At 55.7% G+C, this 57,671-nt stretch carries 45 protein-coding genes and 1 pseudogene (2 of these 46 running past the window's edge); 13 read left to right on the forward strand and 33 right to left on the reverse strand.

Annotated features, from left to right (window positions below; genetic code table 11):
- Window positions 1-2,743 carry the 5' portion of a DNA polymerase I gene (gene polA, locus CU103_RS03350; protein ID WP_106662462.1) on the reverse strand. Its footprint begins 218 nt before the window's first position, so only the first 2,743 of its 2,961 coding nucleotides appear in the window; it begins with the start codon at window positions 2,741-2,743; its stop codon lies beyond the left edge, outside the window.
- Window positions 2,744-3,165: 422 nt separating this feature from the next.
- On the opposite strand from polA, the gene CU103_RS03360 reads away from it, so the two are divergent.
- Entirely contained in the window at window positions 3,166-4,554 is a 1,389-nt protein-coding gene (locus CU103_RS03360) for a M20/M25/M40 family metallo-hydrolase (protein WP_106662464.1), read from the forward strand.
- A 17-nt stretch (window positions 4,555-4,571) separates the two neighbouring features.
- Window positions 4,572-5,189: a ribonuclease D gene (locus CU103_RS03365; RefSeq protein WP_106662465.1), complete on the forward strand. Its 618-nt coding sequence runs from the start codon at window positions 4,572-4,574 to the stop codon at window positions 5,187-5,189.
- Window positions 5,190-5,261: 72 nt separating this feature from the next.
- Here CU103_RS03365 and CU103_RS03370 read toward each other — a convergent pair whose 3' ends face one another.
- On the reverse strand, window positions 5,262-6,386 hold the full coding sequence (locus CU103_RS03370; RefSeq protein ID WP_106662641.1) for an acyltransferase family protein: 1,125 nt from the start codon (window positions 6,384-6,386) through the stop codon (window positions 5,262-5,264).
- A 304-nt stretch (window positions 6,387-6,690) separates the two neighbouring features.
- On the reverse strand, window positions 6,691-6,888 hold the full coding sequence (locus CU103_RS03375; protein WP_106662466.1) for a hypothetical protein: 198 nt from the start codon (window positions 6,886-6,888) through the stop codon (window positions 6,691-6,693).
- Between the two features lie 180 nt (window positions 6,889-7,068).
- Between CU103_RS03375 and CU103_RS03380 the strand changes: the two genes are divergently transcribed.
- On the forward strand, window positions 7,069-9,270 hold the full coding sequence (locus CU103_RS03380; RefSeq protein WP_106662467.1) for a transglycosylase domain-containing protein: 2,202 nt from the start codon (window positions 7,069-7,071) through the stop codon (window positions 9,268-9,270).
- A gap of 9 nt (window positions 9,271-9,279) precedes the next feature.
- Here CU103_RS03380 and glpK read toward each other — a convergent pair whose 3' ends face one another.
- Entirely contained in the window at window positions 9,280-10,770 is a 1,491-nt protein-coding gene (gene glpK, locus CU103_RS03385; RefSeq protein WP_106662468.1) for a glycerol kinase GlpK, read from the reverse strand.
- 121 nt (window positions 10,771-10,891) lie between these two features.
- Here glpK and CU103_RS03390 point away from each other — a divergent pair, with 121 nt between their 5' ends.
- Window positions 10,892-11,641 (forward strand): SDR family NAD(P)-dependent oxidoreductase, encoded by a 750-nt coding sequence (locus tag CU103_RS03390; RefSeq protein WP_106662469.1) that lies wholly within the window; start codon window positions 10,892-10,894, stop codon window positions 11,639-11,641.
- 41 nt (window positions 11,642-11,682) lie between these two features.
- On the opposite strand, the gene xylA is transcribed toward CU103_RS03390, so the two are convergent.
- Genes xylA through CU103_RS03405 form a run of 3 tightly spaced genes read right to left on the reverse strand, consistent with a single transcriptional unit; the run spans window position 11,683 to window position 15,715 of the window.
- Entirely contained in the window at window positions 11,683-12,993 is a 1,311-nt protein-coding gene (gene xylA / locus CU103_RS03395) for a xylose isomerase (RefSeq protein ID WP_106662470.1), read from the reverse strand.
- Window positions 12,990-14,444, reverse strand: a complete 1,455-nt coding sequence (gene xylB / locus CU103_RS03400) for a xylulokinase (protein ID WP_106662471.1) — start codon at window positions 14,442-14,444, stop codon at window positions 12,990-12,992. The genes xylA and xylB overlap by 4 nt, the downstream gene beginning before the upstream one ends.
- Before the next feature lie 23 nt (window positions 14,445-14,467).
- Complete coding sequence (locus CU103_RS03405; protein WP_245448556.1) at window positions 14,468-15,715, reverse strand: ROK family transcriptional regulator; 1,248 nt, start codon at window positions 15,713-15,715, stop codon at window positions 14,468-14,470.
- Between the two features lie 208 nt (window positions 15,716-15,923).
- On the opposite strand from CU103_RS03405, the gene xylF reads away from it, so the two are divergent.
- The 3 genes from xylF to CU103_RS03420 all read left to right on the forward strand — a co-directional run bounded on the left by xylF (window position 15,924) and on the right by CU103_RS03420 (window position 19,154).
- Window positions 15,924-16,967: a D-xylose ABC transporter substrate-binding protein gene (gene xylF, locus CU103_RS03410; protein ID WP_106662472.1), complete on the forward strand. Its 1,044-nt coding sequence runs from the start codon at window positions 15,924-15,926 to the stop codon at window positions 16,965-16,967.
- A gap of 86 nt (window positions 16,968-17,053) precedes the next feature.
- Complete coding sequence (locus CU103_RS03415; protein ID WP_106662473.1) at window positions 17,054-18,361, forward strand: sugar ABC transporter permease; 1,308 nt, start codon at window positions 17,054-17,056, stop codon at window positions 18,359-18,361.
- A 13-nt stretch (window positions 18,362-18,374) separates the two neighbouring features.
- Complete coding sequence (locus CU103_RS03420) at window positions 18,375-19,154, forward strand: ATP-binding cassette domain-containing protein (protein WP_106662474.1); 780 nt, start codon at window positions 18,375-18,377, stop codon at window positions 19,152-19,154.
- Window positions 19,155-19,209: 55 nt separating this feature from the next.
- Here CU103_RS03420 and CU103_RS03425 read toward each other — a convergent pair whose 3' ends face one another.
- From CU103_RS03425 to sppA, 15 genes are all read right to left on the reverse strand, one after another.
- Window positions 19,210-19,788 (reverse strand): NifU family protein, encoded by a 579-nt coding sequence (locus tag CU103_RS03425; protein ID WP_106662475.1) that lies wholly within the window; start codon window positions 19,786-19,788, stop codon window positions 19,210-19,212.
- Window positions 19,789-19,887: 99 nt separating this feature from the next.
- Window positions 19,888-20,376 (reverse strand): universal stress protein, encoded by a 489-nt coding sequence (locus CU103_RS03430; RefSeq protein WP_106662476.1) that lies wholly within the window; start codon window positions 20,374-20,376, stop codon window positions 19,888-19,890.
- A gap of 56 nt (window positions 20,377-20,432) precedes the next feature.
- Window positions 20,433-21,512: a tryptophan--tRNA ligase gene (gene trpS, locus CU103_RS03435; protein ID WP_106662477.1), complete on the reverse strand. Its 1,080-nt coding sequence runs from the start codon at window positions 21,510-21,512 to the stop codon at window positions 20,433-20,435.
- Window positions 21,513-21,619: 107 nt separating this feature from the next.
- Window positions 21,620-21,988, reverse strand: a complete 369-nt coding sequence (locus tag CU103_RS03440; protein ID WP_106662478.1) for a VOC family protein — start codon at window positions 21,986-21,988, stop codon at window positions 21,620-21,622.
- A gap of 14 nt (window positions 21,989-22,002) precedes the next feature.
- On the reverse strand, window positions 22,003-23,601 hold the full coding sequence (gene murJ, locus CU103_RS03445) for a murein biosynthesis integral membrane protein MurJ (RefSeq protein ID WP_106662479.1): 1,599 nt from the start codon (window positions 23,599-23,601) through the stop codon (window positions 22,003-22,005).
- On the reverse strand, window positions 23,602-26,415 hold the full coding sequence (locus CU103_RS03450; RefSeq protein ID WP_106662480.1) for a [protein-PII] uridylyltransferase: 2,814 nt from the start codon (window positions 26,413-26,415) through the stop codon (window positions 23,602-23,604).
- A 79-nt stretch (window positions 26,416-26,494) separates the two neighbouring features.
- Complete coding sequence (gene mutS, locus CU103_RS03455; RefSeq protein ID WP_106662643.1) at window positions 26,495-29,155, reverse strand: DNA mismatch repair protein MutS; 2,661 nt, start codon at window positions 29,153-29,155, stop codon at window positions 26,495-26,497.
- A 189-nt stretch (window positions 29,156-29,344) separates the two neighbouring features.
- Window positions 29,345-30,184, reverse strand: coding sequence for a l-ornithine N(alpha)-acyltransferase (olsB, locus tag CU103_RS03460; RefSeq protein ID WP_106662644.1), 840 nt, complete (start codon window positions 30,182-30,184; stop codon window positions 29,345-29,347).
- A 158-nt stretch (window positions 30,185-30,342) separates the two neighbouring features.
- Window positions 30,343-30,846 (reverse strand): signal peptidase II, encoded by a 504-nt coding sequence (gene lspA, locus CU103_RS03465; protein WP_106662481.1) that lies wholly within the window; start codon window positions 30,844-30,846, stop codon window positions 30,343-30,345.
- 14 nt (window positions 30,847-30,860) lie between these two features.
- Complete coding sequence (locus CU103_RS03470; RefSeq protein ID WP_106662482.1) at window positions 30,861-31,730, reverse strand: TrmH family RNA methyltransferase; 870 nt, start codon at window positions 31,728-31,730, stop codon at window positions 30,861-30,863.
- Window positions 31,727-32,833 (reverse strand): RsmD family RNA methyltransferase, encoded by a 1,107-nt coding sequence (locus tag CU103_RS03475; RefSeq protein WP_210203698.1) that lies wholly within the window; start codon window positions 32,831-32,833, stop codon window positions 31,727-31,729. The genes CU103_RS03470 and CU103_RS03475 overlap by 4 nt, the downstream gene beginning before the upstream one ends.
- 68 nt (window positions 32,834-32,901) lie before the next feature.
- Window positions 32,902-33,876 carry a bifunctional Delta(1)-pyrroline-2-carboxylate/Delta(1)-piperideine-2-carboxylate reductase gene (lhpI, locus tag CU103_RS03480; protein WP_106662483.1) on the reverse strand — a complete coding sequence of 325 codons (975 nt, stop codon included), beginning with the start codon at window positions 33,874-33,876 and terminating at the stop codon, window positions 32,902-32,904.
- Window positions 33,877-33,900: 24 nt separating this feature from the next.
- Window positions 33,901-34,233 (reverse strand): LapA family protein, encoded by a 333-nt coding sequence (locus CU103_RS03485; RefSeq protein WP_106662484.1) that lies wholly within the window; start codon window positions 34,231-34,233, stop codon window positions 33,901-33,903.
- 42 nt (window positions 34,234-34,275) lie between these two features.
- Entirely contained in the window at window positions 34,276-34,560 is a 285-nt protein-coding gene (locus tag CU103_RS03490) for an integration host factor subunit beta (RefSeq protein ID WP_106662485.1), read from the reverse strand.
- Between the two features lie 90 nt (window positions 34,561-34,650).
- Window positions 34,651-35,640: a signal peptide peptidase SppA gene (gene sppA, locus CU103_RS03495; RefSeq protein ID WP_106662486.1), complete on the reverse strand. Its 990-nt coding sequence runs from the start codon at window positions 35,638-35,640 to the stop codon at window positions 34,651-34,653.
- A gap of 241 nt (window positions 35,641-35,881) precedes the next feature.
- Here sppA and lptC point away from each other — a divergent pair, with 241 nt between their 5' ends.
- From lptC to ptsN, 6 genes and pseudogenes are all read left to right on the forward strand, one after another.
- On the forward strand, window positions 35,882-36,616 hold the full coding sequence (lptC, locus tag CU103_RS03500; protein WP_106662487.1) for an LPS export ABC transporter periplasmic protein LptC: 735 nt from the start codon (window positions 35,882-35,884) through the stop codon (window positions 36,614-36,616).
- A gap of 59 nt (window positions 36,617-36,675) precedes the next feature.
- Window positions 36,676-37,287: an LptA/OstA family protein gene (locus tag CU103_RS03505; RefSeq protein ID WP_106662488.1), complete on the forward strand. Its 612-nt coding sequence runs from the start codon at window positions 36,676-36,678 to the stop codon at window positions 37,285-37,287.
- A gap of 103 nt (window positions 37,288-37,390) precedes the next feature.
- Window positions 37,391-38,119 (forward strand): annotated as a pseudogene (lptB, locus tag CU103_RS03510) (LPS export ABC transporter ATP-binding protein); the annotation flags it as partial.
- 198 nt (window positions 38,120-38,317) lie between these two features.
- On the forward strand, window positions 38,318-39,946 hold the full coding sequence (gene rpoN, locus CU103_RS03515; protein WP_106662490.1) for an RNA polymerase factor sigma-54: 1,629 nt from the start codon (window positions 38,318-38,320) through the stop codon (window positions 39,944-39,946).
- Between the two features lie 285 nt (window positions 39,947-40,231).
- Window positions 40,232-40,825, forward strand: coding sequence for a ribosome hibernation-promoting factor, HPF/YfiA family (gene hpf / locus CU103_RS03520; protein ID WP_106662491.1), 594 nt, complete (start codon window positions 40,232-40,234; stop codon window positions 40,823-40,825).
- 76 nt (window positions 40,826-40,901) lie between these two features.
- Window positions 40,902-41,366 (forward strand): PTS IIA-like nitrogen regulatory protein PtsN, encoded by a 465-nt coding sequence (gene ptsN, locus CU103_RS03525; RefSeq protein WP_106662492.1) that lies wholly within the window; start codon window positions 40,902-40,904, stop codon window positions 41,364-41,366.
- A gap of 96 nt (window positions 41,367-41,462) precedes the next feature.
- On the opposite strand, the gene CU103_RS03530 is transcribed toward ptsN, so the two are convergent.
- The 11 genes from CU103_RS03530 to CU103_RS03580 all read right to left on the reverse strand — a co-directional run.
- The gene (locus tag CU103_RS03530; RefSeq protein WP_106662646.1) at window positions 41,463-41,897 is read right to left on the reverse strand and encodes a Fur family transcriptional regulator; all 435 of its coding nucleotides are present in this window, start codon (window positions 41,895-41,897) and stop codon (window positions 41,463-41,465) included.
- A 143-nt stretch (window positions 41,898-42,040) separates the two neighbouring features.
- Window positions 42,041-50,665: a GH36-type glycosyl hydrolase domain-containing protein gene (locus CU103_RS03535; RefSeq protein WP_106662493.1), complete on the reverse strand. Its 8,625-nt coding sequence runs from the start codon at window positions 50,663-50,665 to the stop codon at window positions 42,041-42,043.
- A gap of 288 nt (window positions 50,666-50,953) precedes the next feature.
- Complete coding sequence (locus CU103_RS03540; protein WP_106662494.1) at window positions 50,954-51,991, reverse strand: sulfate/molybdate ABC transporter ATP-binding protein; 1,038 nt, start codon at window positions 51,989-51,991, stop codon at window positions 50,954-50,956.
- Window positions 51,992-52,002: 11 nt separating this feature from the next.
- Window positions 52,003-52,890, reverse strand: coding sequence for a sulfate ABC transporter permease subunit CysW (gene cysW, locus CU103_RS03545; RefSeq protein WP_106662495.1), 888 nt, complete (start codon window positions 52,888-52,890; stop codon window positions 52,003-52,005).
- The gene (gene cysT / locus CU103_RS03550) at window positions 52,874-53,734 is read right to left on the reverse strand and encodes a sulfate ABC transporter permease subunit CysT (protein ID WP_106662496.1); all 861 of its coding nucleotides are present in this window, start codon (window positions 53,732-53,734) and stop codon (window positions 52,874-52,876) included. Before cysT ends, cysW begins: the two co-directional genes overlap by 17 nt.
- 4 nt (window positions 53,735-53,738) lie before the next feature.
- Complete coding sequence (locus tag CU103_RS03555; RefSeq protein WP_106662497.1) at window positions 53,739-54,767, reverse strand: sulfate ABC transporter substrate-binding protein; 1,029 nt, start codon at window positions 54,765-54,767, stop codon at window positions 53,739-53,741.
- A gap of 296 nt (window positions 54,768-55,063) precedes the next feature.
- Window positions 55,064-55,240 carry a hypothetical protein gene (locus CU103_RS31290; protein WP_162707233.1) on the reverse strand — a complete coding sequence of 59 codons (177 nt, stop codon included), beginning with the start codon at window positions 55,238-55,240 and terminating at the stop codon, window positions 55,064-55,066.
- Between the two features lie 13 nt (window positions 55,241-55,253).
- Complete coding sequence (locus CU103_RS03560; protein WP_106662498.1) at window positions 55,254-55,760, reverse strand: hypothetical protein; 507 nt, start codon at window positions 55,758-55,760, stop codon at window positions 55,254-55,256.
- Between the two features lie 396 nt (window positions 55,761-56,156).
- On the reverse strand, window positions 56,157-56,591 hold the full coding sequence (locus tag CU103_RS03570) for an SCO family protein (protein WP_425350558.1): 435 nt from the start codon (window positions 56,589-56,591) through the stop codon (window positions 56,157-56,159).
- A 155-nt stretch (window positions 56,592-56,746) separates the two neighbouring features.
- Entirely contained in the window at window positions 56,747-57,280 is a 534-nt protein-coding gene (locus CU103_RS03575; protein ID WP_106662501.1) for a copper chaperone PCu(A)C, read from the reverse strand.
- A 23-nt stretch (window positions 57,281-57,303) separates the two neighbouring features.
- Window positions 57,304-57,671 carry the 3' end of a PepSY-associated TM helix domain-containing protein gene (locus CU103_RS03580; protein ID WP_106662502.1) on the reverse strand. Its footprint extends 997 nt past the window's final position, so 368 of the gene's 1,365 nt are visible here — the last part of the coding sequence; its start codon lies beyond the right edge, outside the window; its stop codon occupies window positions 57,304-57,306.

Here is a 57,671-nt window from a genome sequence, read left to right on the forward strand (position 1 = left end):
CCATGGCGCGGCGAATGATATCGGCGGCCGATCCCTGGATCGGCGCGTTGATCGCGGCGCGTTCATTGAATGCCCGGTGTTGCGGATTGGATGAACGAATCTCCGGATAGTGTGCCCGCCGCCCGAAAATCGTCTCGACATAACCGTGCTGGCGAGCGAACGCTTTCGTCGATTCCATATAGTCCCGGATACCGGGGAAACGTTCGAAGTAAGTGCGGATATATTGCCCGGCTTCTTCCCGTGGAATCGACAGCTGATTGGCAAGGCCAAAGGCGGAGATACCGTAAATAATGCCGAAATTGATCGCTTTAGCGCGCCGGCGCACTTCGGACGGCATGTCCTTCACCGGGACGCCGAACATTTCCGAAGCAGTCATTGCATGAATGTCGATGCCATCGGCGAAAGCCTGCGTCAGTTGGGGAATCTCGGCGACGTGTGCCAGGACGCGCAATTCGATCTGGCTGTAATCGGCGGAAATCAGCTTGTTACCGGGCTCGGCGATGAAGGCGGTGCGGATCTTACGGCCTTCACTGGTGCGTACCGGAATGTTTTGCAGGTTTGGCTCGGACGAAGAGAGACGTCCCGTAGAGGTCGCCGCCATGGCATAGGAAGTATGCACGCGCTTGGTACGTGGGTTGATATAGCCCGGCAATGCATCCGTATAGGTGGATTTGAGCTTGGTCAGCTGCCGCCAGTCGACGATCTTGCGCGGCAGCTCATGGCCTTCTGCGGCAAGGTCTTCGAGCAATTGGGCTGACGTGGACCACTGGCCGGTCTTGGTCTTGGAACCACCGGGAAGACCCATCTTGCCAAACAGGATATCGCCCATCTGTTTCGGCGAGCCGATATTGATCTTTTCGCCGGCCAGGCGGTAAATTTCTTCTTCGATGGCTGCGGCGGACTGGGCGAGGTCGCCGGACAAGCGCGAAAGAATCTGGCGGTCGACGGAAATACCGCGCTCCTCCATGCGGGCCAGCACCGGGATGAGTGGCCGTTCCAGCCGCTCGTAGACCGAGACAAGCCCATCGGCGACAAGACGCGGCTTCAACAGTCGCCACAAGCGCAAGGTGACGTCGGCATCCTCGGCTGCATATTCGGTGGCGCGCTCGATCGTTACCTTGTCGAATGTAACCGATGATTTCCCCGAACCAATCAAGTCTTTGTAGGCGAGGGGTTTGTGTCCGAGCCAGCGATCACAAAGACTATCCATGCCGTGGCTGCCCTCACCGGCGTCAAGCACGTAGGAGATGAGCATTGTGTCATCGAGCGGATGAAGGTCGATGCCATGGCGATGCATGACCAGCCATTCATATTTCATGCTGTGCGCGATCTTCAGCACCGAGCGCTCTTCGAGCAACGGCTTCAACAAACGGAAGACTTCCCGCTCGGGTATCTGATGCTCAATCAAACCTCCACCGAGGAGATCGCCGTCGCCAGACTTGTGATTGATCGGAATATAGGCCGCTCGCCCTGGTCGTGTGGCGAGCGACAGCCCGACGACATCGGCTTGCATTGGATCCGCCGAGTTGGTCTCAGTATCGAACGCGACAACACCGGATGTCATCGCCTCGTCGATCCAGACTTGCAGCGTCGCCACATCGCGAATCGTAACATAAGCGCTTCGATCGAACTTGGCGGCGAGCACCTCGTCGGTGCGCGATTTTACAAGGTCAGCAGGGGTTGCGGCGATATTCGATGCGGATTGCTTCGGCGAAGCCGCTGCCAGATTTGGTCCTGCGGATACTTGACGGCTTGTAATTTGCTCATTGGCCGGCTCTACGTCAACGTCTGGTCCATGTGCCTCGGCTACCGCTTCTATCTTCAGGCGGGCAGGTTCGACCTCACTTGCATCGACGCCGGTTGCTTCCGCGGCACGGCGGGTCAATGAATTGAATTCCATGGTCTTCAAAAAGGCGATGAGCTTATGACCGTCTTGTGGTTCAAGTCCGAAGTCCTCGATCCCGACATCGATCGGCGTGTCTTTCTTCAATGTTACCAGCTGGCGTGAAATGCGTGCCTGATCGGCATATTGAAGAATGTTTTCGCGCCGTTTCTGTTGCTTGATTTCGCCAGCACGGGCAAGAAGCGTATCCAGATCGCCGAACTCTTCAAGCAACTGTGCGGCGGTCTTTGGTCCGATACCGGGAATACCCGGCACATTGTCAGTCGAATCGCCAGTCAGCGCCTGAAGGTCGATCATTTTTTCTGGCGGAACGCCCCATTTCTCAATGACGTCTGGAATACCGATCTGCTTGTCTTTCATGCTGTCGTACATCGACACGTTTGGCGTGACGAGCTGCATGAGATCCTTGTCGGAGGAAATGATGGTAACCTCAGCGCCTGCTTCTTCAGCCAGACGCGCATAGGTTGCAATCAGATCGTCTGCTTCAAAGCCTTCCTTTTCGATGCAGGGCAGGTTGAAAGCCTTGGTTGCCTGGCGAATGAGCCCGAACTGTGGGATCAGGTCTTCCGGCGGCGCCGAACGGTTTGCCTTGTATTCAGGATAGATTTCCTTGCGAAAAGTATGCGACGAATAGTCGAAGATCACCGCAAAATGCGTCGGGGTGTCCCCTACCGATGTATCCCGAGCTTCCCGAAGCAGCTTCCACAACATGTTGCAGAAACCGGAAACAGCACCCACTGGCAAACCGTCCGATTTGCGAGTAAGGGGTGGGAGTGCATGATAGGCCCGAAAGATATAGCCGGAGCCGTCGACGAGGAAGAGATGATCACCATTTTTCATGGCCGATAGGATTAAATGATGATCTGCAAAAAGGGAATGATCTGTCTTTTTCTTTCCCCGAAAGATCGTTCGAAAGCGCTTGCATACTGACACAGATGCATCACGCGTTTGTTACGAAGATGTAATCTTCTGTGCCCTTGAATTGCCACGGTTTGACCCCCAAATCCAAGGTGTCGACGTTAGATCGATGTCCGGGAACAAGGCTCGTCCCCCGCCTGACCCCGGACTTGCGGCCAACCTCATCCCCCTCTCCAGGGTTGACCGCAAATGAGTGTAATGATCTGGTCGCCTGTGGTCCCCCCGCCACGGCGACCATTTCTTTTGTGGCTTCCAGAAATGCCACTTTTTTGTGCCGTGGCCAGCAAAATGCGCTAAGAAGAACTCCCTTCACGAGTCCCGGTCCACAGAAATCAGGAAATACCATGCCAGCTCTCGATCCTGTCTTGAATGCGCTTGATACCAACCTCGACAAAAGTCTGGAGCGACTTTTCGATCTGTTGAAGATCAAATCCATATCGACCGACCCAGCCTTCAAGACTGAATGCCGCAAAGCTGCTGAATGGCTGGTAGCCGACCTGAAATCGATCGGTTTCGAGGCGAGCGTGCGTGATACGCCGGGACATCCGATGGTTGTTGCTCACCATGAGGGACCGGGCGCCGACGCGCCGCATGTGCTGTTCTACGGACATTATGACGTGCAGCCGGTCGATCCACTGGAATTGTGGGAAAACGATCCGTTCGCTCCGGCAATCAAGGATGCGGGTAACGGCCGCAAGATACTCACCGGCCGTGGTACATCTGATGACAAGGGGCAGCTGATGACCTTTGTCGAGGCCTGCCGCGCTTATAAGGACGTCCATGGCAAGCTGCCCGTAAGGGTTTCCATCCTGTTCGAGGGGGAAGAGGAATCTGGCTCACCATCGCTGAAGCCGTTTCTCAACGCCCACAAGGACGAGTTGAAGGCAGATTTCGCCCTTGTCTGCGATACCAGCATGTGGGATGCCGAAACGCCGGCGATCTCCGTCGGGTTGCGCGGTCTGGTTGGCGAGGAAATCGTAGTCAAGGCAGCTGATCGCGATCTTCATTCGGGAATGTTCGGCGGCGCCGCTGCAAATCCGATCCGTATTCTGACAAAGGTACTCGCCGATCTGCATGATGAGAACGGGGCTGTTACCATTCCGGGTTTTTATGACGGTGTTGAAGAAACGCCGACGCAGATCCTGCAGATGTGGGAAGGACTGGGTTCAACACCCGAGAATTTTCTCGGCCCCGTCGGACTTTCGGTTCCGTCTGGCGAAAAGGGCCGCTCGATCCAGGAATTGATCTGGGCACGGCCAACCGCTGAAATCAACGGTATAACCGGTGGCTATACAGGTCAGGGATTCAAGACAGTGATCGCGGCGCAGGCCTCCGCCAAAGTATCGTTCCGTTTGGTGCACAAGCAGGATCCTGCAAAAATCCGTGAAGCATTCCGGGCGTTCGTTCGACAACGCATTCCGGCCGATTGCTCAGTGGAGTTCCACGAGCATGGCGGTTCGCCAGCTATTCAGCTTTCCTATGATTCGCCGCTGCTTACCAAAGCCAAGAACGCCTTGAGTGATGAATGGCCGAAGCCGGCAGTACTGATCGCCATGGGTGGATCGATCCCGATTGTCGGCGATTTCCAGCGCCTGCTCGACATGGAATCGCTGCTCGTCGGCTATGGCCTGGAGGATGACCGGATCCATTCACCCAATGAAAAATATGAGCTGAACTCTTTCCACAAGGGTCAGCGGTCGTGGGCACGCATCCTTGCAGCGCTCGCCAAGTAATTGAAAGAGATACGCTGATGACCATTCGCTCTCACCGCAACGATCTCCCTGACCTGAAGAATTACCAGGTTGACGCAGTTGCAATCGATACGGAGACATTGGGGCTCAATCCGCATCGTGACCGGCTCTGTGTCGTGCAAATTTCCCCCGGCGACGGCTCGGCGGATGTCATCCAGATCGACAGGGGTCAGAAGGCTGCGCCCAATCTGGTAAAGCTTCTTGGTGATGATGCCATCACCAAGATTTTCCACTTCGGCCGCTTTGACCTTGCCGTCCTTTTTCATACGTTTGGCGTCATGCCAAAGCCGGTCTTCTGCACCAAGATTGCCTCGCGTCTCGTACGCACCTACACGGACAGGCATGGGTTGAAGGAAATCTGCAGCGAATTGCTCGATGTAAACCTCTCCAAACAGCAGCAGTCGTCCGACTGGGCAGCACCGGAGCTGAGCCAGGCACAGCTTGAATATGCGGCGTCCGATGTTCTCTACCTGCATCGTCTTCGGACCATTTTACAGCAGCGGCTGGTTCGTGATGGGCGTGCCGAAGAGGCTGCTGCCTGCTTCGAGTTTCTGCCCACCCGCTCCAGGTTGGATCTGATGGGCTGGGCGGAGCAGGATATCTTCGCCCACAGTTAAAAGCATCGGACGATGGCGCCTGACCAAGTGAATGGCCGCCAGCCTGAAGCAGAATAGCGTCCGTCCGACGTTCTAAGTCGACGATTCGGCCGTAACCAAAGCTTCTCTCGAAGCTGTGGTGCGGTCGATGTGTGCCCATTGCGGCCGCTGGAACAGAAACTGCCCGTAGCCGATCCGTTGAATGAGGCCGTACAGAATCACGGGGCCAAGTACGCCGCTGATGACTGTCAAGAGCGATATCGTACCGATATCGGTTATGATCCAGCTCTTGAGCAGGATGGTACGAGCGATCGCCATTGGCAGAAAGAAAGCGAGGTAGACGACAATCGAATGCGCCCCAAGCCAGCGCAATGGGGCCACGGCTTTTTGCCAGGAGGAAAGAGAGCCGGCGATGAGCGCGGAAACCGACACGATGGCCAAGGCTCCAGCGAATCCGGCAATCAATGAAATCAAGGGCACACTGCTCCAGCCACCTAGCCCGCCAGAGGTGTAGCTTTCTTCCGGTATCCAGGCCGAAAATGGTTCCGACGCAGGATGGAACACCAGCCATCCATTGACGAGCCCCCATACTCCGAGAATCGCCAACGCTATCTGGGGGCGTTGCCGCAACCACTCCGCGATCCGGAAAATCGCCGGCGCAAACGCATATCCGGCGAAAAAGTAGACGAAGCGGCTGCAGAATTCGTCGATAACCAGCCAGCCCGTATGAATTGGCAAAGTCTCAAGAGCGCCGGCAATAATCAGGATAAGCCAAACATTGGTGCCCTTGAGCAGGCGTGTGACGATGAAGAACACGGGCAAGAGATAGATGAACCAGAGGGTGCCGAATGGCTGGACAAAGGCCAGAATGTAGGCGGAGAAGGCGCCGCTAAGACCGCTCTCAGCCACGATGCCTGGTGCTTTGAACAGGAACTGGATCGTGAGCCACAGGAAGTAGAAATAGGCGAAATGCACGACTTTGCGGTCGGCGTAGCGCAACCATGGGCGGTCAATCACAAGTCCGAGAAACAGACCCGATATCAGGAAAAAATCTGGCATGCGGAAGGGCTGTGCAAAGGCAACAACGGCGTGCATCCAGCCGCGTGCTCCTGCTTCGTTCTCGACACCCAGAACCGAATGCATCATCACGACAAAGATGATGCACACGCCCTTGGCAATATCGACCCAATCGACGCGCGAGTTTTCGCCGGTGTTCATGATTTTGTTCCCCAACCAATTTTCCTTACATAGATGAAATTAGACAAGGGGAAGTAAAATTCGAGTGATGAATGGGTCTGAAACGCCGGCAAGCCCCAAAAACAAAAGAGCCGGGCATAAGCCCGGCGAATTGTGAACGCTAAAGCGTCCAGAGGGGAACACGCAACGAGCGAAAAATGGGAGGAGAACCGCTCGTTACGCATGAATGAAAATAGAACTGCCCTAGTCCCTTTTCAAGGGCTGCAAGATAATATTTTACGCGTGCGAGCATTTTTTATCGGTCACCCTGATTTCTGGTGCAATTTTAATTGCTTGTAGCACCCGTTTGAGCGCTATCATCTGAAAATTCCTGCATGTCTTTGCAAACACCACGCCCGCGCAACTGACAACCACCAAGACGATACTGAGCTTCCGATGCTGGTGCGGGATTGAGCCGTTCAATGGCGCCCCCGCCACAACCGCCCAAGATCGCCGCGAGAGCTGCAAGGACAACAAAACGCATTGGTTCGCTCCTGATTTGATTGATGCAAAGTAGCGTTGGTTGCGGCGTTTCTCAATGATGCGATCTTGGCCGTGTGGAATCCAATCATCGGGACTTTAACCGCACCTTAAATCGCCGCAATTAACCTGCAACGGGTCGCGGATCATTCTTGCGGCTCATTTGGGGCGGGACTTCTTATTAATGGCATCACGCGATAAGGGCAGACAACGCATTGAGCCGGCGTTCAGTTCGGGCCGCCGTTCAGGCGATGATTTGCGCGCAGATCCGGAGGACAGGCCTGTGGCGAAACGCAAGACTGCACGCAAGCCCATTAGACCAAAACGCGCTAGATCCCGTCGTGGCAGCGGCCGCGGGGGTTTTCTTGGCTTGCTGCGGCGAGCGGTATATTGGTCGTTCGTGCTCTGTATCTGGGGCGGCATCGCCTTGGCGGGAACAGTCATTTACTTTGCCGCAAAGATGCCACAGACAACGACTTGGTCGATTCCGGACCGGCCGCCAAACGTCAAGATCGTTTCCGTAGAAGGCAATCTGATTGCCAATCGTGGCGCGTCGGGCGGCGAAGCTATCAGCTTGCATGAGATGTCGCCATATCTGCCTGAAGCTGTGGTGGCGATCGAGGATCGGCGCTTCTACTCTCATTTCGGGGTCGATCCGATCGGTTTTGCTCGTGCCATGGCTGCGAATGTCATGTCTGGACGATTGGTGCAGGGCGGTTCGACGATTACCCAACAGCTAGCTAAAAACCTGTTCCTGACGCCGGATCGCACGATCGAGCGCAAGGTGCAGGAAGTTCTGCTCGCTCTTTGGCTGGAGCGGAAATATACGAAAAAACAGATTTTGGAGATGTATCTGAACCGGGTCTATCTCGGCTCCGGGTCCTACGGCGTAGCCGCCGCCTCCAGGCGTTATTTCGACAAATCGGCCAAGGAAGTTACGCTGCCGGAGGCGGCGTTGATTGCCGGGCTGCTGAAAGCGCCGTCGCGACTATCGCCGGCGCGGGATCCGAAGGCTGCCAGTGAGCGCGCCCAACTTGTCCTAGCTGCCATGCGCGACCAGGGCATGATCGGCGACAAGGAACTGAACTTCGCGATGAAACAGCCGGCCTCGCGCGCCGCTTCCTATTGGAGCGGATCGGAACAATATGTGGCTGACCGTGTGATGGAAGAACTGCCGGCGCTGATCGGCGATGTGCGTAGCGACGTTATTGTCGATACCACGGTAGATCTTGGCCTGCAGAAGCTCGGCGAAGCATCAATTCGTGACCTTATCAGCAAGAACGGCGAGAAGCTCAACGTATCGCAAGGCGCGATGGTCTCGGTGGACGGTACAGGGGCCGTCCGAGCGCTCATTGGCGGCTATGACTACGCCAACAGTCAGTTCGACCGTGCAAGCGAAGCCAAGCGTCAGCCGGGCTCGGCGTTCAAGCCTTTCGTCTATCTTTCGGCGCTGGAGCAGGGATTTACACCGGAATCCGTGCGCAACGATGCGCCAATTCGCATCGGCAACTGGACGCCAGGGAACTACAACGGCAAATACTTCGGCAAGGTCACACTTGCCGAAGCGCTGGCGCGCTCATTGAATTCTGTCTCGGCACAGCTCGTGATGGAAGTTGGACCGAAAACCGTCGTATCCACCGCACACCGCCTTGGAATCGAATCAAACCTCACCTCCAATGCATCGCTGGCACTTGGAACATCGGAAGTCACGCTGCTTGAACTGACCGATTCCTTCGTGCCCTTTGCCAACGGCGGTTATAAGGCCCCGCTTCACATCATACGCCGCGTGACGACCAACGATGGCAAGGTGCTCTACGAATACAAGAGCCCGGCGCCAAGCCGCGTGATCGATCCGCGCAATGTCGGCATGATGAACGCGATGCTTAGCCAGACGGTGGAAAGCGGTACAGCGACCAAGGCAAAGTTCGGTTGGCCCGCCGCGGGCAAGACCGGCACCAGTCAGAATTTCCGTGATGCCTGGTTCATCGGTTACACGTCAAATCTGACGACCGGTGTGTGGTTCGGCAATGATGATGGCAAGCCGACGAAGAAGATCACCGGCGGGTCTCTGCCTGCAATCGCCTGGAAGGACTTCATGGTCGCCGCGCACAAGGGCGTTCCGGTAGCCCAACTGCCGGGCGACTATCAGCTGCGCCAGCAGGTTAATGACGGCAACGATATCCTCCCGGCATCAGGTGGCGATCCGGCCGTTCCGGCGGCTGAAGGTGTGCCTTCTGCTCAACTTGATCCGGCTGGACCTGTGCCACCTGCCGGCCTTGGCGATCAGACCGGATCAACCCGGCCGGTGCCGCCTGCAAATGTTGGCGGCAACGGTGGTCAAAAAGGCCGCAAGACGACGCTGTTTGATCTGATCATGGGGAACTGACCGCTTCGATCAGCTAGTCAACGTGCGCTTCACCGCCGACTTCCAACCCGCAATCTTCGCCTTGCGGGTTTTTTCGTCCATTTTCGGAGTGAATTGCGTGTCGCGTTCCCAGGTCTTGGAGAACTCACGGAGATTCGGCCAGATCCCGGCCTTTGATCCGGCAAGCCATGCAGCACCGAGCGCCGTGGTTTCGAGGATGTCCGGCCGATCGACCGGCGCATCGAGAATATCGGCGAGACGCTGCATGGTCCAGTCCGAGGCGACCATGCCACCGTCGACGCGCAATACGGTCTTCGTATCGGCGGATTTCCAATCTTTACGCATGGCATCGAGCAAGTCGCGTGTCTGGTACGCGACCGATTCCAGCGCCGCCCGTGCAAATTCCGCCGGGCCGGAATTGCGGGTGAGACCATAGATAGCCCCCCGTGCTTCCGCATCCCAATACGGGGCTCCAAGTCCGACAAAGGCCGGCACCAGGTAAACGTTTTGGCTCGGATCGGCCTGATCTGCGAGCTTGCCGGTTTCAGGTGCTGAGCCGATGATCTTGAGCCCGTCCCGCAGCCATTGAACTGCTGCGCCGGCAATGAAGATGGAGCCTTCCAGGGCATAAGTCGTTTTGCCATTGAGGCGGTAAGCAATCGTTGTCAGGAGGCGATTCTTTGACAGGACCATATCACTGCCAGTGTTAAGAAGAGCGAAGCACCCGGTACCATACGTTGACTTGAACATGCCAGGCTCGAAACAGGCTTGTCCGATTGTCGCCGCGTGCTGGTCGCCGGCGACGCCAAGAATGGGTATCGCGGCGCCGAACAGATCGGCTTCTGCAGCACCGTAGCTGGCAGAGCAATCCTTGACCTCCGGCAGCATGGCGCGGGGAATGCGGAGAATTTCCAGCAGCTCATCATCCCATTCATTTGTACCGATATTAAAAAGCAGCGTCCGTGACGCGTTGGTGGCATCGGTTGCATGCACCTTGCCGCCGGTTAGCCGCCAGATGAGGAAGCAGTCGACAGTGCCGAACAGCAATTCTCCATTGGCTGCTCGTTTACGCGCACCCGGCACCTTGTCGAGTACCCACGACAGCTTCGTGCCAGAGAAATAGGGGTCGAGCAGGAGCCCCGTCTTCCTGCTGAATCTCTTTTCGAGGCCCTGCTTCTTCAATTTCTGGCAAAGCGATGCCGTCCGCCGGTCTTGCCAGACAATGGCGTTATGGATCGGCTTTCCGGTTGCCTTGTCCCAGACGATGACGGTTTCGCGCTGATTGGTAATGCCGATGGCGGCAACGTCGCCTGCCTGGATCTTGGCATTTTCGATGGCGACTTCGCATGTTCTTAGCACCGACTGCCAGATTTCCTCCGGATCGTGCTCTACCCAGCCGGATTGCGGATAGATCTGCGTGAATTCCTGCTGGCTCTTGCCAGCGACCTTGCGGTTCTTGTCAAAAATTATGGCGCGGCTTGATGTGGTGCCTTGATCGATGGCCAGGACGTATCCGTTCATGCTCTCCCCCTCATTTCGGCGCCACGATATTTATTTGATCCCGGCAGATCAATCGTTGCGACATGATATGCCTCGAATTTCACAGTGCGATGGTCTATGGCTGATCCAACGGAGAATTGCCATGACCAATGATGAACCACGCAAGGTGCTTGTGCTGACCGGTGCTAGCCGCGGTATCGGCCACGCAACTGTTAAACGCTTTTCGCGCGCCGGCTGGCGCGTTATTACTTGCTCACGCCAGAGCTTTGACGACAATTGCCCCTGGCCGGCGGGTCCCGAGGATCACATCAAAGTGGATCTTGCTGATCCCGCCGATGTCGATCACGCCGTATCTGAGATAAGGCAGCGCCTCGCCGCTGAGGGAGGGAAGTTGAACGCGCTGGTAAACAATGCCGGTATTTCACCCAAGAATCCTTCTGGCGACCGGCTCGATTCGATCGAGACGCCGATGCAGACCTGGATGACCGTGTTTCAGGTGAATTTCTTTGCGCCAATCATGCTGGCGCGCGGCCTGTTTCAGGAACTTGAGGCGGCACAGGGATCGGTGGTCAATGTGACCTCGATTGCTGGCAGTCGCGTCCATCCGTTCGCCGGTACCGCTTATGCGACTTCAAAAGCTGCACTGGCCTCGCTGACCCGTGAAATGGCGTCGGATTTCGGCCCGCATGGCATTCGCGTCAACGCCATAGCGCCAGGCGAGATCGACACGGCGATCTTGTCGCCGGGGACCGACAAGCTTGTTGAACATTTGCCACTGCGCCGTCTCGGCAAGACGGCCGAAGTTGCCGAGACGATCTATTTTCTTTGCACCGAGTCGTCGTCCTATGTGACGGGCTCGGAAATCCACATCAATGGCGGTCAACACGTTTAGGATCAACCCTCCCCGCAAGGGGAGGGTACTGCATCCAATCGTCAAACGTAACGGTTGACGACGTTTTCCAGATATTCCTGACGGCCGGACTTGGGCTGGGGTTGGATTTTCTGATCCTCGACCCGTTTGGCTATGGCTTCGAGCGAGAGTTTGCCGGATAGCATCGCCTGCGCGTCCGGCTTCGACCAGCCCGCATAGCGGTCTTCGACGAACCCGGTGAGAGCTTTGTCTTCGATCATTCTTGCCGCCGCTTTGAGGCCGCGTGCGCAGGTGTCCATGCCGCCGATATGGGCGATCAACAGATCCTGCGGGTCCAGAGACTGACGACGCAGCTTGGCATCGAAGTTGGTACCGCCCGTGGTAAATCCGCCCGCCTTTAGGATTTCATGATAGGCAAGTGCCACCTCCGGAACGTTGTTCGGGAACTGATCCGTGTCCCAGCCAGATTGGTAATCATTGCGATTCATGTCGATGGAACCAAAAATACCGAGAGCGGCAGCTGTTGCGATCTCATGCTCGAAGGAGTGGCCGGCAAGGATTGCATGGCCCTGTTCGAGATTGACCTTTACTTCATTTTCGAGACCAAAACGCTTGAGAAAGCCGTAAACGGTTGCCGCATCGTAATCATACTGATGCTTGGTCGGTTCTTGCGGCTTCGGTTCGATGAGAATCGCACCCTTGAAACCAATCTTGTGCTTGTAGTCGACAACGAGGCTAAGGAATCGGCCCATCTGGTCGAGTTCACGCTTCATGTCGGTGTTAAGCAAAGTTTCATAGCCCTCGCGGCCACCCCAAAGGACATAGTTCTCGCCCTTCAGCTTCTGCGTGACGTCGATACACGTTTTGACGGTCGCGGCTGCATAGGCAAAGACATCCGGATCGGGATTGGTCGCTGCCCCCGACATATAACGGCGGTTGGAGAAGAGATTGGCCGTCCCCCAAAGCAGCTTGGTGCCGGTCTTTTCCATCTTTCCGGCAAAATAGTCGGCGATTTCATAGAGGCGCTTGTTGCTCTCCGCAATCGTTTCGCCCTCCGGACGCACGTCTGCATCGTGGAAGCAGAAATATGGGGCGCCGAGGATTGAGAACATTTCGAAGGCGACGTCAGCCTTCAATTTGGCGCCGTCCATCGTGTCGTTGAACCAAGGGCGCTCGAAGGTTTGACCGCCGAATGGGTCGCCCCCCGGCCAGACGAAGGAATGCCAGTAGGCGATCGCAAAGCGTAAGTGATCTTCAAGGCGCTTGCCCAGCACAATCTCATTTGGATTGTAGAAGCGATAGGCAAGCGGATCGGTGCTATCCGGCCCCTCATACTTGACTGGTTTTATGTCACCAAAAAATCCGCTGCTCATGACTGAACTCCTTTTAATGCTGGATAGAGGTTGTGATAGCGATCGTATGCCGCGTCGAATTCGGAGGTTAAATCCGTTTCGGGTTCGATGGTGTAGTCGGTTGCAGGCGCGACGCAGATTGCACCCGGATCGGCCTTCTCGGCTGCGATAAGTCCGAGGCGTGCCGCACCAAAGGCCGCACCGAAATCACCATCCGCTGGCACGTCGACAGGAATATTGAGGGCTGTCGCAATTGCCTTGAGCCAATAGGTCGAGCGGGAACCGCCGCCGACTGCAGTCACGCGATCGAGCTTTGTACCAGCCGCAGCAAGTGCGTGAAGGCAATCGCGGAAGGCGAAAGCCACGCCTTCGAGAACGGCCTGGGTCAGCGTCGCTCGGTCGCTGGCATGTTCAAGGCCATAGAAGGAACCGCGGATGGCCGAATCGTTGAGAGGCGTGCGTTCGCCCGAAAGATAGGGCAGGAAGGTGACACCGGCCGGCGAGCGCAATTGATCGCCGAGCTCGCCAGTGAGTTCCGACGGCTTGCGCGATGTGATTCCTGCGTACCAGTTCAGGGCGTCTGTGGCCGAGAGGATGACGCCCATCTGGTGCCATGTGTTTGGGATCGCATGACAGAAAGTGTGAACTGCACTTTCTGGATTGGGCAGATAGGCACTGTTGGCGGCGAAAAGCACGCCGGATGTTCCGAGCGAGACGAAGGCATGACCTTCGCCGACAGTCCCCATGCCGCAAGCAGAGGCAGCATTGTCCCCGGCGCCGCCGGCAACCACGACTTTGCTGCCCATACCCCAGCGCGCAGCAAGGTCAGCCTTCAGCATGCCGGAGACTTCGGTTCCTTCGACCAGCGACGGCATGTGGCTTGTATTGAGCCCGGTAGCCGCAAGCAAATCTGAAGACCATGTGCGTTTGCCGACATCAAGCCATGAGGTACCCGCCGCATCGGACATTTCCGATACATATTCGCCAGTCAGCCACAGGCGCAAATAATCCTTCGGCAGGAGCACGCGGCGAAGTTTCGCAAAGATCGCAGGCTCATTATTCCTCACCCACGCGACCTTTGGTGCAGTGAAGCCGGGGAAAACAATATTGCCGCTAAGTGTTCGAAATTTTGGATCGCTGTCCAGCTCCGCAGCTTCCTTGTGGCTGCGTGTATCATTCCACAAAATACAGGGACGCAGCACCTGATCGTCAGCACCGAGCAGCGTTGCTCCGTGCATCTGACCGGACAGGCCTATGCCCTTGACTGCAGCGAGCTGCTTGCCATGGGTCGCCTTCAGCGCCGCAATAGCGTCCTCTGTTGCCTTGATCCAGTGCGACGGGTCCTGCTCCGACCAGCCGGAATGCGGGCGCAAGATATCCAGTGTCCCGGTGCAGGAACCGACAATCGACTGGTGCTCGTCGATCAACAATGCCTTGACGCCGGATGTGCCCAAATCGAGACCTAAATACATGGATTTCTCTCCTGAATATTTGCTTATATTGCGCGTTTTAAGGGCGCTTCCTTGGTGTCGCCGGGCGCAAAGATTTGCGTATCGAGATGAAGCAGGGATGTCATCATGCATCCTTGCAGGATGAGCGGGTGTTCGTCCGGATAGCAATTGATGTTGAGGTTCTTGGTAACGCCCCAGCCCGACGTGCCGGAAATCATATTGCGCAATTCATCTTCGATGAGGTCGAAGACACCCGCGCCTGGTCCGACCAGCGCTACAGGTACCGGGTCGATGAGGGAGAACAGGCTGCGTAGACCCGAGCCAATTGCCTGTCCGGCTTTGCGAAATGCTGCACGCTCCTCACCATCGGCGGATCGGGCGCGATCGGCAACTTCGTCAAAAGTTGCCGTATCGACATCCTGTGCTGGCTGGGCGTTTTCGTCCTGGCCCGATATCCTCCTGAGAATGGCATAGTCGCTCGCATAGGCTTCGATGCAGCCATGACGGCCACAACGGCACAATGCGCCATTCGGCGTATGCAGCATATGACCGAATTCGGCAGCGGACGAATTGGCGCCAACAAATTGCTGGCCCTTCAGATAGAGACCCATGCCGATACCGTGGGACAGCAGGATCGCGGCAAAATCCTCCGCATATTGAACCGGGTCAATTGAGCGCAAAGCTTCGGCGATCATGTTGCAATCGTTGGCGACAGCAACAGCGACGCCGTATCGCGCGGAAAGCTCTGCTCCAAATGAGATATTGCTGTCAGGGGTGATTGGCGACCATAGCATGGTGGCACTTGCCGCATCCGTTACACCCTGCACGCCCATCGAAATGTGCATTAGCCGTCCTGCCGTGGCCGGCCGCCCCTCCAGCAGATTGTCAAGCATCTTGCATATCGACTTGATCAGGTCGGCCGTTGTCGCTTCGAGCGTCGGGACGCGTCTGAACTCTTCGGCAATCATGTGGCCCTTGTAATCGTATAGTACCGCATGGATGAGATTCAACGCGAGTTCAACGGTCGCAATCGTGGCTATTTCAGGGTTCAGCGTGAGTGCAACCTGAGGTCGTCCACGCCGGTGTGATGTGGTATCGCCGTCGCGGCTTTCCCCGATGATTCCCTCTGCAATGAGCGCGGTTGTGATGGCGGATACGGTTGAAGGACTGAGGCCGGTCTGCGCGACAATATCGGTGCGCGATACAAGTCCGTGACGGCGCAAGGCCGCCAGGACGAGCCTGCGATTCTGGCGCCTGACATCGTCAGGTCGCGCGATCTCATCGATCAGCAAAATGATTCCTCCCGAAATCTTTTTTTGTGCGCCGCAAAAAATATTGTTGCGTTGCAATAGCTTACACTACGAAAATCTAAGTTGACATGGAAATGGTTTTAAGTCACTATTTTTTTCGAGCCTCGAAATAAAGAGGTTTCGATGGTGGCCGGAGGTGAAGGGCCATCCATCGATCAGTCAACGTGCTGCGTGCACTGGGAGGGTTACCATGAAAAAATATGCAACCGCATTGGCGGGCGCTGCTGTCCTTGCTGTCTCTTTTGCCGGACCTGTTTTGGCGAAAGACAAGATCGTTGGTGTGTCTTGGTCAAACTTCCAGGAAGAGCGTTGGAAGACCGATGAAGCGGCGATCAAGAAGGCACTCGAGGCCAATGGCGACAAGTACATTTCGGCCGATGCACAGTCTTCGGCTTCGAAGCAGTTGACCGACGTTGAAAGCTTGATATCGCAGGGTGCCAACGCCTTGATCATCCTGGCTCAGGATTCGAGCGCGATCGGACCGGCTGTGGAAAAGGCCGTTGCCGAAGGCATCCCGGTCGTAGGCTATGACCGCCTGATTGAGAACAAGGATGCGTTCTATATAACCTTCGATAACAAGGAAGTAGGCCGGATGCAGGCACGCGGCGTTTTCGCCGTGAAGCCGGAAGGTAACTACGTATTCATCAAGGGTAGCTCATCCGATCCGAACGCAGATTTCCTCTTCTCCGGTGCTCAGGAAGTACTGAAAGAGGCAATCGACTCCGGCAAGATCAAGAACGTAGGTGAGGCCTATACGGACGGCTGGCTGCCTGCCAATGCGCAGAAGAACATGGAGCAGTTCCTGACGGCCAATGACAACAAGGTCGACGCTGTTGTCGCGGCTAATGACGGTACGGCGGGTGGCGCGATTGCTGCCCTGCAGGCCCAGGGGCTTGCCGGTACCGTTCCAGTTTCAGGTCAGGACGCTGATTTCGCAGCGCTCAACCGCGTAGCGCTCGGTACGCAGACCGTGACGATCTGGAAGGACTCACGCGAGCTTGGCAAGCAGGCTGCAGGCATCGCCTCGGCCCTCGCGGATGGCAAGAAGATGGAAGAAATTGCGAACGTCCAGAAGTTTGCCGGCGGTGTGAACAAGGTTGAAGTCAATGCTGTCTTCCTGACACCTGTTCCGGTTACCAAGGACAATCTCGATGTCGTCATCGATGCTGGTTGGGTGCAGAAAGACGTTGCTTGTCAGGGCGTCAAGGCGGGTTCTGTACCGGCCTGCAAATAATATCGCTGTTATCTATTGAGATCGAACGCCGCTGTTCCAATGGATCAGCGGCGTTTCAAAAAGAAAATTGAAACCGGGAGAATAACATGAGTGATCCGGCCATCAGTCTTGACCGGGCCCGCGCTTCCGAACTCGGCATCGTTGCCAGGTTCTTCAAGGCGACGGAGCTCGATACACGCCTTCTCGGCATGATCGGAGCGCTGGTCATCATATGGCTTGCCTTCCAGTTTCTATCCGGCGGCCAATTTCTGACACCGCGCAATCTGTGGAACCTATCTGTCCAGACATCATCGGTTGCTGTGATGGCGACGGGCATGGTTTTGATCATCGTCACCCGCAATATTGATCTTTCGGTCGGCTCCGTTCTTGGATTTGTCGGCATGATCATGGGCGTTACCCAAGCCGAGTTTTTACCGAAGCTGATTGGTTTCGAACATCCCGCCACATGGATCATCGCCCTTGGCATCGGCATTGTGACTGGCGCTTTGATTGGCGGCTTTCAGGGATTTATCATTGCATTTCTCGGTGTTCCGGCATTTATCGTCACGCTTGGCGGACTTCTTGTCTGGCGCGGTGCTGCCTGGTGGGTCACCTCCGGCCGCACAGTTGCGCCAATGGACTCGACCTTCCGTTTGATAGGCGGTGGTCCTGAGGGTTCGATTGGGGCGACCTGGAGCTGGGTCGTTGGTATCGTTGCTTGCCTTGCGGTTGTCGGGATGATCATCAACAGCCGCCGTCAGCGCAAGCGCTTTAATTTTCCCCGAAGGCCCGTTTGGGCAGAGATATTCATGGCGGCCATCAGCTGCCTCCTCGTTCTTGGCGCAGTCGCCCTTGCCAATGCCTATTACTGGCCGATCGGTATCGTTCGCAAATATGCGGAGGCTAACAATATCATTATTCCCGATGGCGGCCTGTTCATCTCCCATGGCATCGCCGTTCCGGTACTGATTGCTGTCGCGACGGGCATTATCATGACCTTCGTCACCACACGGACCCGCTTTGGCCGCTATGTTTTTGCCATGGGCGGAAACCCCGAGGCTGCGGACCTTGCCGGTATCAATACGCGCTGGGTGACGATGAAGATCTTCATCATCATGGGCATCCTCTGCGCCATTGCCGGTGCGATCTCTACTGCGCGCCTGAATGCAGCGACCAATGCACAAGGCACGCTCGATGAACTCCTCACTATCGCCGCTGCCGTTATCGGCGGCACGTCGCTGGCTGGCGGCGTCGGAACGATAGCGGGTGCCATGATCGGCGCGTTGCTGATGCAATCACTGAGCTCCGGCATGGTCCTGTTGGGGCTGGATACGCCGTTGCAGAACATCGTTGTCGGGCTCGTCCTTGTTGTTGCCGTCTGGCTCGACACGATCTATCGCCGCCGTACCGCTTGAGGGAGGACTAATTATGACCAACACACAAGCACCTCTCATCGACATGGAAAATATCTCCATTGCGTTTGGGGGTATCCGGGCGGTCGATGGAGCATCGATCAATCTCTTTCCTGGTGAAGTGGTGGCCCTTCTTGGCCACAACGGTGCCGGCAAGTCGACGCTGATCAAGATACTCTCGGGCGCCTACAAGCGTGACAGCGGCACGATCAAAGTCAACGGTGAGGAGGCGGCGATCAGCAATCCACGCGATGCCAAAGCCTATGGCATCGAGACGATCTACCAGACGTTGGCGCTGGCCGACAATGTCGATACGGCTGCCAATCTCTATCTCGGCCGCGAATTGATGACGCCTTGGGGCACACTCGACGATGTGGCGATGGAGCATAGTGCGCGCGAAGTCATGGGTCGACTGAATCCACGATTCCAACGCTTCAAGGACCCGGTCAAGGCGCTCTCCGGCGGTCAGCGCCAGTCCGTGGCCATCGCCCGGGCGATCCTCTTCAACGCACGCATTCTGATCATGGACGAGCCCACGGCCGCACTTGGGCCACAGGAAACGGCGCAGGTTGGCGAGCTGATCAAGCAGCTTAAGAGCGAAGGTATCGGTATCTTCCTGATCAGCCACGACATTCATGACGTCTTCCATCTCGCTGATCGCGTGGCGGTAATGAAGAACGGCCAGGTTGTCGGCACCGCCAAGGTAGGCGATGTCAATGAGGATGAAGTGCTCGGTATGATCATTCTCGGAAAATGCCCGCCCGGGGCGATACCGGGACCCGGTGCAGTGAACTGATTGCAAGAAAAAAGGCCGCTTCGAGCGGCCTTTTTTCTAAATCAAAGCAGAAAAATCAGATCGATTCGACCTGCTGAACCTCCGGAACGAAATGTTTAAGAAGATTCTGAATCCCGTGTTTGAGCGTAGCTGTCGAGGACGGGCAACCCGAGCACGCACCCTTCATATGCAGGAACACGGTGCCGTTCTCGTAGCCTCGGAAGGTGATATCGCCGCCATCTTGAGCCACAGCTGGACGCACACGGGTCTCAAGCAATTCCTTGATCGTGTCAACAATTTCCGTGTCGGCGCTATCGAAAAACTCGCCATCGGTCTCGCGCTGTGCTGTGTCGGCAATCTGGGTTGCATTTGCCATGACCGGCGCGCCAGACATGAAATGTTCCATGATAGCACCGAGGATTGCCGGTTTCAGATGCTGCCATTCCGGGCCTTCGGTCTTGGTGACTGTGACGAAATCATATCCGAAGAAAACGCCGGTAATACCGGGAATGGCAAATATTTTGCCAGCAAGAGGCGAAGCTTCGGTAGCGCCTGCCGCATCGCGGAAATCGGCTGTGCCTTCCTCAAGAACCACCTTTCCAGGCAGGAACTTCAAGGTCGCCGGATTCGGCGTTGCTTCGGTCTGGATGAACATGGTGGATCTCGCGTGTCTAGTTTAGAACCGTTCAAAGGGGATATAGGCCTTTAAACCCAACTCTTCAAGTCAAGATTGTAGCACGATTTTGGTGCGCGATCACGTAATCGCGTCGATGTCTTCATCGGAAAGATTGTAGGGCACCACCGTAACGGGGATGGAGAAGGATTCGCGTCCTGCCAATGACTGGACAAGGGGCCCCGGACCTTCCTTGCCGGAACCGGCGGCCAGTACGAGAATGGCAATATCCTGGTCTTCTTCGATGAGCTTTCGAATCTCTTCGGCTGTGATGCCTTCGCGCACGGCAAGTTCTGACTCGATCCCGATCGTTTCACGGACACTGGCGGCAAACTTGCTGAGCGTCGAATTGGCTCGCTCCTCAGCTTCGGCGCGCATGATCTGCTCGACACCAAGAAATGCTTGAAAATCGGCCGAATCTATAACGAAAAGAAGTAAAAGCACGCCTCCCGTGGTCTTGGCGCGGCGTGCGGCATAGGCGACCGCACGTTCGCATTCCGGCGTCTCGTCGATGACGGCAAGAAATTTGCGGCGGTGGCCGGCTTCGCGGCTCAGACGTTTTGATACCATGTGCTCAACCTGCCCTATGCACTGAGCGTTCGCAAGACCTGCCCGACTGCTTCGGCCTAGTCTTGCAGAAAGCCGATAATATCACGGACGTTGCGCAGCGTCTTCTCGGCTAGCACGCTTGCGCGTTCGCCGCCGTCTTTCAAAATTGCATCGACATAGCCTGGATCCGCGGAAATGCGCCGCATCTCCGCAGCGATCGGTGCCAGTTTCTCGACAGCAAGGTCAGCAAGAGCAGGCTTGAAAACGGAGAATTGCTGTCCGCCAAAATCCCGGATCACGCTTTCCTTGTCGCTGTCGACGAGAGCAGCATAAATACCAACGAGATTATCGGCCTCCGGACGCTCCTTCAGACCATCGATCTCCGACGGCAGTGGCTCGGAATCTGTCTTGGCCTTGCGGATCTTCTTCGAAATCGTATCCGAGTCGTCAATCAAATTGATGCGTGAAAGATCGGAAGGGTCGGACTTCGACATTTTCTTGGTGCCATCACGCAAACTCATGACACGAGCTGCAGGCCCGCCAATCACCGGCTCCGTCAGTGGGAAAAAGCTTGCGATCGTTTCGTCGCCCGACTGCGTCTCGACACCGAGGCCAAGTTCGGCGATCCGGCCGGAAAAGTCCGTATTGAATTTCTGTGCGATATCGCGCGTCAATTCCAGATGCTGCTTCTGGTCCTCACCGACGGGCACGTGAGTGGCACGGTAGGCGAGAATATCGGCAGCCATCAAGTTGGGGTAGGTGAAGAGGCCAACGGAAGCGTTTTCACGATCCTTGCCTGCCTTGTCCTTGAACTGGGTCATACGGTTCAACCATCCCATACGGGCAATGCAGTTGAACACCCAGGCGAGCTCGGCATGTTGGCGCACGCGGCTCTGGTTGAAGACAATGTGCTTCGTTGCATCGATACCTGAGGCGAGGAAGGCGGCGGTGACTTCCCGCGTGTTGCGCATGAGTTCCGCGGGACCACCCCAGACGGAAAGGGCTTGAGTAATCGCATGCTGGTCGACAACGCAGTAGATGCAATTATTGCTCTCCTGTAGCGCAACCCAACGGCGAATGGCTCCCAGATAGTTACCGAGATGCAAATTGCCGGTTGGCTGGACACCGGAAAAGACGAGCGGCTCAAAAGTGCTCATGAATGGTCCTTGATCGTTCGGGGATCGGGCTTGCAGGCGCCGATAGCAATGAAGTCGCGGTTTTGGCAGAGCGGGCCGTCGTATTCAAGCCCTATCGACGACAAGTCCTATCTGAGTTCCAGCAAGTCCCATTTATTGCCATAGAGGTCTTCGAAGACCACAACGCTCCCATAGGGCTCGTAGCGGGGCACTTCAAGGAAGCGTACCCCCGCCTTAACCATGGCTGCGTAGTCCGTTTCAAAATTGTCTGTATAAAGGAACAAGGTGACACGCCCGCCGGTCTGATTGCCGATACTCGCTTCTTGTGTCTCCCCGTCGGCCTTGGCCAGAAGCAGCTGCGCGCCATTTTTTTCTGGTGCAACGACGACCCAACGTTTGTTATCGGAAATTGGCGCGTCACTGACCAGGGTGAAGCCAAGGATATTCGTGTACCAGGCAATCGCCTCGTCATAGTCGCGAACGACCAGAGTTGTCATGCCTATGAAGCGGCTCACGATGCCGTGTCCTCCGGCGGGATATCGGCTGTCGTTGCCCTGCGTTTCACGTTCCGCCGGATCATACCAAGGCTGGCACCGCCAGTGCCGAAAGCAAGCGCAAAGTACAGGATCATCGACAACGCAACCAGAACCATAACGGCAATGGCTTGCGTATGGAGCGGCGCATGCGGTGCAAGGGCGGGGCCCATCCAGATAATCGCGTAATAAAGCGCGAATCCCATCAAACCTGCCGCAAGGATCAGGCGCGGAATACGTGTGAGCAGGGGAATGTCCCGCCCCCAATGGCCCCGCCAGACAAGCGTTCCGAAAAGTAGAAGTGCGTTGGTCCATCCAGCAACCACTTCTGCCGTTGCGATCCCCGTCTCCGCCATTATCGGGAAAAGTGTCAGCGCCAGCGTCACATTCACAATGACGGCGATGATTGCGAATATCATTGGCGTCCGCGTGTCCTCACGCGCAAAAAATCCTGGCAAGAAGGCTTTGATTAGTACGAAAGCCGGAAGGCCCAGACCGTAGATGGCAAGGATGTTTCCTACCGTATGTGTGGATGCGGTTGAGAAGTTGCCGCGTTCATATAGCATGCGAACGATCGGTTCAGACATCACAAGCAGTGCCGCAGCGGCCGGAAGCGTGAGGAACAGTGTGAATTCCACTGATCGGTTCTGCAGGCTGCCGGCCTCCTTCAGATTGCCGGAGCGAAGGGCACGAGCCAATTCCGGCAGAAGAACGGTCGCGACCGCGATGCCGACGACACCGAGGGGCAGTTGATAGATCCGGTCGGCGTAGGCGAGGGACGAGATGGCGCCCGATTTGGCCGAAGCAATATTGGTATTGATCAGGAGATTGATCTGGGTAATGCCGCCAGTGACCGCCGCCGGCAGAGCAAGCACCAGCAGGCGTTTGACATTCGCAGTCAAATGCGGACGGCGGAACCCGATGGAAATACCAGCGTTGCGTACGGCGAGCCAGACGATGGCAAGCTGAACCACGCCTGAAACCATCACCCCCCACGACAGGGCGTAACCAACTTTTGTGCCATCATGTCCCTTCAGCCAGGCATAACCAAGCACGCCGATAAGGATGACATTCAGGAAGACGGGTGCGACTGCGGCGGCGAAATAGCGGTGCAGGGAATTCAGCATTCCGCTCATCATGGCCGCAAGTGACATGCAGGCCAGGTAGGGGAACATGATAATCGCCATCGACACGGTGTTGTCGAACTTCAAGGCGTCTTCGACAAACCCCGGCGCTATTATGAAGCGCACGATCAGCGGCATTGTGAGTTCCATCAGGATCGTCAGGCTCAAAAGCACGGTGAAGAGTACACCGAACACCTCTTCGGAAAAGCGGCGTGCACCATCCAGCCCGTTGGCTTCGATTTCCTTCGCAAACAAGGGGACGAAGGCTGCGTTGAACGCACCTTCGGCAAACAGGCGCCGGAATGTATTTGGAAAACGGAACGCTGCGTTAAAGGCGTCTGCGATGGGTCCCGTGCCCAGCGCAGCGGCCATCAGCATCTCACGCGTGAAACCGAAAACGCGACTCATCAGCGTGCCGGATGCGACAGTCGCAAATTTCTTTACCAGGCTCATCTAATCCGCCGCCATGAGGATGTTTTGCCGTTGTGGCTGCGCTGTTGTGATGTCGCCTTCACCAAAGAGGGCAAGCAGTTTCTTGCGGATGCGATTCTGCCTCGCCGTATTGGTGATCTGATGGCCAACGAGATCGGTGACATAGAACACATCGATGACCTTTTCACCGAACGTCGTCACATGCGCGGAGGCAATATCAAGCGACAGATCGGAAATGATGCCGGTTATCTCGGAGAGTAGGCCGGGACGATCCAGCCCTTCCACCTCGATGACGGTGAATTTGTTCGAAAGTGTATTGTTGATTTCAACACGTGGCGTGATTTGGAACGCCTTGACGGCGCGTTTTGGCTTGGTACGGGCGGCCAGCATTTCCGGCAGATAGGATTTGCCGGACAGTACATCCTCGATCAGGCGGCCCACCCGCATTGCGCGTCGTCGTTCATCGTCATCAGTGGGAAATTCGCGACTGATGAGGATGGTATCGAGCGCGCGTCCATCGCTGGTGGTAAAAATCTGTGCGTCTACAATATTCGCTCCTGCCCCGGCGCAGGCGCCCGCGATGATCGAGAGCAGTCGCGGGTGATCAGGTGACAGGACAGTAATTTCCGTCACGCCCTCGAAATCATGGGTTTTGACCATCGTTGCAAGCGTTTTTTCGCTTGCGTCTGACTCGCGTACGAAGTTGGCGTGGCGAATCTGGTCGTCAAGGCTGACGGTCAAAAGGTAGTTCTGGTAGTGCAGTGCGAGATAGGATTGGCGCTCGATCTGTGGCCAGGATGACAGGGCATGATCGAGCTGTGCCCGGGCATGGTCAGTGCGTTCCTTGCGGGAGACTTCCGAGAAGCCGCCGGTGAGCAACAATTCCGTTTCGTAGAACAGGTTGCGCAGCAATTGGCCCTTCCAGCCATTCCAGACACCGGGTCCGACTGCCTTGATGTCACAGATCGTAAGGACCAGCAGCAGTTTCATCCGGTCGAGCGTTTGAACTATTTCAGCGAAATCCTCGATCGTCTTGCGGTCGTTGAGATCGCGCGACTGCGCCACCATACTCATGGTCAGGTGCTGCTCAACGAGCCAGGCAACGGTTTCCGTATCCGCTTTGGATAGGCCTAGACGCGGACCGATGCGTCTTGCGATGCGGGCTCCTGCGACGGAATGATCTTCGGGGCGGCCTTTGGCAATGTCGTGCAGGAGCAGAGCGACGTAGAGCAGCTTACGGTCCTTTTTCAGGCCCGGCATAATCTGATTGGCGAGCGGGTGCTCCTGACCGAGATCGCCGTGATCGATTTCCGACATAACCGCAATGCAGCGCAATAGATGCTCGTCGACAGTGTAGTGATGATACATGTTGAATTGCATCATCGCGACGACCTTGCCGAAATCGGGGATGAACTTGCCAAGAACACCAGATTCGTTCATGCGCCGTAATATGAGTTCCGGGTTGCGCTCCGACGTGAGGATGTCCAGAAAAAGCCGGTTCGCCTCGGGATTCTCCCGTAAATCAGAGTTGATCAGCGACAGTGACCGGGTCACCAGCTGCATCGCGTCGGGATGGAATTCCAAGCCGTGCACATCAGCCAGATGAAACAGTCGAATCAGGTTGATCGGATCCTTATGAAAAACGCCATCATTGGCGATGGTGATACGGTGATTGTCGACAACAAAGTCACTGGTGCCCGCAAGTTTGCGCTTTCGGCGCGAAAAGGTAAGGAAGATACGATTGAAACCAGGCACATGCTTTGCCTGCTCCTCTTCAAGAGCAGCGCAGATAATGCGCGTGAGATCACCAACTTCCTTGGCAACAAGGAAGTAGTGCTTCATGAAGCGCTCGACATCGCGCTGGCCGGGATGGGCCGTATAGCCGAGGCGCCGTGCAATCTCGCTCTGAATATCGAAGGAGAGCCGCTCTTCAGCCTTCCCGGTCAGGAAATGCATATGGCAGCGAACTGCCCATAACAGATCTTCCGCCTTCCGGAAGATCTTATGCTCAGCAGGTGAAAGCACGCCTAGCGTTACCAGCTCATCGCTCGTCTTTACGCGATAATAATATTTGGCAATCCAGAACAGCGTGTGCAGATCGCGTTGGCCGCCCTTTCCCTCCTTGACATTGGGTTCAACCAGATAGCGCGTCGCCCCTGCCTTGCGGTTCCGCGCATCGCGTTCAGCCAGCTTGGCTTCGATAAATTGAGGTCCGGTGCCCTTGACGACTTCTTCGTCGAAACGTTGTTCAAGCCTGGTGAAAAGCTCTTCATTGCCGCAAAGATAACGTGCTTCAAGGATCGTAGTGCGGATTGTCATATCCGAGAATGACAGGCGGATGCACTCGTCAAGGTTCCTCGTGGCGTGACCGACTTTGAGGCCTGTATCCCAAAGCATATAGAGGATGTATTCAACGACCTGTTCGCCCCAGGGCGTCTGTTTGTACGGCAGTAGAAACAACAGATCAATATCTGACCCAGGGGCCAGCCCGCCACGCCCATACCCGCCAACGGCGATAATGGTCATGCGTTCCGCCGTGGAGGGATTTACCGCGTGATAGACGTGCGTGATGGCGAATTCGTAGAGCGCCGAGATAATCTGGTCCATTAACCAGGAAAGCCGAATAGAGCAGAGCGTGCCGCCTGCGTCTTTCATCAGCATATCCTCAGCGGATTTGCGGCCTGCAACCAGTGTCTGTTTCACGAGTTGCAAAACGTCGTTGCGATCGACGGAAGCAGCGCCTTGTTTTCTCGCCGACTTAACCAGATCTTCAAACTGGCGATGAAGTTTGGTTGGGTTGACGATCTGTTCCAGTTTCAGGTCTGAGGCGCTCATGAACACGTCTTTATGAATGATGGCTCGCTATAGCCTGAATTTACCTCAAACGGAATGACTACATTTGAAGCAGGTTGAATCAGGATGTCGCGGTGGTCGCGAGGCCCTTCAACCGGTAAAGCGCCTCGAGTGCGTCGCGCGGGCTCAGCTCGTCAGGATTGATGGCGGATATCGCAGCAAACAGCGCGCTATCCTTACCCTGAACCTGTTTTGGTGGTTGGCGCTTCACTTCGACGGAGAAGAGCGGCAGGTCGTCGATCAGTTTGTCCGCCTTGCCGGAAGTCTCTTCCGCTTCGAGCTGATGCAGCACGTCGCGTGCACGATTGACGACCGCCTCAGGCAATCCGGCCAGGCGTGCCACTTGAACGCCGTAGGAACGGTCCGCGGCACCTTTGGCGACCTCATGCAGGAAAACAACATCGCCATCCCACTCCTTGACCCGCATCGTCACGTTGCTCAGGCGCTCGAGTTTTTCCGATAGCGCCGTCATTTCATGGAAGTGTGTCGCGAAAATTGCCCGGCACTGGTTCTTTTCATGCAGATATTCAACGGCCGCCCAGGCAATCGAAAGGCCGTCGAAGGTTGCTGTGCCGCGTCCAATCTCATCAAGAATCACAAGCGAATGATCGCTGGCCTGGTTGAGGATAGCGGCCGTCTCCACCATTTCGACCATGAACGTGGAACGTCCGCGCGCAAGGTCATCCGACGCACCAACCCGTGAGAACAGACGATCGACAACGCCGATATGAGCGGATCCTGCCGGAACGAAAGAACCCATCTGCGCCAGGATTGCGATCAGTGCGTTCTGGCGCAGGAATGTGGATTTACCACCCATGTTCGGGCCCGTCAGCAGCCAGATTGCCCCTTTGCCTGGCCCTTGTGGGGAGAGGTTGCAATCGTTGGCGACAAAAGGATTGGCCGCCTGCCGGCGCAGCGATTGCTCGACAACCGGATGGCGTCCGGCAACGATCTCGAAGGCCAGACTATTGTCGACGAGGGGGCGGCAATAGCCCTGTTCTTCGGCCAGGGCCGCCAGCGACACAGAAACATCAAGAGCCGCCAGGGCTGCAGCCCCTGCTCGTATAGCGTCGGCATTGGCAACGGTTTCGTTGGTCAGGGCGTCGAAAATACGGAGCTCGATCGAAAGGGCGCGTTCGGCAGCATTGGCAATCTTGGTTTCGAGCTCCGCCAGTTCCGTCGTTGTGAATCGCATCGCGTTGGCGATTGTCTGGCGGTGGATGAACTTTCCCTTGGCTTCATCCGTGCCTGTCATCGTGGAGGCGTTATTGGCTGTTACCTCGATGAAATAACCGAGCACATTATTATGCTTGATTTTCAGCGATTTGACGCCCGTCATTTCCATGTAATCGGCCTGCAGGCCGGCAATGATACGGCGGGAATGATCACGCAATGCACGCATTTCGTCGAGCTCATCATTGTATTGCGCCCGAACAAATCCGCCATCACGCTTCAACAGGGGCAGCTCATCGGCGAGAGCCCGTTCGAGATGCATTGCAAAATCGGCCGGTAGTTTATCCAGATACTCAAGGACCGATGCAAGTTCGACCGGCAATTCCTCGCTGTGGAAACGCTGAGTGATTTCCCCCGCCACTTCCAGCCCGCGGGCGAGGGCGCCCAGGTCGCGCGGACTGCCGCGCCCGACGGCCAGCCGCGACAGGGCGCGGGGCATGTCAGGCACACCCTTCAGCGCTTCGCGCATCTGATCGGCTAGTGATTGACGCGAGAGAAAATAGGAAACGGAATCAAGCCGTTCGGCAATGGCTATTGGATCAGTAAGCGGGGAGGTCAGCCGTTCTGCCAGAAGCCGGGCACCCCCGCCAGTCACCGTGCGATCGATGGCCTTCAACAAGCTCCCGTCGCGATTGCCGGAAAGCGTGCGCAAGAGTTCGAGATTGGCACGTGTGGCGGGATCGATGAAAAGTGATGAGCCTTCCGACTCCCGTTCCGGTCGCATCAACGGCGGACGCTCGGCGATCTGAGTCTTCTCGACATAGGCAATGGCGCCGGAAATAGCCGCGAGTTCGGCACGCGAAAACTGTCCGAAGCCATCGAGCGTGCTGACATCGAAATAACGCTGAATGCGGTTTTCCGCCGTCGCGCTATCAAAGAGACTCGGCGGCTGCGGGCTTACAGAACGGCCTATCGCGTCGAACACCGGCCGCAGCTCGGGATCGTGGAATACCGGGTCCGCGACGATCAACTCGCGCGGATCGACGCGCAGAATGTCGGCGAGAAGCCGGGAGGGATCGGTCTCACTGACACGGAACGTCCCGGTGGAGATATCGATCCAGGCAAGTGCGAACTGGCCCTGGCCAGATCCCTTGATGCGGCCGAGCGTCATCAGGTAATTGGCTTCCGACGGGTCAAGGAGCCTCTCCTCCGTGATCGTTCCTGGTGTTACCAGACGTACGACGTCCCGCTTGACGACAGATTTCGCTCCGCGCTTCCTCGCCTCGGCCGGATCCTCGATCTGCTCGCACACGGCAACGCGAAATCCGCGCGCAATCAGCTTTTGCAGGTAATCGTCCGCGGCGTGGACAGGTACCCCGCACATCGGAATATCGTCACCAAGATGTTTGCCACGCTTCGTCAGCGTGATGCCGAGCGCGCGCGAGGCCTCGACCGCATCGTCGAAGAAAAGCTCATAGAAATCGCCCATGCGATAGAACAGCAGGCTATCCGGGTTCGTCGCCTTGATCTCGATATACTGCTCCATCATTGGCGTCGGTCGCGCCAATGGTTCGGCCTCATAAGGGGATGGTTCTATGATAGATGCCAGTTCGGCCAAGACGCTCTCCTGATTTACGGGAGCAATCTATTCGCTATTGCAGGATTTACACACCTCTTCCCAACTCAACTATGGCTTTTCTCCACAGATGATGAGGTGACGGCGGTATGGAATCGGGCTTTAGCCGAAGCGTTTCGCTTCAGCAGCATAATGACTGATGTAGCGTTCTGATATGCGGCTGACCGGCAGGATTATGAAAACGTCGGTCGTACCAAAATCGCGATCAACTACAGCCCCATCACCAATCATCGCGCCAAGGCGTAGATATCCCTTGATCAGTGGCGGCATGGCAAACAGCGCTACCTTGGCGTTAATTGCTTCGTGGGGAACGAGATCCATGGGCTGATAAAGCGCTGGCAAGGCGCAAACGTCCCAATCAGGCGTGGCGCGGCAATTATGCTGCAGGAACGAAAGCGGCAGCGCATGGGCGGCCGGGACTGTGCCGTGGAAGGACGCGCACCCAAACATCACGCCAATGGAATGATGCCGGCAATAGGTCCATATGCCCTGCCAGAGCAATTCAACGGTACGTTTTGATCGGTACTCCGGCAACACGCAGGAACGCCCAAGTTCAAGAAAGCGCAATTCCGGCTTTGCTGCCACAAGGCGGTCGATTGAATATTCGCTGGCAGAATAGAAGCCACCGGTCTCGAAGGCTTTTTCCGAGCGCAGGAGTCGATATGTACCAACGATCTGTTTGTGCTTCGGTCCGGGAATCGACGTATCGTAGACAAGTAGATGGTCGCAAAAAGGATCGAAACGGTCGGCGTCGCGCTGTTCCATTGTTGCGGAGCCCTTGGCGCCGAGTTCGTCAAAAAAGACTTTGAACCGCAGTTGCTGTGATGACGCGATCTCATCCTCGGTTTGCGCAAGGCACACTTCCATTGTGCCGATGCGGCCAAGCACCGAAACAAGAGGTGGCGCCGTAAACGGCGAGGGTGTTGAATCAACCTGCGACATCATGCGCTGATCTTTAGTAGCTGATGCAGGTTCAAGCAAGGCGATGCCCATAGCGATTCGCTCTCTTACGAGGTTGATCGGTAAATCGTTTATCTACGAATACAACAAATGGATGACGGCTACATGACGTGGAAATGGGCTAATTTCCCGTTTCCGTTTCAGTTTTCACCCGGTTCGCCACTTCGGGCCCGGCGGTCGCGCAGCCATGTCAAAATTTCTTCTAGAACGACCAGCGCGGCGCCAATTGATATATAGGCGTCGGCCAGATTGAAGACGGCAAACGACCATGATGGCAGGTGAAAAAGAATATAGTCGATGACATAGCCGTGCAGACTGCGATCGATAAGGTTGCCGACAGCACCACCAATGATCAGCGCAAAACCGAATCGGGAAATCCAGCGTGACGATGCGGTGCTCCACCAAAGGTAGCTGACGAAACCAACAACAACGATCGTGAGTCCGATCAGCACAAGGTCGTGGAGGCCGCTAAGCATTGAAAAAGCGATGCCGTTATTGTGGACCCGAAAAAGTGCGAGAAATGGCAAGATATCGATCTGTTGTTGATAGTCCATGCCTGTCTCAACCAGGTATTTAACAATCTGGTCGCTGATCACGGCGAAGGCAACGACGGAAAAAAGGCGGTAAATGGCTTTGTTTTTCATGAATCGGTTTTTTTCTAAACTCCGCTGTCGAGCTTCAGTGCGTCGCGCCTGATCTCAAACAGCATTACGCCGGTCGCAATCGCAAGATTAAGGGAATCGGCACGGCCCTCCTGTGGAATCCGCGCAAGCTTGTCGCAGGTCGAGGCCAGTTGATCCGGTAGTCCTTGCTGCTCATTGCCCATGACCAGGATAACCGGCTTGTTGGCATAGGGAATTGTACGATAGTCGACGGCACCTTTAAGATGCGTTCCGACAATCAATCCCGAAAAGCTCTTTCTCCAGGAAAGAAACTCGGCTTCCGACGCGCGTACAAGCGGCATTGCAAAAACCGATCCCATCGTGGCGCGAACCGTCTCGAGTGAGAAAGGGTCGGTCGTATCGCCAATCAAAATGATACCTTTCGCGCCCACCGCATCTGCCGTGCGGATGATTGTGCCGAGGTTGCCAGGATCGCGCACGCGATCGAGCGCCACATAGACGTCGCTACCCAGCGGCTTGATTGCAGCAAGGGACTGAAATTTCTGTTCGAAGACGCCAACGACCATTTGCGGATTGTCGCGGCGGGTGATGGCGGAGATGACCTTTTCACTCACTTCAAGTACATCACCGCCTTTGGCAATCGTGCGCGCTGCGACCTGCTCGACGGGGGAATTGCCCTTGCCCGCCTTGGAATAGACCAAGGTCTTGATGATCCAACCAAGATCAAGCGCATCGATGACAAGTTTCAGGCCTTCGGCCAGGAAAACGCCTTGTTGATCGCGGTATTTCTTCATCGCCAGCGAGCGCAAATCCTTGACGATGGGGTTGGTCAGACTGGTGACCTCTTTCACCTTGCCGGGGCGGGCCAGTCCGGTGCCCCGCTGGTGATCTTCATTTTTGCTCATTTTGTCCCCCAACGGCTGAACAGTGAGGTCGAGAGGGCGCGTCCCGATGAGCGCTCGCGCAATATGAGTTCACCGGACTGTACCTCGCCGCCAAGACCGGTGAACGCATCCCGCATCAGTTCATGGATGGCAAAAAAAGAAGCGCGAATTGAATAGGCGGTCAAAACCACAGCAAGGGGATTTGGTGTAAGGATGGCGCGACAAAGATCAACCATATCCGGTAGATTGTCGAACAATTGCCAGACTTCACCGTTTGGACCACGTCCATAGGCCGGCGGGTCAAGCAGGATGATATCGTAGCCACTGCCGCGCCGTTCTTCGCGCGCGACGAATTTCATTGCGTCTTCGCAGATCCAGCGAACAGGTTTGCCGGCGAGCCCGGCCATTTCCTGATTTTCCCTTGCCCAGATGATAGCCTTCTTCGAAGCGTCCACATGGGTGACTTCGGCGCCGGCCCGCGCAGCGACCAACGAAGCAACGCCCGTATAGCCGAAGAGGTTGAGCACTTTCACAGGACGTTTTGCGTTGCGGATCAAACCATCCATGTAAGCCCAATGGGTGCCTTGCTCGGGAAATACGCCCACATGCCGGAAGGAGGTGAAGCGGCCGAAGAACGGGATGCCATCAAAAGCCAGCGGCCATGTCTCGCCGAGTGGCAGTTTCGGAAAGTGCCAGCGGCCAACGCCTTCCTCATCCGTATTGCCGGTGAATATGGCGTCGGCCTTGTCCCATTCTGTTTTTTCCCAGGCAGGAAGCCATATGGCTTGGCCTTCGGGCCGGACAATGCGGTAAGGCCCGTACTGCTCCAGCTTCAGGCCATTGCCACTGTCCAGCAATGCATAGTCGCTTGAAGGAAGGGTTTCGAGGATCAGCCCAGTTTTCTCTTGCGGACGTGCGCCAGTGCGGCGGGCCAGCAGGCGTTTCGGTAGTGGCTCCGGCCGCGGTGCCGCCTTTGGTTGCACATCGCTATCTGCGATCCTTGCCGACTTGGCGAATTGCGGTCGCGGCTTCGTCGCGTTCTGCCGGTGAGCAACGCTTTTGGGCGCGCTACTCCTGGGACCTGCGCCTTTTGCCTTTCTGATTTTTCCACCAGACGATTTCAAACGTGCTTTCCTCGTAGTACTTTGAAGGTTTCCTATGCCATGACGAGGAAAGGCGAAAGCAAAAACGCTCAGGACGATGCCGTAATGGCCTTTTCGTAGACAAGAATTCCTGCAGCAAGGTCTTCCAAGGCAGCGCCAACCGATTTGAACAACGTTATTTCGCCTGCTGATTGGCGACCCTTGACCGTTCCGCGCGTCAAATCAAACAAATCGCCAATCACATGTGTTGTCGTCACAACGCCGGCTTTGATCGGCTGCACGATATCTCCGCCTTCCTTCATGGCACCGTCCTTGGTGTCGACAAAGACCCGGGCACGCTTGACACATTCATCATCACTCTCCCGCATCGTTGGTGTGAAAGCGCCGATCAGATCGACATGGGTGCCCGGTTTAAGGTGTTTGCCGAGGATTAGCGGTTCTGTCGAAAGCGTTCCGGCGGTAATAATATCGGCTGCGGCGATCGCCGCGTCCTTGTCGTCGACGGCCCTGGCGTTAAAGCCTTCCTGGACAAGCTCGGCAGCAACTTTTTCCGCACCGGCCAGACTTCGGTTCCAGATTGAAATTTGATCGATAGGCCGTACGGCGCTGTGGGCCCTTGCCAAGAAGCCAGAAAGCGCACCGGCACCGATCACAACGAGCTTTGAAGCATCTTCGCGTGCCAGATAGCGAGCGGCCAGGGCAGATGCACCTGCCGTGCGCCACAATGTGAGGCGTTGTCCGTCAATCAAAGCCCTGGGCTCCCCGGTCTTACCGTCAAGCAAGAGATAGACGCCCATGACCGCCGGTTTCGAAACAGCGCCATTGTCGGGCGATACCGTCACGATCTTGACGCCCATATAACCTTTCGAAGAGTCGCCGAGGGCATCGAAATCCGACCAGGCTGGCATCAGCAGCAATGTCGATGCTGCACCATCGGGTCGCTCAACCGTGTGGTGATGACGTACGGGTTGGATGACACCCTGACGAAAGGCCTGTTCGATCGCAGCGATCATATCCGGCCAGCTTAGCAATGCGTCGACCTCGGCCGGGGAGATCAGTTTCATGGTGTGTCCTTGACAATGTATCGCTTAGTGGAGCGAAGGAAGGTTTGGGGTTGCCGCTGTTTCAGCGGATGCTTTTCGCGCTTCCTTGCGCAGGAGTTCCGCTTCCAATTTACGCTGACGCGCCAGCTTCCGATGCTTTCCCTGATTGTACCATGTGGCGAAACTCCCAAGGATCAGCCCGAGAATAAGCGCCGCGAAGAGCCAGACAAAAAGCGGAGCCGAGTAGGACAATGCGGGGTTGCCCGGATTGAATGGATCGATCGTGAGAGACACCGTCTCGCGATTGGCGACGGACAAGGCGATCAGAATGACGGCAAGCGGCACAAGAATGAGGACAATGATAACGCGATTGATCATATTTCTCTCCCCCCGCAACTTCAAACGCTTCGCCGATGCACCTCAGCCGTTGCCATTAAGCCTGTCGCGTAGTTCCTTGCCGGTCTTGAAGAACGGCACCCACTTTTCTTCGACATCGACACTTTCGCCAGTACGCGGGTTGCGTCCGCTGCGTGCGGGGCGGTTCTTCACCGAGAATGCACCAAAACCACGGAGCTCGACGCGATTGCCCTCGGCCAGTGCGTCGGTGATCTCATCGAAGATGGCGCCGACAATATTCTCCACATCGCGCTGAAACAAATGCGGATTGCGGTTGGCAATGATCTGCACGAGCTCTGATTTGATCACAGCGAAATCCCTTCCGGTTCAAGATCATCAGTCCCTAGTCAAAAAGCACTGGCCCAAGACTATGTCACTGATCTTATGGGTTTAATATCTTTATTGCGCCCCGACAGGCTTGCCGTCAACGTGCCAAACAGAAACGAGTCCGTCAAGGAACATACGATCTCCGGTTAATTCACGCAGCATTCCGCTGCTTTCTTCCGGAATGCCGAGATATCGGGTCAGCATTTTCACAGCCGAATCCGAAAAGAACAGGCCTAACAAGGAGGACTTTTCGACGGGCTTCCACTCAATGACCGGCAGTTTGTCATTGACTCCCTTGGTTTTGAGCCAGCCAAGGGCTTTATCTTCGCCGCCGAGCTCGTCTATGAGCTTGTTCGCGATCGCTTGGCGTCCAGTGAAGACTGAACCGTCTGCCAGCGCCAGCGCCTGTTCACGGCTGAATTTGCGCCGCTCCTGGACGAGGCCGACAAACCAGTCGTAAGAATCGATGATCATGCGGTGGATCATGGCTTTGGCTTCATCACTGGCAGGATTGAAAAAATTCGGCTCCGCTTTAAGCGGGCTTGATTTGATGGTTTCGACCTTGACGCCGAGCTTGGCCAGAAGCTCCGAGATATCGGGGTACTGGAATAGCACGCCGATAGAACCGATGATTGATGATTGACGGGCCACAATATGATCGGAAGCGCTCGCGATCATGTATCCAGCAGATGCAGCCAACGTCCCAACCTGTGCAACGACGGGCTTCTTCAAAGCAACCTTGCGGACAGCTTCATAAATCGCCTCGCCGCCAGCGGTCGTTCCGCCTGGAGAATCAACAGTGAGGATCACGCCTTTGACCGCAGCCGAATTCTCCACATCCTGCAGGCGCTTGAGCAACTCATCGTTTTCAAAAATAGTCCCCTCGACGCGAACTTTGGCGATGTGCGGTGTTCGTTTGCCTGAGAAGCCGTCTGAGTCGGATGTCAAAAAATAAAAAGAAATCAATGCAGCAGCAAGAAGGAAGAGCGTGAATGCCCGCCAGAAGGTGAGCTTCCTGCGGAGCCGTCGTCTGTCGATAATTGCGTCAGCAGTGTTTGCCATCGTCCTATCCGTTCGCTCTCATGTTCCGTTCGAATACTCTTCTGCGACATCGGTCTATCGAAGTCCAGACTTCACCCTCCGCCGTTTGGTACGCAGTGACACCTTGTATCTGGTACAATGACGGCATACTTGTTGCCTCAAATGCAAGTTATGCGACGGGTACCCGTCCATTTCATCGAAAAATAACCATATTGGCGTTCAACTAGCCATATTATTGTAATCGGTAAGCGCAGCCAGACCTATGTCAATTGAAAGAAATGATCCGCATCCGGAACGTGATGCGACCGCTGATGCTGACCACCATGCTGAGGTGGCGCGGCAGTTTGCTGCCTCGGACAAGGATTCAACAGTTTTTCGTGCTGCGGCGCGCCATTCGCGGCGCGTCCGTTTTCTCAAATTCGCTTTGCCTGCCGTAGCTTTGACAGGTGCTGCAGTGTTTTCCTGGTTCACGTTCTTTTCGGCATCTAGCGTGCCGAGCAATATTTCACTCGACAATGCCGGCATCGAGAACGGCAAGCTGGTCATGACTAATCCCAAACTTGATGGATTTACCAAAGACAAGCTGCCCTATAAAATGAGCGCGATACGGGCGTTACAGGAAGTGGGCAATAGCAACGTTATATCCCTGGAAGGGATCGATGCGGAAATTCCGATTGGAAGAGAGTTGCGGGCTCAGGTGAAGGCAAAGTCGGGTGTATTTGACAATGCCAACCGCCAGTTAAAGCTCGACAGCGATATAAGCCTGACGACTTCCGATGGCATTACCGCGCTGCTGCAATCGGCAGATATCGATATTGCAGGCAATTCCATGTCGACCGATCAGCCGGTCCGCGTCGAGAATGACAATTCGAGTATAACCGCAGACAGTATGCAAATTAGCGAAAACGGCAAGGTAATGACTTTCGAAAAGCGCGTGAGGCTTGTCATTCAGCCTACAAAGCTGCAAGAAGGTGCCAAGGAAGTCAAATCGCCGTAGTAGTTACGACACGTGGTATTTGACTTTGAGGGAATATCCCGGATTTAGGAGAGAAGACGATGTCGTGCGGGGCAAGACTGATCGGTATTTCGACCGTTGCATTGGGTATATTGGCATCCATGATGGTTCCCGTCGCTGCACAGGACGCTGGTGGCGCTGCGAACGGCGGTATAAAGCTGTCCGGCGATCAGCCGATCCAGATTGATGCCGACAAGCTGGTTGTTCACGACAATGAAGGTACCGCTACCTTTACAGGCAATGTTACCGTCGTTCAGGGCGCGACGCTTCTGAAGGCTGGCTCGATGATTGTCTATTATGTCAAAGGCGCAAAGAAAGACGCTACCGGCGCCTCGGCCACTGACGCGCCGAAGACGGGAGGTCTCGCCGGACCCGCTTCCCAGGATATCGATCATCTTGAGGTGAACGATAAGGTTTACGTCAAATCCGAAGATCAGGTTGCAACGGGCGATCACGGCACGTTTGATATGAAAACGGAAGTGCTTGTCCTGACTGGCGACAAGGTTGTCCTGACGCAGGGAGACAATGTAGCCGTTGGCTGCAAATTGACTGCGCAGCTCAAGACCGGTGAAGCCCAGCTCGAAAGCTGCAAGAGCGGCCAGACGGGCCGCGTCTCGATCGTTGTTGCACCCAAGAACGCCCCGAAGAACTGAGCTGTAAGTGTCCTTGTTTTCGCGTCGCTCCACCAGCAAGATTTCTGCGCGGCCAGACTCCAGCGTCTCTGAAATGCGACCTGCCGATCCAGCGGCGAAAGACCGTATGAAGGGGACGCTCGTCGCACGTGGTATCACCAAGAGCTACAACGGCCGCCAGGTCGTCAACGGCGTTTCGTTCGGCGTCCGCTCTGGCGAAGCGGTTGGCATTCTCGGGCCTAATGGCGCCGGGAAGACGACGTGTTTCTACATGGTTACTGGTCTGGTGCCGGTTGACAAAGGCACGATCGAAATCGACGGATTCGACGTAACGACAATGCCGATGTATCGCCGTTCCCGGCTTGGAATTGGTTATCTGCCTCAGGAGGCGTCAATTTTTCGTGGCCTTTCGGTCGAAAACAACATCAAGGCAGTCCTTGAAGTCGTCGAAAAAGATCGGGGTGCACGAGCTCAGGAGCTCGATTCTCTTCTTGAGGAGTTTCACATTGCCCATCTGCGCAAAGCTCCGGCGCTTTCGTTGTCGGGGGGAGAGCGTCGTCGCCTTGAAATTGCCCGTGCTCTGGCGTCCCGGCCAAATTTCATGTTGTTGGACGAACCCTTTGCCGGTGTCGACCCAATTGCCGTTGCAGATATTCAGCAGTTGGTGCGTCATTTGACTGGCCGCGGAATTGGTGTGCTCATTACCGATCACAATGTGCGTGAGACCTTAAAGCTCATTGATCGAGCCTATATCATTCACGCCGGACAGGTGCTCACCCATGGCCGTCCTGATGAAATAATTGCCAATTCCGATGTGCGCCGCCTCTATCTTGGTGATCAGTTCAAACTCTGATTTTACGATTTTCAGACGGTATCCGTGAGAAAAGGTATTTTCTGGCGCACGTCCTGGTTGAAAATTGCCGCGGTCGGAGGTTTTTTGGCTGCTTGCGATTGACAAGCAAGGATTGGGCCAGTTCTGTACACCCTCGTGCCACAAGTCCTTTTTTGGATAATGTGATGGCAATTTCGTACGGGAGTATCCGCCTGCATCATGGCCCTGTCGCCAAAACTGGATCTCAGGCAAACACAGGCATTGGTGATGACGCCGTTGCTTATGCAGTCGATTCGGCTGCTGCAACTGACTCATGTCGAGCTTGAACAATTCATTGAGCAAGAGATCGAAAAGAACCCCCTTCTGGAACGTGCTGAAACGAATGACGAGCATTTCTCGTTAAGCGAACAAGGGTTTGGCGCCGACCGGAATTCCAGCGATGATGGTGAATTCGGGCGAAGCACCATGAGCGGCGACCTTGATGCGGAGGGCAATCGTTCGAGTGAGCCAGGCGATCATTGGCTGGAGAGCGGCGAAATTACCAGTTCAGGCTCGATGTCCGATACTTTTGACAGTTCACTTGAGAATATCTTTCCCGATGATCCCGGCACACATGATTTCATCGCTGGCGATCTTGCTTCTCAATGGAAATCATCGTCAGGCGATGGGTATGTTTCGTCGGGGGGCGAAGGTTTTAATCTCGAACAAGTTACGGCATCTCCTGTCACGATACGCGATCATGTTGGCGAGCAGATTCTCTTTGCCTTCGAAAAAGCCACGGACCGCCTTATCGCGGCAGAACTCGCAGATCATCTCGATGAAATGGGATACTTGCGTGCCGATGTGGCCGAAATCGCAGAGAGGCTCGGCGTCGAAGCCGCTCACATTGAAAAGCTGATTACCGTCATGCAGGGCTTTGAGCCCGCCGGTTTGTTCGCCCGTGATCTGGCGGAATGTCTAGCCATTCAATTGTGCGCAAAAAACCGGCTTGATCCACCAATGAAAATATTACTGCAACATCTGGAGCTATTGGCAAAGCGCGATTTCCACAGTCTGAAAAAGCTTTGCGGAGCGACAGACGCCGATATTCTCGACATGCTGCAGGAGATTCAGCTGCTCGACCCAAAGCCCGGTACCGCATTTTCCTCAGGAGTGGCGGATAGTATCATCCCTGACGTGCAAGTAGATTTGGGGTCTGATGGCACGTGGAGGATTGAGCTTAATCCGAGCGCTCTGCCGCGTGTGCTTGTGAACAATCACTACTTTGCAACCGTTTCGAAAGCAAAGGCATCCGCGGCGGATAAGATTTTTCTCAATGATTGTCTACAGAATGCCAATTGGTTGACCCGTAGCCTCGATCAGCGCGCCCAGACAATCCTGAAGGTTGCCAGCGAAATTGTGCGCCAGCAGGAGCAATTTCTTCTCCATGGAGTGGCCCATCTCAGGCCGCTCAATCTGCGTAATGTGGCGGACGCGATTGGCATGCACGAATCGACGGTAAGCCGTGTTACCGCGAACAAGTATATGCTGACCAAGCGCGGCGTTTTCGAGTTGCGCTATTTTTTCAACGCCGCCATCGCAGCAACTGAGGGCGGCGAGCAGCATTCATCACAGTCGGTGCGCCACCAGATCAAGCGCCTCATAGATGCGGAAAAGCCAGACGATATTCTGTCAGATGACACGATTGTGGACCTATTGAAGGGGCAGGGCGTTGATATCGCCCGGCGTACCGTTGCCAAGTATCGCGAAGCGATGAATATCGCCTCTTCTGTGCAGAGGAGGCGCGAGAAAAAAGCACAGGCTTCTGTACGCAAGGCCGACGAAAAGTCGAGAGCCGATGTTGCCTGAATGGGTTGACCCAGTTCACGTAAAACTAGCTCTAGATTCATCCATCACTGAGGTGTAGAATTTTTCGAGTGGGTAAATAAACCGGACCAAAGAAGTCCGGATCAAGGAGAGAGAAGCGCCGGTACTTTGCGACAGTCGGAGCGAAAGCGCGCGTTTGAATATGAAGAATCAAAAAGCGAAATGTGATGGATCACTCGCGCGGATTGTGCGGGATGTCTTTGCTCGTCCCTCAACAACAGTGTAGATTGGGTCGGGCAATGAAAATCACAATGAAGGTGAGGTATCATGAGTCTGCGTGTATCTGGGAAACATATGGACATTGGTGACGCTTTCCGCATTCGGATTGAAGAGCGGATCGGGGAGATGGTGACCAAGTATTTCGATGGCGGATATACCGGCCACGTTACGGTGGAAAAGCAGGGGTCGCGATTTATCGCTGATTGCCTGGTGCGACTGGATACCGGTACGGTGCTGCAGGCGGCGGGTGAGGCACAGGATCCTGTGCTTGCCTTCGATGCGGCCGGCGAGCGCGTAGACAAACGTCTTCGCCGTTACAAACGCCGTCTGAAGTCACATCAGGCCCCGGGATCGAATGGAGTCTTTGACGACGTTTCCTATCGCGTCATGGCGCCCGCACCGGATGATGATGAGGATTTTCCGGAAGATTATGCGCCCACGATCGTCGCTGAGACGTCGATGGCACTCAGGAGTATGAGTGTGGCCTCAGCGGTTGTGGAACTCGACCTGAAAGATAGTCCTGTGGTTGTCTTCCGCAACTCTGGAAGTACGCAGGTTAATATCGTATATCGTCGCCCTGACGGAAATATTGGCTGGATCGATCCATCGGCAGTGGCTAGCCAAAGCGCTGCCCGGCAATGAGCAAGACATAGCGTAATTTGAACTATCGTTCGCGCTCGTGTAAGAGCGCGGGCGGTAACTGGAAGGAAGAGAGATAATGGATCTGGGTGATCTCATTCAGCCTGATGCTGTCCTGCCCGCACTGAAAGTCAATTCCAAAAAACAACTTCTGCAGATCATGTCGGAAAAGGCGGCCGCCTTGACCGGTTTGAGCGAGCGGGAGGTGTTTGATACAGTCCTGCAGCGAGAACGACTTGGCTCGACAGGTGTCGGTAATGGCATTGCCATTCCGCACGGCAAAATCAATAGCGTGAAACGCATTGCTGGCGTTTTCGCGCAGCTTGAAACACCTGTTGATTTTGAGGCGCTGGATGATCAGCCGGTCGATATTGTGTTCCTTTTGCTCGCGCCTGAAAATGCCGGTGCGGATCATCTGAAGGCGCTCTCGCGTATAGCGCGGATGTTGCGGGACCCAGAGCGTATCGCAAAACTGCGGACCGCGCATGATGCGAGCTTGATTTATGAACTGCTGACAGCGCAGCCGACGTCAAACGCCGCCTGACATAGGGTTTTACTCCAGCGCATATTCCGAAAAATTTCTTGGAAGGGATCGCCGGTAAGACGTGTGGTGCGGTAACCACTGCCGGCGGGTGGCTTTTCACGAGGGCCGGTCCAGCTTTCGCCCGTAAAGTTCCAATCGGTGGTGAACGATATCGTAGCCCAAAGACTTTGCGATTTCCAATTGCAGCTTTTCGATCTTGTCCGATTTGAATTCGATGACGGCACCCGTATCGATATCGATCAGATGATCATGGTGTTCGCCGTGCGCCTGCTCGAAACGGGATGGACCGCCATTAAAGGCATGGCGATGGATCGCACCCAACTCCTCCAACAAGTTCATCGTTCGATAAACGGTCGATAGTGAAATGCTATTGTCAATTTCGATGGCGCGATGGAAAATCTTCATCGCATCCGGATGGTCTTCCGTGGATGTCAGAATATCAAGAATGATACGCCTGGGGCGCGTGATGCGTACACCTGCCTTGCGGAGTTCCTTTTCATAGTCCGGCTTGTGATTCAGGGCATGTTTCATGGCGGCAATTATGCGCCAGATCGACACTAGTTGCAAAGATTCTCAACTGGAAAAGTCAGCGAAAATAGTTGGCTTGCTTCATTTTTGGCCTTTGCCGAGAAAGAATCCGCCGCCCGCGAAGGACCACAGGCGGCGGATTGAAGTCATCCGGTAATGGCGGCAGCATCACTCACTGCGCTTGTTGGCAGCACTTCCACGAGCACTTTATGTTCCCCAGAGCTCTCCAATGGAATTCCGCCATCAGCTTTCGCCAGCTTCTTGCCGTTGACCGTGATCTTCCTGCCGCCCTTTGCAGCTGGCTTTACCTCAACAATGTAACGGGCGCCGCCGTTCCGCAGCACAAAACTGAATCCGTCCCAGTCAGAGGGCAACGCCGGGTTCACAAACAGCCGGTTATTCTGCCGGCTGATGCCCAGGATACCTTCTGTTGCAACACGGTAAAGCCACCCAGCAGAACCTGTGTACCACGTCCAGCCGCCGCGTCCGCGCATCGGATCAACTGAATAGACGTCTGCCGCTACCACATAGGGTTCAACCCGGTAGGACTCGGCCTTTTCCGCGTCCAGCGAATGGTTCACCGGATTGAGTTTCTTGAACCAACGATACGCCTCATCGGCATCGCCAAGTCTCGCCATGGCGAGTACTGCCCACGTAGCGGCATGGGTATACTGCCCGCCATTCTCGCGCACGCCGACCGGATAGCTCTTGATGTAGCCGGGATCGTGCCGTGATTTGTTGAAGGGCGGTGTGAACAGCTTGATGATATCCACTTCATCATCGACGAGATGCGTTGCCACTGAATGCATCGCTTGTCTCGCCCGATCCGGATCGCCATAACCAGACAGCACGCTCCAAGACTGAGCGATCGAGTCGATCTTGCACTCTTCACTCTTTTTCGATCCCAGTGGGGCACCGTCGTCGAAATAGCCGCGGCGGTACCATTCACCGTCCCAGCCGTCCTTCTCGAGAGCCGCTTTCAGGCTTTCGATGTGCGCTTCCCAACGCTGAATGCGGTCCGTGTCCTTGAAGTGCCTTGCTATGGGCAAGACGTCCCGCAATGTGCTGATCAGGAACCAGCCAAGCCAGACGCTTTCGCCCTTACCGTCTTCGCCGACGCGATTCATACCGTCGTTCCAGTCGCCGGTCAGCATCAGCGGAAGGCCGTGCGAGCCGGTACGGACGATGGCGAGATCCAGCGCACGGGCGGCGTGTTCATAAACGCTGACCTTCTCGCTTGAAATGGCAGGTTGATAGAAGGCATCGTGCTCGCCATCTTCCAGCGCCCGACCCTCGATAAATGCAACCTGCTCGTCGAGAATGCTCATATCCCCCGTGACGGAGGTATAATGGGCAATGGCATATCCGAGCCAGACGACATCGTCGGATATCTTCGTCCGCACGCCCGCCCCTGTCGTCGGCAGCCACCAGTGTTGGACATCGCCTTCCTTGAACTGGCGGGCGGAGACGTTTAAAATCTGCTTTCGGGCAAGGGATGGATCAAGTATCAGCATCGACAGTGTGTCCTGCAGCTGATCCCGGAAACCGAAGGCGCCACTGGCTTGGTAGAACGCCGAGCGAGCCCAGATGCGGCAGGCGAGGCTTTGATAAGGCAGCCAGCGATTGACCATCACGTTGAATGCGTTGTCCGGAGTGTCGACCTGCAATCCATCAAGGAAGTCGGCCCAGATCGCCTTGGATGCCGCAAGTGTTCCCTCGAATGGACGCTTGTTGTGTTCGGCAAGAATGCGGCGGGCTTCATCGGCGCTGCTGGCATCGCCCATATAAAACAATATTTCCTTGGTCTCGCCCGCAGCAAGCTCAATATCAATGGCAAGCGCCGCGCATGGATCGCCGCCGGCTTCGACGAGATTTGACAAGGTCTTTGCTTGAAGCACGGCCGCCGGCCGGTCAACAGTACCGAGCGCACCCAGGAATTCGGCCCGATCGGCTGTCACGGATTGGGGCTTCACATTGCTGGCGAAGAAGGCCACGTTTGTGCGGCGGTCGACGCCGTAGGGGTTGCGTGCAAAGAGTACGCCGGTTTCCGTGTCGCATGAAGGCACGATGAATGGCGCGGTTTTTGCACGGGCATTGCCAAGCATCCATTCAACAAAGCCGTAGATGCGCAACCGTTTGATCGAACCGCCATGATTGGTGATCTGCAGGCGGGACACGCGCACCGGCAGCGTGGTATCTACGGTGTGGGTGAGGTCCAGCCCGACATTGCCGTGACGTGAGAGGAAGCTTGAATAGCCTTGTCCATGTCGTGTTTCGTATTGCACGGACGGATCCCGCAACACCGAGGCAGTCGGTGCAAAAGCAGTATTCTTGTCGAGGTCCAATATATAGAGCGCTTCGCCGGAACGGTTGATAACCGGATCGTTCGACCACTGCGTGAGTTGATAGTCGCGGCTGTTGCCAGACCAGGTAAAGCCTGCGCCCTCAGCCGAGACATGGAAGCCAAAACCGGGATTGGAAATGACGTTGATCCAGGGTTGAGGTGTACAGGTCGAACCGCCAAGACGAACAACGTATTCGCCGCTCTTCATGTCAAAACCGCCAAACCCATTCCAGAACACCAGATCATCGCCAGAGACATTTGGGCGGCGTGTACTCAGCAGTTGCGTCGGTGCCGGAGCGATCCCACGCCAGTCATCGGGCGTCGTTTCAGCAGTGGCAATTGTCTTGCCCCTGGTTTCTGTGACGGGAACCAGGTCAAGACTAAGGCCTTCCATTCGTTTCAACTGTTCAGCCAGCGAGCCGTTCTGGGCGTGCATCACAATTCGGGCCGACGCAAGCAAGGTATTGTAGCTCACATCGCTCATCTGATCGCGACGGACGGTGAAGATATGGACGCGCGGACCAAGCTGGGCGCCGCGAGCGCGACTGTTTTCGCAGATGGCTTCAAGCCCGCGCTGGAAATCCTGGGCATAGGAGAAGGATCGTTCGTTGATGACAACAACGTCCACGACGAGGCCTTTCGCCCGCCAGTATTCATGCGCCCGCAGGAGATTCTTCAATGTTTCCATGTCGGCTTCATCGTCGATGCGCAGGGCAAGGATCGGGAAGTCGCCGGAGATCGACATAGGCCAAAGCTCAGACTGACTGCCGAGACCGCTCGCGATGCTCTCGGATGGCATGCGCAAAGCCTTTTCCGGATAGATCAGGCTGGTTGCAACGCGCTGGAAGACCTGAGCCTCATCAGGATTGATGCCAATATGGTGGAGGCGGACCTGGGAACTAGTCCAGGACAGTGAGAATTCGCGTGCAAAGCAATCTGGATGACGGAACCGGGCGACGACTTCTTCGAGCTCCTGCCGGTTTGACCGGACGAGCGTCCAGAACACCAGTGTAACCTTCTTGTGGGCAGGTACGCGGACGCGGCAGCGCAGTGATGCAATCGGATCAAGCACGAAACCATGGCTGCCGCTCAACGTCGCGCCGTCATCGAAAGCCGCAGGGTTGCGCAGGGAACGTCCGCGGCCAATGAATGCCCGTCTGTCAGTTTCGGCTTGGACTTCGCGCATCGCACCGGAACTGTCGCTGACCATGTGTGCGACATGGATGTCAGGCTCGTCATTGCTGCGTTTGCGGCGCGTGGCGTAAATCGTATCGCCACGCTGGTCAATTTCGGTCTCCACAAACATTTTTGCGAAGGCTGGATGAGCCGTGTCGGTATCATCATTGGTCAGGACCAGTTCGGCATAGGACGTTACCTCGATGATTCGGTCTTTTGTGCCAGTGTTGGTAATGACAATACGCCGGCCCTCGCCGTCTGAGTCGGAAGCGACAATCGCCTCCACTGTCGTATGAAGCGTCCCTGTCTCCTTGATGAATTCCGCCTTGTAGTCGGCGAAGATCGTCGTGCTCTTTTCGCCAGCGAGCCGCACCGGATCGCCGGTTGCCGACCACCATTCGCCATTTTCCATGTCCCTGAGAAACAGGAAGGTCCCATAGCCACTTTCCAGGGCGTCAGGCTGGAAGCGCGTGATAGCAAGTCCGTTCCAGCGGCTGTAGCCGCCACCGTTAGCCGTCACCATGACCGAGTAATGCCCATTGGACATGACCTGCGTCGCGCGTGGCGCATTCAGAGGATTCTGGATGACGTGGATGGAAGGGGTTTCCTCGCTGCTCTCGACGGCTTTGCGCATTGGATTCTCGGCTTTCGCCTGCAGAACCGGAATTTCGCGTGGCGCTTTCTCCTGCAGCAGGAGTTCTGCTGCTTCGATGACAGGATCGGCATGGAACCGCTCGCGCATACGGCCTTCAAAGACCACATTATTGACCGCCACGATCGACATGCCGTGATGGTGCGCCATGTAGTTGCGGACAATGGCATATTCTTCGTCTTCGCGGACGCGCGACTTGGTGAAGTCGACGGCATCATAGAAGCCATATTGACCAAGCGCACCCAACGCGCGCAGCCGTTTCAAGTTCTTGACCGCCTCGGCCGGCTGGTATTGGCTCGCCATGATGCTTGCATACGGCGCAACCACGTAATTCTTCGACAGTCCACGCTTGAGGCCCAACGTAGGAACACCGAAATTGGTGTACTGATAGTTCATTTCCGGATCGCGCGCGTTGTAGGCGGCTTCAGAAATGCCCCATGGCAGCCCCTTCGAATCTCCATATTCGATCTGACGTTGCACGATCAGCTTGTTAGTCTGATCCAGCATGCTGCCCAGCGGCTCGATCATGACCAAAGGTGGCATGAGATATTCGAACATCGATCCCGACCATGAGATCAGCGCGCCGCGCCATCCAACCGGAACAAGCAGGCGCCCAAGGCGGAACCAGTGGTCGACCGGAATGTCACCCTTGGCAATCGCAAACAGGCTGGCCAGGCGTGCTTCCGAGGCCAGAAGATCATAACAGCTCGCATCGAGCTCATTGGTCTCAACACGGAAGCCAATTGACAGCAGACGCCGCTCCTTGCGCTCCAGGAAGGTGAAATCGGTATCGAACGCCAATTGCCGTGCTCGGGTTGCAAGCGTAACCAGCCGCTCGCGCAAAACGTCAGTGCCCTCATGTGTACCAATGGCATCGTCGGTATGGGCCTGGCAGGTCTTTACCAGCAAGAGGGCCCACTCATTGGCGGTCTCACTGACGGTGCTCTCAAGCTCGCCGTGCAATTCCTCGGTCAGGCGCTGAATATCGCCGGCGAAGAGGGACAGATTGATTGTGCGCAACGAGGCGGTTTCGGGCTCCTCCTTGATCGTCGTAATCGCGCGGCGGAAGTTCGCCACGCGCTCCTCGAGGCGGCGGCGTAAGGGCCTTAGCACCCGGCGATCATCCGGAATATCAGCGATTGCTTCTTCCAGGATGTCGGCAACGTCGAGAACACCGTCGAGATCGCTCTGCAGATAGACGGAGGGTGCTTCGGCCCACTTCTCGAGTGCGGAAGAAAGGGCAACGAGGTGGCCAGCGAGATTGCCACTGTCCACAGCCGAAACATACAACGGCAGCAGCGGCCGCAACGTAGTCGTCTCGTACCAATTGTAGAGATGGCCGCGATACTTCTCCATCCGTTCAAGGGTGTCGAGCGTCTGATCGATGCGTGTCAGCGTTTCATTGAAGCCGATCCAGCCGAAATCCCGGGCCGCGACGGTGGAGAGCAAATACATGCCGATATTGGTCGGCGATGTGCGCGTCGCAATGACGGGATGAGGGTCTTCCTGGAAATTATCGGGCGGAATGAAGTTTTGTTCCTTGGTTACGAATGTATCGTAATAGTGCCAGGTACGGCGTGCAAAACGACGCAATTCACCCTTGTCCGATGAACGGACATTGAGGTCGTCCAGAGGTTTGGCTGAACGACTGACCAGCCAGGCAATCATCGGTGAAAGAAACCAGATTAACGCAAAAGGCACCGCGAGGAACCATGCGCGGCTATGAGCTGCAAATGGCAGACCAATGGCAATTAAGGCAACAACCATCGCTGGCCACATCAGCTGCGTATAATAGCTGAGTGTATCGGGGGAACTGGTTTTGGCCTGTGCGGCAGCCCGCCACTCGAGCAGGTGCTTGCGTGAGATAAACAGGCGATAGAGCGTTCGCACGATGGCGTCGGCCATCAGGCAGGCCATATTGGCCAGGAAAGTTATTCGCAAGGCGATATCGGCGGCGCCGGCAAACACATCGGTCAGAATCGCTTGCACGTGACCTTTGAGCGACAGGTTCATGTCTGTCGGCACGAGGTTGGTAAAGAGTATCATCGTCGGCACGATAAACATGCTGAAGATCAGGAAGAATTGCCACAGCGTGGCCAGTCCGGGCGGCAGCAATGTCCATCCGGCAATGGCTGCAATCATCCAGAATATCGGCGTCAGGGAGCGGCGCAGATTGTCGACCATCTTCCAGCGGGTGACCGCGGTCACTCCAGGCTTGGTGCTGAACAGATAGGGCAGAAGCTGCCAGTCGCCCCGCGTCCAGCGATGGTGGCGGGAAATATCGACATTGTAGCCTGTCGGATAGTCTTCCACCACTTCGACATCGCTGACGAGCGCGGCACGGGCATAACCGCCCTCGAGCAAATCGTGGCTCAAAACGGAGTTTTCACCGATCTTGCCATCGAGCGCCGCTTCGAAAAAGTCGACGTCGTAAAGTCCTTTGCCCGTGAAGGTTCCTTCACCAAGTACGTCCTGATAGACATCGGAAACAGCAAAAACATAAGGGTCGATACCGCGGTTCACCGAAAAGACGCGTTGCAGGAAGGACGCGTCGTCGCCCGTCGTGAGTGATGGCGTCACCCGCGGCTGAAGAACAGAATAGCCGCTGACGACACGACCCGACTTGGCCCTGTAAATAGGGCGGTTGAGCGGATGCACCAGCTTGCCTGCAAGGCGGTTCACCGAGTCCGGGGTCAGTCGCGTGTCGGAATCGAGCGTCATCACGAACTTGATGTCGGTCGGCACTTCCTCATTCGACGGGAAGTAGGTCGTGTCCTTGTCACCGCGCAAAAGCAGATTGAGCTCGTGCAGCTTGCCCCGCTTGCGTTCCCAACCCATCCAGCGGTCTTCCTGGGCATTGAAGAGACGTTTGCGATGTAAAAGGAAAAAGCGTGGATTGGTCTGCGTGTAATGTTCGTTGAGGGCCGTAATTTTTTCGCGTGCATAGTCGAAAATATCAAGGTCGTCGTCAGTCTGCTCGAACTTGCTGTCGGCCCAATCTGTCAAAAGTGCAAAATAGACTTCGCCACGCGGATTGGTGAGATAGTGCACTTCAAGATTGCGGATATGTTCATCGACAGAGTCGCGTGACGTAATCAGCGTCGGCACAGCCACAAGGGTTTTCGCCTCCTGCGGCAATCCATTTTTGTACTCGAAGCCGATAAGCCGCGTTGGCGGCATGAACATCGGTATGATCCAGTTAACGAAGCCATTGGCGGTTTCCATTGTTGGGAAAACGGCCAACAGAGTAAACAGCAGCGTCATTTCCTGGGACAACCCCGCGTGACGCAACCAATAGTGGATCAGCAGCAAAATGGCGATCGAGAAGAAGGATGCGGGGACCCACAAACCAGCCAGCCCGAGTTTGCGATAGAAGCGCACCCAGCGCTCAAGCACAGTAGGGCTGTAGGCGCATTGTTTTTCGAGTTCCGGGCGGCCTTCTCCAGCCAGATAATAACCGACATCGCGTTTGCGTTGTTCGGTAACGCCGCCCTCCTCACCCGTCTGCTCGGCACTTTGCTGTGCCAGATCGAGGGCTTCCAGTGTGATGTCCTGTTCGCTCTTGCCGGAACGGCGAGCGATCTTTTCGATGGCCACGCGGTAAGCGTTGCGTGAATGAAAATCGAGCGCATCGAAATTCGAATGCTCTCGCAAGACGGCGTCGACGCCGCTGACCGTCTCGAACCAGGTAATCCAGTCGACATCGTCAATGGACTTCAGGCTACGGATGAGATTGCCCATCGTCACACCGCCGGTGGATTGGCGTGTGTGCTCCTGGATGATGGCATCTTCGGCATCGCTGCCGTTCTTTTCGAGTTCGTCTTCGAGCCAGGCTACAGCAGCGCCGGAATGCGTCGCGCCACCGCGCAGGCGATAGAGCAAATGCGTCGCAAAGGTGCTATCGCGCGCAGCCGGGGCATATTGGGCCAGAAGCTGCGGCAAAGTCTCCTTGTCAGCGTTCAGGGTGATTTCGTCGGCGACACTGTTGGCATAGGCACGCATGCGGCGCGCGCGCTCAACACGCAGGGAAAGACGTCGGGCATTCTCGATCAGGATAAATCGGACAGCGGAAGGCAGCGCCCACAATTCACCAATATGCAGCGGTTGGACCGTCTGGAAGCCTTCGACGATCGCGCTGAGGCTGTTCAATGAGAACTGACTATCGGTGTGGGCGACATAGAGCCATGCTAACGCCATGACCCGCGGGATTCCCGGTTTGCTAACCAGCGATGGCAGTTGCCTGAAAAACTTTTTGGGAAGGTCGCGCTCGACCTGCTGAATATTCTGATCGACAAGATAGTAGTTGTCGAGCAGCCATTGTGCCGCCGGTGTGATTGTCTCCCCGTTGCGTGCTGCGGCATCGGAAGAACGATAGGAATGCAGAATGAGTCTCGCATTTTCCACGGTGCGCTGCTCAAAGACCATGGGCTCATAGTCCGGCAAACGGACATCCTCACCCTTTGCGACGCGAGCACCCAAGTCTCTCAAATCATCGATGGACTTATAATGGGCCCTGATGGGATTAGGCTGGATAGAGAGAATCTGACCAGCAGTTTTCTTCTGGGATGCGAACGCTTGAAAAAAGCTCAATACCGGCATTTGCCTTCGTTTCGGTTGGAAGAAAAAATCTTCGAGATTGCAGCACAGAGTTGATCATGGGTCGAGTACCCGTGAGTCAGTTTACGATCTAATCGGGTCATGGCAATTAAGCTATCATCACTTTTGTCGTTAGCGATCAGTTTTGATGAAAATGAGTCAGATTTCTATTAGGCTTTGTATGTAATTTTGAGCAGTCACCGCGGCAGACGTGGATTGTTCAGGCGCGCTTTTCGAATAAAGAAGGCCGGGATTTGCCCGTCCCGGCCATTGTGCGCGATGGTGTCCGCTTCAGTTTTTTGGAAACACACGCCAATGCTTGGGGCGGAATGCAATTCCACTCATTTCGGTTGCAGGATGATCGGCAGTAATTCCGATTTCTACGCGGTCCGCAGACCCGCGAAGATCAAGCTCGACGCGTCTCGTTGCGCCCACACGGCGGCTGGCCACGACAGTTCCAGCGATGCACGCTTGAGAGCCGTCAACGATCTCGACATCGTGCGGCCTGAAGTAGAGCGATGCATCCCCGTTGGGAAGCTCGCTCTTGAGGCCGATCGGCCGGTCGGCGAGCCAAAGTTCGCCGTTTTCGACGCGAACTCCAAGCGTGCTCGATTCGCCGATGAAGCTATAGACAAATGGAGAGTTCGGCTTGTCATAGACTTCGTCGGGGGTACCGATCTGCTCGATCCTGCCCTGACTCATCACAACAACACGGTCGGCCAGTTCCAGCGCTTCGTCCTGATCATGCGTTACAAAGACGGTGGTGTGCTTGGTCTTGTCATGGATCTCGCGCAACCAGCGGCGCAGTTCCTTGCGCACCTTTGCGTCAAGCGCGCCAAAAGGCTCGTCGAGGAGCAGTATTCGCGGTTCGATCGCCATGGCACGCGCAAGCGCGACGCGCTGGCGCTGGCCACCCGAAAGTTGGGCCGGATAACGCTTCTCAAGGCCGGAAAGCTGTACGAAATCAAGAAGTTCTGAAGAGCGTCGCCGAATCTCATCAGTGCTTGGGCGTGTGTTGGAAGGTCGTACTTTCAAACCAAAGCCGACATTGTCAATCACAGTCATGTGCCGGAACAACGCATAATGCTGAAAGACAAATCCTACGTTTCGCTCCTGGACCGATTTCAGCGATGCATCTTCATCGCCGAAGAAAACCTTGCCGTCTGTCGGTGTCTCAAGGCCTGCAATCAATCGCAGAAGCGTTGTCTTGCCCGATCCGGATGGTCCGAGCAGGGCGATAAGCTCGCCCGAATTGATATCGAGCGACACGTCGTGCAGCGCCGGAAAGCGATCGAATTCCTTGCGTACACCACTTACGCGAACGTCCATTTTTATTCCTCTCAGTGTCCGCCGGCTGCGCGAAGCTCCGTCCCGTACCTCAGTTCCAGAAGGGATTTGAGAACGAGAGTCACCAGCGCAAGCAACGCCAGCAGCGAAGCCACTGCAAAAGCAGCGACAAAATTATATTCGTTGTAAAGAATTTCGACATGCAGTGGCATCGTATTGGTCAAGCCGCGGATATGGCCTGAAACGACGGATACTGCGCCAAATTCCCCCATGGCCCGGGCGTTGCACAAAAGCACACCATAGAGCAAGCCCCATTTGATATTGGGCAGGGTGACATGCCAGAATGTCTGCCAGCCATTCGCTCCAAGCGAGAGCGCTGCTTCCTCGTCAGTGGTTCCCTGTTCCTGCATCAGCGGGATCAATTCCCTTGCAACAAATGGGAACGTGACGAAAACAGTAGCCAGGACTATGCCGGGAACCGCAAACAGCACTTCAATTCCATGCGATTTGAACCATGGGCCAAGCAGACTGTGTGAGCTGAACAGCAGCACGTAGACAAGGCCGGAAATAACCGGTGAAACTGAAAACGGCAGATCGATCAAGGTTGTCAGGAACGCCTTTCCCTTGAATTCGAACTTGGCGATCGCCCACGCGGCAACCACGCCAAAGATGACATTGAGCGGTACCGCAATGGCCGCCACGAGCAATGTCAGGCGAATTGCGGCGAGCGCGTCGGGCTCAGGAAATGCGGCGAAATAAGCGGCAGGTCCCTTCCGGAAGGCCTCAACAAAAACCGAAACGAGCGGCAGAAGCAGGAATAGTCCGAGAAAGACCAGTGCAGTGCCAGTCAACAGGTAGCGCGCCGTGCGCCGCTCCGTCGTCGCGTGCCGTGCTATGGCCGTCGGGTCTTTGGTTCGCGGCTGATCAAGTGCCATAACCATACCTCCTGCGGCTCCACGCCTGAATGAGATTGATCACAAAGAGCATGAAAAACGAAATGAGAAGCATGATGGTGGCAATCGCAGTCGCCCCCGCATAGTCGAATTCCTCCAATCGGATCACAATCAAGAGCGGCGCAATCTCGGAAACGTAAGGCAGGTTGCCGGCGATGAAGATGACCGAGCCATATTCGCCGACGGCACGAGCAAATGCGAGCGCGAAACCGGTGAGGATTGCCGGTTGCAATCCGGGCAGAAGCACTTGGGTTATCGTTTGGAAGCGATTGGCGCCAAGCGTTGCCGCAGCCTCCTCTACCTCCTTGCGAATTTCTTCCATCACCGGCTGGACTGTCCGGACCACGAAAGGGAGACCGACGAATATCAGGGCGATGGTAATGCCGATGGGCGTAAAGGCGACTTTAATGCCAAGCGGCTCCAGCAAATGGCCGATCCAGCCATTTCTGGCGTAAAGCGACGTCAGGGCGATACCTGCGACTGCCGTCGGCAGGGCAAAGGGCAAGTCGACGATAGCGTCGACGATGCGGCGGCCCGGAAACCGGTACCGTACAAGCACCCACGCGACGATGACTCCGAAAAAGACGTTAACCAGCGCAGCGACGAAGGAAGTGCCGAAGCTGATCTTCAGGGCATTTACAGTACGCGGGTCAACGGCGACATTCCAGAATCCTGTGAAACCCAGCGACGCCGAGCGCCATACGAGGCCTGCCAAAGGGATAAGTACAATCAATGCGAGGTAGGCAAGAGTGAAGCCGAGCGTCAATCCAAATCCTGGAATGACGCTCGGCCTCTTAAACCGCCAACCCGCTTTCGCGAAGTTGGAAATCATGCTGTTACTGTTTCGGCTTGTAAATCTGATCAAATGTTCCGCCATCTCCGAAGTGGTAGGGCTGTGCCTTCGCCCATCCACCGAAGATTGGATCATCGATTGTCACCAGTTTCAACTGCGGTAATTTTTTCAATATTTCAGCTGGTACGAGTTCCGGCTCTGCCGGGCGGTAAAAATGCTTTGCAGCGAGCGTTTGACCCTCTTCCGAATAGAGATATTTGAGGTAGGCTTCAGCCGGTTTGCGCGTGCCCTTCGTATCGACATTTCCGTCAACGACGGCAACTGGCGGCTCAGCAAGGATCGACTGCGGCGGGACGACGATGTCAAACTGGTCTTCGCCGAATTCAGCCAGCGAGAGGTAGGCCTCGTTTTCCCAAGCCAGCAGCACGTCGCCAAGCTGGCGTTGCGCAAAAGTCGTCGTCGAACCGCGCGCACCGGTATCCAGAACCGGAACGTGCTGGAAAAGGGTGCCGATATATTCCTTGATCTTGGTTTCATCCCCGCCGAATTGGCCATAAGCCCACGCCCAGGCGGCCAGATAGTTCCAGCGTGCGCCGCCGGAGGTCTTCGGATTCGGCGTGATGACCTCTACACCGTCTTTGACCAGGTCGCCCCAATCCTTGATGCCTTTTGGATTGCCCTTGCGCACGAGAAAGACGATTGTTGACGTATAGGGAGCCGAGTTATGCGGGTATTTGGTACGCCAGTCGGCATTGATCTTGTTGGCTTTGACGATAGCTGAAATATCGCTTTCAAGCGCCAGTGTCACCACGTCGGCGTCGAGTCCGTCAATGACCGCGCGCGCCTGCTTGCCCGAGCCGCCGTGTGATGTCTGGATTGTGACTGTCTCGCCGGTGTCGGCCTTCCATTTGGCCGCGAAAGCCGCATTGAAATCTTTGTAAAACTCGCGTGTCGGGTCATACGACACGTTTAAGAGTGTGGTGTCCGCACGGGCAGCAGACATCGGCTGATAAGCGACCGTCGCCGTAAGCAACGCGGCCGCTAGTGATAGGGAAAGTCGGGAATGTTTCATGCCTGCCTCCGTATGATAACAACTGAAGCGTAGCAGAGCCCCTCTCAATAAGGGCGTTAGAAAGAATTCCTTTTATACGAAAAAAATAGAATATTCTACCAGATCCGCATAGCCTACTGAAATAGTCGTCTAATCAGCGCGAGTATGTGATTTACCCTCGCTCGGGAAAATCGGCGGGTAGCGCGCAAATGGGCGGCAAAGGCTGCAAACGCGCATTTTTAGAAAATGATCCATCACAGGCATTTTCCAGCGCGAGGGATCGCTGGCGACAACGCTGCCGCCAGTGACCCCAGTGATTATTTGTGGTGCAGAAGTTGCACTGGCGTGGCATCCGCAACCGTTACGTAGCTGGCGGGTGCCAGGCGGGTTTCGGTAATTGCATGGGTTTTGATCGGCATGACGAAGATCGCTGCCGTCAAGAGTGCAGTTGCAGCGATGGAAAGGCGCCGTTCCATGCGTGAATTGATGATCATGATGTCTCCCTTCCTAGTGATATTTCGCCCGAAGCGGGCGGGAAATAATGTCGTCGATAGCGGATTTGGGAATCGGCAAAAGCACCTGATCCAATTCGACCAGAGTTTCAGCAAAAGTGATTGCCGCGTTCTCGACTTCCTCCTGGCGTGAGGGACATGCCATGGCATTGAGGCAGGTTCGTGCCGCAACCATGTCGCAATTCTGGAGACCGGCGATCAGTCCCAAAGTGAGGCACTCTTCCCGGCAAACGTGATGCGATCCGAACGGGAAGGTTTTAAGTGGACAAAGCGCACAATGACGCAAGGTGCGGATGAAGAACGACAGCTCGGAAAGCGCACGGTTGCCGTTACGGCTACCGAGGAGTTCGCTGTAAAGTCCGTAGGCCATTTCCCATGCTATGACAGAACCGGTCTCGAACCCGGCCGCCCAACGCCGATAACCCTCGAGCACAAGCTTTTCCGGCGTGCGGTCGAAATAACAGCCTGTACCATGGCCGGTTTCAGATACGCGCGGATACATCGGCACCCCCATCCTGTTCGTTGTTGCAGGTCAAGGCGGGTGGCCTATTGCGGCCAATGCAAACGGTTGACTGCGCCGGCCTGTTAGGGCCCGCAACAGAGATTGAAAGCTGCCTGCGCAGCAATGAAACCACGCGCAAGCGCGGCAGAAAAAGACCTATCATGGGTCCTCCAATCGAAAGGGTTCAAGGCCCAGACATCAAAGGGGTGCGCTCTTGCGCTTTTGCATAAAGGCTTTCGAAAATCCCAATGTCAAACATTAATTGTTTAAAACCTATAAAAATATCAATAGGTTAGAATAATTCTAGGAAATTATGAGTTTTTAGTATACAAATGTTCGGATTGCCACAAAATGAGCATGCGCGCCCCCGCCGAAACGGGGGCAATGTTGTCGGGATCAACCTGCGATCAGCAGCCGTAATTTCTTCATCGCAACGTCCGGGCTTTCCTTGTAGTCGATCGTACTTTTCAGCCGGGCATCGCGATCGAGCAGCATGACCGACGCGGTATGATCCATCGTGTAGTCGCCATTTTCAGTTGGGACTTTTTTGGCATAGATCTTCCACGCCTTAAGAAATTTCTCCACCTCGTCGGGCTTGCCAGTGATACCGGTAATTCGGTCTGTGAAAGCTGATGTATAGCCCTTCATCACATCGGGCGTATCGCGTTCGGGGTCGACGGAAATGAAAAACACGCGCAAATCCTTGCCTTCGTCACCAAGCGTCTTGAGCCAGCCTGCCATCTCGAACAGTGTCGTCGGACAGACTTCCGGACAATGGGTGAAGCCGAAGAACAACGCTGTCGGATGGCCTTTGAAGGCCGATTCGGTAATCGGCGCGCCAGTCTGGTCGGTCAAATTGAACGGCGCCCCCAGCTGCACGGCTTCGGCCTTATTACCGAAACGAGTATTCGCGTATGTAAACACCAGAAAGAGCGACAGAGCGGCAATGACCGCCCACAGCCCAAAGCGCAAAAGACGGAAATTCATCAGTTGTGCTCCATGCTGGTGGCATTGGCCGGTCCGGCCATGAACTGAACCTCGACCTTGCCGGCTTTGGCAAACTCAAGCGTGACCGGAATCATGTCGCCTTCTTTCAGCGGCGCCGTAAGGTTGATCAACATCAGGTGCGTGCCACCAGGCGAAAGTTCAGCGGTGCCGCCAGCCGGGATTTCGAGCCCGTCTTTCAACTGACGCATCTGCATGACGTTTCCATCCATCTTCATTTCATGCACTTCGACACGTTGGGCTGCCGGGCTTGAGCCGCCGACCAGGCGATCGGCTTCCTTCGACTGATTCGTAATCGTGACATAGCCGCCGCCGATCTTGGCGCCGGGCAATGTCGCGCGTGTGAATGCGCCGCTCAAGACAAGATCGCCGGCTCTTACAGGTTCCATCATGTCATCACTCATCGCGGTAGCGTCACCTTTGCCCATGGCGGAGTGGTCATGTGACTGAGCAGCAGCAAATGAAACTGAGGTGGCCAGCAGCGCGAGCGCGGCAATTCGGGAAAAGGATCTCATCGGATGTCTCCAGTTCAGATTGTTCAAGAGAATACACGTTGCAAAGGCGAGGGGATGCGCGTGACCAGCTGGTCCAGGACCAGCATAGTGAGGATAGCGGACCCGGTAAGCGGAAAGAGGATGCCGAAGCCGAGAATGACGAGCGTCAGCATGGCAAATACACTCTTTTGCGATGGCATTGGCGGAACGCCGAGACGGCCCGAGGGGCGCCGCTTCCACCACATGACAACCGCCGAAACCGACGTCAGAACAATGGCGAGACAGGTCATGAGCATGACGATCTGGTTGGCCAGGCCCAGATACTCGCCCTGGTGTACGCCGATACCAAATTCGATAGCCTTGGCCCCCGCGCCATAATCGGCAAACTTCAGATCAACGAGCGGTTTGCCGG

This window comes from Phyllobacterium sophorae, from assembly GCF_003010965.1.
In the GTDB taxonomy this organism is placed as follows: Bacteria; Pseudomonadota; Alphaproteobacteria; order Rhizobiales; family Rhizobiaceae; genus Phyllobacterium; species Phyllobacterium sophorae.

Bases quoted from the DNA above. Each gene is read 5' to 3' on its own strand.
- xylF (WP_106662472.1), top strand. From the start codon at position 15,924: ATGAAAAAATATGCAACCGCATTGGCGGGCGCTGCTGTCCTTGCTGTC.
- CU103_RS03365 (WP_106662465.1), top strand. From the start codon at position 4,572: ATGACCATTCGCTCTCACCGCAACGATCTCCCTGACCTGAAGAATTAC.
- CU103_RS03415 (WP_106662473.1), top strand. From the start codon at position 17,054: ATGAGTGATCCGGCCATCAGTCTTGACCGGGCCCGCGCTTCCGAACTC.
- CU103_RS03530 (WP_106662646.1), bottom strand. From the start codon at position 41,897: ATGAAACATGCCCTGAATCACAAGCCGGACTATGAAAAGGAACTCCGC.
- CU103_RS03575 (WP_106662501.1), bottom strand. From the start codon at position 57,280: ATGAGATCCTTTTCCCGAATTGCCGCGCTCGCGCTGCTGGCCACCTCA.
- mutS (WP_106662643.1), bottom strand. From the start codon at position 29,155: ATGATGGAGCAGTATATCGAGATCAAGGCGACGAACCCGGATAGCCTG.
- CU103_RS03450 (WP_106662480.1), bottom strand. From the start codon at position 26,415: ATGAGCGCCTCAGACCTGAAACTGGAACAGATCGTCAACCCAACCAAA.
- CU103_RS03535 (WP_106662493.1), bottom strand. From the start codon at position 50,665: ATGCCGGTATTGAGCTTTTTTCAAGCGTTCGCATCCCAGAAGAAAACT.
- ptsN (WP_106662492.1), top strand. From the start codon at position 40,902: ATGGATCTGGGTGATCTCATTCAGCCTGATGCTGTCCTGCCCGCACTG.
- cysT (WP_106662496.1), bottom strand. From the start codon at position 53,734: ATGATTTCCAACTTCGCGAAAGCGGGTTGGCGGTTTAAGAGGCCGAGC.
- CU103_RS03555 (WP_106662497.1), bottom strand. From the start codon at position 54,767: ATGAAACATTCCCGACTTTCCCTATCACTAGCGGCCGCGTTGCTTACG.
- CU103_RS03380 (WP_106662467.1), top strand. From the start codon at position 7,069: ATGGCATCACGCGATAAGGGCAGACAACGCATTGAGCCGGCGTTCAGT.
- CU103_RS03420 (WP_106662474.1), top strand. From the start codon at position 18,375: ATGACCAACACACAAGCACCTCTCATCGACATGGAAAATATCTCCATT.
- lhpI (WP_106662483.1), bottom strand. From the start codon at position 33,876: ATGAAACTGATCTCCCCGGCCGAGGTCGACGCATTGCTAAGCTGGCCG.
- xylA (WP_106662470.1), bottom strand. From the start codon at position 12,993: ATGAGCAGCGGATTTTTTGGTGACATAAAACCAGTCAAGTATGAGGGG.
- CU103_RS03470 (WP_106662482.1), bottom strand. From the start codon at position 31,730: ATGAGCAAAAATGAAGATCACCAGCGGGGCACCGGACTGGCCCGCCCC.
- CU103_RS03375 (WP_106662466.1), bottom strand. From the start codon at position 6,888: ATGCGTTTTGTTGTCCTTGCAGCTCTCGCGGCGATCTTGGGCGGTTGT.
- CU103_RS03430 (WP_106662476.1), bottom strand. From the start codon at position 20,376: ATGGTATCAAAACGTCTGAGCCGCGAAGCCGGCCACCGCCGCAAATTT.
- olsB (WP_106662644.1), bottom strand. From the start codon at position 30,184: ATGTCGCAGGTTGATTCAACACCCTCGCCGTTTACGGCGCCACCTCTT.
- cysW (WP_106662495.1), bottom strand. From the start codon at position 52,890: ATGGTTATGGCACTTGATCAGCCGCGAACCAAAGACCCGACGGCCATA.
- xylB (WP_106662471.1), bottom strand. From the start codon at position 14,444: ATGTATTTAGGTCTCGATTTGGGCACATCCGGCGTCAAGGCATTGTTG.
- CU103_RS03425 (WP_106662475.1), bottom strand. From the start codon at position 19,788: ATGTTCATCCAGACCGAAGCAACGCCGAATCCGGCGACCTTGAAGTTC.
- glpK (WP_106662468.1), bottom strand. From the start codon at position 10,770: ATGAACGGATACGTCCTGGCCATCGATCAAGGCACCACATCAAGCCGC.
- CU103_RS03370 (WP_106662641.1), bottom strand. From the start codon at position 6,386: ATGAACACCGGCGAAAACTCGCGCGTCGATTGGGTCGATATTGCCAAG.
- rpoN (WP_106662490.1), top strand. From the start codon at position 38,318: ATGGCCCTGTCGCCAAAACTGGATCTCAGGCAAACACAGGCATTGGTG.
- CU103_RS03440 (WP_106662478.1), bottom strand. From the start codon at position 21,988: ATGACAACTCTGGTCGTTCGCGACTATGACGAGGCGATTGCCTGGTAC.
- CU103_RS03360 (WP_106662464.1), top strand. From the start codon at position 3,166: ATGCCAGCTCTCGATCCTGTCTTGAATGCGCTTGATACCAACCTCGAC.
- lspA (WP_106662481.1), bottom strand. From the start codon at position 30,846: ATGAAAAACAAAGCCATTTACCGCCTTTTTTCCGTCGTTGCCTTCGCC.
- trpS (WP_106662477.1), bottom strand. From the start codon at position 21,512: ATGAGCACTTTTGAGCCGCTCGTCTTTTCCGGTGTCCAGCCAACCGGC.
- CU103_RS03485 (WP_106662484.1), bottom strand. From the start codon at position 34,233: ATGATCAATCGCGTTATCATTGTCCTCATTCTTGTGCCGCTTGCCGTC.
- CU103_RS03390 (WP_106662469.1), top strand. From the start codon at position 10,892: ATGACCAATGATGAACCACGCAAGGTGCTTGTGCTGACCGGTGCTAGC.
- murJ (WP_106662479.1), bottom strand. From the start codon at position 23,601: ATGAGCCTGGTAAAGAAATTTGCGACTGTCGCATCCGGCACGCTGATG.
- lptC (WP_106662487.1), top strand. From the start codon at position 35,882: ATGTCAATTGAAAGAAATGATCCGCATCCGGAACGTGATGCGACCGCT.
- sppA (WP_106662486.1), bottom strand. From the start codon at position 35,640: ATGGCAAACACTGCTGACGCAATTATCGACAGACGACGGCTCCGCAGG.
- CU103_RS03505 (WP_106662488.1), top strand. From the start codon at position 36,676: ATGTCGTGCGGGGCAAGACTGATCGGTATTTCGACCGTTGCATTGGGT.
- CU103_RS03540 (WP_106662494.1), bottom strand. From the start codon at position 51,991: ATGGACGTTCGCGTAAGTGGTGTACGCAAGGAATTCGATCGCTTTCCG.
- CU103_RS31290 (WP_162707233.1), bottom strand. From the start codon at position 55,240: ATGATCATCAATTCACGCATGGAACGGCGCCTTTCCATCGCTGCAACT.
- CU103_RS03560 (WP_106662498.1), bottom strand. From the start codon at position 55,760: ATGTATCCGCGCGTATCTGAAACCGGCCATGGTACAGGCTGTTATTTC.
- hpf (WP_106662491.1), top strand. From the start codon at position 40,232: ATGAGTCTGCGTGTATCTGGGAAACATATGGACATTGGTGACGCTTTC.